At 69.1% G+C, this 57,671-nt stretch carries 41 protein-coding genes (2 of these 41 only partly in view); 20 read left to right on the top strand and 21 right to left on the bottom strand.

The window, feature by feature from the left end:
- From secD to SD455_RS00955, 3 genes are all read left to right on the top strand, one after another.
- Positions 1 to 532, top strand: partial view of a protein translocase subunit SecD gene (secD, locus tag SD455_RS00965; protein WP_445506986.1) — the 3' end only. 1,616 nt of this gene lie to the left of the window's left edge; 532 of the gene's 2,148 nt are visible here — the last part of the coding sequence; its start codon lies off the left edge, out of view; it ends in the stop codon at positions 530 to 532.
- The gene (gene secF / locus SD455_RS00960) at positions 532 to 1,692 is read left to right on the top strand and encodes a protein translocase subunit SecF (protein WP_070159936.1); all 1,161 of its coding nucleotides are present in this window, start codon (positions 532 to 534) and stop codon (positions 1,690 to 1,692) included. Before secD ends, secF begins: the two co-directional genes overlap by 1 nt.
- Positions 1,693 to 1,779: 87 nt before the next feature.
- Positions 1,780 to 4,146: a RelA/SpoT family protein gene (locus tag SD455_RS00955; RefSeq protein WP_070159934.1), complete on the top strand. Its 2,367-nt coding sequence runs from the start codon at positions 1,780 to 1,782 to the stop codon at positions 4,144 to 4,146.
- On the opposite strand, the gene SD455_RS00950 is transcribed toward SD455_RS00955, so the two are convergent.
- The 7 genes from SD455_RS00950 to lipB form a co-directional block, all read right to left on the bottom strand.
- A complete protein-coding gene (locus SD455_RS00950) occupies positions 4,110 to 4,880 on the bottom strand; it encodes a hypothetical protein (protein ID WP_445506985.1) in 771 nt (256 codons plus the stop codon). The two genes, SD455_RS00955 and SD455_RS00950, sit on opposite strands and share 37 nt — an antisense overlap.
- 108 nt (positions 4,881 to 4,988) lie before the next feature.
- Positions 4,989 to 5,558 carry a Holliday junction resolvase RuvX gene (ruvX, locus tag SD455_RS00945; protein ID WP_445506984.1) on the bottom strand — a complete coding sequence of 190 codons (570 nt, stop codon included), beginning with the start codon at positions 5,556 to 5,558 and terminating at the stop codon, positions 4,989 to 4,991.
- Positions 5,551 to 8,262: an alanine--tRNA ligase gene (gene alaS, locus SD455_RS00940; RefSeq protein ID WP_445506983.1), complete on the bottom strand. Its 2,712-nt coding sequence runs from the start codon at positions 8,260 to 8,262 to the stop codon at positions 5,551 to 5,553. Before alaS ends, ruvX begins: the two co-directional genes overlap by 8 nt.
- 200 nt (positions 8,263 to 8,462) lie before the next feature.
- A complete protein-coding gene (rpsD, locus tag SD455_RS00935) occupies positions 8,463 to 9,092 on the bottom strand; it encodes a 30S ribosomal protein S4 (protein ID WP_070159929.1) in 630 nt (209 codons plus the stop codon).
- Between the two features lie 374 nt (positions 9,093 to 9,466).
- Positions 9,467 to 10,267 carry a DUF4191 domain-containing protein gene (locus tag SD455_RS00930; RefSeq protein ID WP_083277471.1) on the bottom strand — a complete coding sequence of 267 codons (801 nt, stop codon included), beginning with the start codon at positions 10,265 to 10,267 and terminating at the stop codon, positions 9,467 to 9,469.
- A gap of 156 nt (positions 10,268 to 10,423) precedes the next feature.
- Positions 10,424 to 11,431, bottom strand: coding sequence for a lipoyl synthase (lipA, locus tag SD455_RS00925; protein ID WP_344682919.1), 1,008 nt, complete (start codon positions 11,429 to 11,431; stop codon positions 10,424 to 10,426).
- A complete protein-coding gene (gene lipB, locus SD455_RS00920) occupies positions 11,428 to 12,111 on the bottom strand; it encodes a lipoyl(octanoyl) transferase LipB (RefSeq protein WP_311024339.1) in 684 nt (227 codons plus the stop codon). Before lipB ends, lipA begins: the two co-directional genes overlap by 4 nt.
- 92 nt (positions 12,112 to 12,203) lie before the next feature.
- On the opposite strand from lipB, the gene SD455_RS00915 reads away from it, so the two are divergent.
- A complete protein-coding gene (locus tag SD455_RS00915) occupies positions 12,204 to 14,003 on the top strand; it encodes a protein kinase domain-containing protein (RefSeq protein WP_445506982.1) in 1,800 nt (599 codons plus the stop codon).
- Between the two features lie 85 nt (positions 14,004 to 14,088).
- Here SD455_RS00915 and sucB read toward each other — a convergent pair whose 3' ends face one another.
- From sucB to SD455_RS00900, 3 genes are all read right to left on the bottom strand, one after another.
- Positions 14,089 to 15,888, bottom strand: coding sequence for a 2-oxoglutarate dehydrogenase, E2 component, dihydrolipoamide succinyltransferase (gene sucB / locus SD455_RS00910; RefSeq protein ID WP_311024337.1), 1,800 nt, complete (start codon positions 15,886 to 15,888; stop codon positions 14,089 to 14,091).
- 94 nt (positions 15,889 to 15,982) lie between these two features.
- The gene (lpdA, locus tag SD455_RS00905; RefSeq protein WP_311024336.1) at positions 15,983 to 17,362 is read right to left on the bottom strand and encodes a dihydrolipoyl dehydrogenase; all 1,380 of its coding nucleotides are present in this window, start codon (positions 17,360 to 17,362) and stop codon (positions 15,983 to 15,985) included.
- A 238-nt stretch (positions 17,363 to 17,600) separates the two neighbouring features.
- Complete coding sequence (locus SD455_RS00900; RefSeq protein ID WP_344682906.1) at positions 17,601 to 19,190, bottom strand: leucyl aminopeptidase; 1,590 nt, start codon at positions 19,188 to 19,190, stop codon at positions 17,601 to 17,603.
- Positions 19,191 to 19,552: 362 nt separating this feature from the next.
- Between SD455_RS00900 and SD455_RS00895 the strand changes: the two genes are divergently transcribed.
- From SD455_RS00895 to SD455_RS00885, 3 genes are all read left to right on the top strand, one after another.
- Positions 19,553 to 20,719, top strand: coding sequence for a PAC2 family protein (locus tag SD455_RS00895; protein WP_070159916.1), 1,167 nt, complete (start codon positions 19,553 to 19,555; stop codon positions 20,717 to 20,719).
- A gap of 157 nt (positions 20,720 to 20,876) precedes the next feature.
- On the top strand, positions 20,877 to 22,352 hold the full coding sequence (locus tag SD455_RS00890; RefSeq protein WP_445506981.1) for a DUF4192 family protein: 1,476 nt from the start codon (positions 20,877 to 20,879) through the stop codon (positions 22,350 to 22,352).
- A 394-nt stretch (positions 22,353 to 22,746) separates the two neighbouring features.
- Positions 22,747 to 24,180: an RNA polymerase sigma factor gene (locus tag SD455_RS00885; protein WP_344682899.1), complete on the top strand. Its 1,434-nt coding sequence runs from the start codon at positions 22,747 to 22,749 to the stop codon at positions 24,178 to 24,180.
- A gap of 340 nt (positions 24,181 to 24,520) precedes the next feature.
- Here the strand turns inward: SD455_RS00885 and SD455_RS00880 are convergent, their stop codons facing one another.
- Complete coding sequence (locus tag SD455_RS00880; protein ID WP_070159911.1) at positions 24,521 to 24,742, bottom strand: DUF7455 domain-containing protein; 222 nt, start codon at positions 24,740 to 24,742, stop codon at positions 24,521 to 24,523.
- 249 nt (positions 24,743 to 24,991) lie between these two features.
- On the opposite strand from SD455_RS00880, the gene SD455_RS00875 reads away from it, so the two are divergent.
- The 6 genes from SD455_RS00875 to SD455_RS00850 all read left to right on the top strand — a co-directional run bounded on the left by SD455_RS00875 (position 24,992) and on the right by SD455_RS00850 (position 30,885).
- Positions 24,992 to 27,073, top strand: coding sequence for a DNA gyrase/topoisomerase IV subunit B (locus SD455_RS00875; protein WP_070159909.1), 2,082 nt, complete (start codon positions 24,992 to 24,994; stop codon positions 27,071 to 27,073).
- 150 nt (positions 27,074 to 27,223) lie between these two features.
- Positions 27,224 to 28,213 (top strand): heme o synthase, encoded by a 990-nt coding sequence (locus SD455_RS00870; RefSeq protein ID WP_311024332.1) that lies wholly within the window; start codon positions 27,224 to 27,226, stop codon positions 28,211 to 28,213.
- A gap of 70 nt (positions 28,214 to 28,283) precedes the next feature.
- Positions 28,284 to 28,682 (top strand): VOC family protein, encoded by a 399-nt coding sequence (locus SD455_RS00865; RefSeq protein WP_445507014.1) that lies wholly within the window; start codon positions 28,284 to 28,286, stop codon positions 28,680 to 28,682.
- Between the two features lie 67 nt (positions 28,683 to 28,749).
- On the top strand, positions 28,750 to 29,385 hold the full coding sequence (locus SD455_RS00860) for an ABC transporter ATP-binding protein (RefSeq protein ID WP_445506980.1): 636 nt from the start codon (positions 28,750 to 28,752) through the stop codon (positions 29,383 to 29,385).
- Positions 29,382 to 29,600: a hypothetical protein gene (locus SD455_RS00855; protein WP_445506979.1), complete on the top strand. Its 219-nt coding sequence runs from the start codon at positions 29,382 to 29,384 to the stop codon at positions 29,598 to 29,600. Before SD455_RS00860 ends, SD455_RS00855 begins: the two co-directional genes overlap by 4 nt.
- Positions 29,578 to 30,885 carry a hypothetical protein gene (locus SD455_RS00850; RefSeq protein WP_445506978.1) on the top strand — a complete coding sequence of 436 codons (1,308 nt, stop codon included), beginning with the start codon at positions 29,578 to 29,580 and terminating at the stop codon, positions 30,883 to 30,885. The genes SD455_RS00855 and SD455_RS00850 overlap by 23 nt, the downstream gene beginning before the upstream one ends.
- 24 nt (positions 30,886 to 30,909) lie before the next feature.
- On the opposite strand, the gene adhP is transcribed toward SD455_RS00850, so the two are convergent.
- Both adhP and SD455_RS00840 read right to left on the bottom strand, forming a co-directional pair.
- Positions 30,910 to 31,941, bottom strand: coding sequence for an alcohol dehydrogenase AdhP (adhP, locus tag SD455_RS00845; protein WP_311024329.1), 1,032 nt, complete (start codon positions 31,939 to 31,941; stop codon positions 30,910 to 30,912).
- Positions 31,942 to 32,051: 110 nt separating this feature from the next.
- Entirely contained in the window at positions 32,052 to 33,254 is a 1,203-nt protein-coding gene (locus SD455_RS00840) for a transcriptional regulator (protein WP_445506977.1), read from the bottom strand.
- Positions 33,255 to 33,557: 303 nt separating this feature from the next.
- On the opposite strand from SD455_RS00840, the gene exaC reads away from it, so the two are divergent.
- Entirely contained in the window at positions 33,558 to 35,081 is a 1,524-nt protein-coding gene (gene exaC / locus SD455_RS00835) for an acetaldehyde dehydrogenase ExaC (RefSeq protein ID WP_445507013.1), read from the top strand.
- 70 nt (positions 35,082 to 35,151) lie between these two features.
- Complete coding sequence (locus tag SD455_RS00830; protein WP_070159901.1) at positions 35,152 to 35,550, top strand: DUF779 domain-containing protein; 399 nt, start codon at positions 35,152 to 35,154, stop codon at positions 35,548 to 35,550.
- Here SD455_RS00830 and SD455_RS00825 read toward each other — a convergent pair.
- From SD455_RS00825 to SD455_RS00795, 7 genes are all read right to left on the bottom strand, one after another.
- Complete coding sequence (locus SD455_RS00825) at positions 35,475 to 38,915, bottom strand: DNA polymerase III subunit alpha (protein ID WP_344682885.1); 3,441 nt, start codon at positions 38,913 to 38,915, stop codon at positions 35,475 to 35,477. The two genes, SD455_RS00830 and SD455_RS00825, sit on opposite strands and share 76 nt — an antisense overlap.
- A 39-nt stretch (positions 38,916 to 38,954) precedes the next feature.
- Positions 38,955 to 39,500, bottom strand: coding sequence for a hypothetical protein (locus SD455_RS00820; RefSeq protein ID WP_445506976.1), 546 nt, complete (start codon positions 39,498 to 39,500; stop codon positions 38,955 to 38,957).
- A gap of 186 nt (positions 39,501 to 39,686) precedes the next feature.
- Entirely contained in the window at positions 39,687 to 42,131 is a 2,445-nt protein-coding gene (locus tag SD455_RS00815) for a BTAD domain-containing putative transcriptional regulator (RefSeq protein WP_445506975.1), read from the bottom strand.
- Positions 42,132 to 42,204: 73 nt separating this feature from the next.
- The gene (locus SD455_RS00810) at positions 42,205 to 44,208 is read right to left on the bottom strand and encodes a glycoside hydrolase family 13 protein (RefSeq protein WP_445506974.1); all 2,004 of its coding nucleotides are present in this window, start codon (positions 44,206 to 44,208) and stop codon (positions 42,205 to 42,207) included.
- A gap of 6 nt (positions 44,209 to 44,214) precedes the next feature.
- Positions 44,215 to 45,138, bottom strand: a complete 924-nt coding sequence (locus SD455_RS00805) for a sugar ABC transporter permease (RefSeq protein WP_445506973.1) — start codon at positions 45,136 to 45,138, stop codon at positions 44,215 to 44,217.
- A 1-nt stretch (position 45,139) separates the two neighbouring features.
- Positions 45,140 to 46,792 (bottom strand): ABC transporter permease subunit, encoded by a 1,653-nt coding sequence (locus SD455_RS00800; RefSeq protein ID WP_445506972.1) that lies wholly within the window; start codon positions 46,790 to 46,792, stop codon positions 45,140 to 45,142.
- A 6-nt stretch (positions 46,793 to 46,798) separates the two neighbouring features.
- Positions 46,799 to 48,049 carry a sugar ABC transporter substrate-binding protein gene (locus SD455_RS00795; protein ID WP_445506971.1) on the bottom strand — a complete coding sequence of 417 codons (1,251 nt, stop codon included), beginning with the start codon at positions 48,047 to 48,049 and terminating at the stop codon, positions 46,799 to 46,801.
- A 199-nt stretch (positions 48,050 to 48,248) separates the two neighbouring features.
- Between SD455_RS00795 and SD455_RS00790 the strand changes: the two genes are divergently transcribed.
- Both SD455_RS00790 and SD455_RS00785 read left to right on the top strand, forming a co-directional pair.
- The gene (locus SD455_RS00790; protein WP_445506970.1) at positions 48,249 to 50,006 is read left to right on the top strand and encodes a glycoside hydrolase family 13 protein; all 1,758 of its coding nucleotides are present in this window, start codon (positions 48,249 to 48,251) and stop codon (positions 50,004 to 50,006) included.
- Between the two features lie 12 nt (positions 50,007 to 50,018).
- The gene (locus SD455_RS00785) at positions 50,019 to 51,059 is read left to right on the top strand and encodes a LacI family DNA-binding transcriptional regulator (protein WP_445506969.1); all 1,041 of its coding nucleotides are present in this window, start codon (positions 50,019 to 50,021) and stop codon (positions 51,057 to 51,059) included.
- Between the two features lie 27 nt (positions 51,060 to 51,086).
- On the opposite strand, the gene SD455_RS00780 is transcribed toward SD455_RS00785, so the two are convergent.
- A complete protein-coding gene (locus SD455_RS00780) occupies positions 51,087 to 52,373 on the bottom strand; it encodes an MFS transporter (protein ID WP_445506968.1) in 1,287 nt (428 codons plus the stop codon).
- Between the two features lie 109 nt (positions 52,374 to 52,482).
- Between SD455_RS00780 and SD455_RS00775 the strand changes: the two genes are divergently transcribed.
- The 3 genes from SD455_RS00775 to SD455_RS00765 all read left to right on the top strand — a co-directional run.
- The gene (locus SD455_RS00775; protein ID WP_445506967.1) at positions 52,483 to 55,587 is read left to right on the top strand and encodes a DEAD/DEAH box helicase; all 3,105 of its coding nucleotides are present in this window, start codon (positions 52,483 to 52,485) and stop codon (positions 55,585 to 55,587) included.
- 16 nt (positions 55,588 to 55,603) lie between these two features.
- Entirely contained in the window at positions 55,604 to 56,995 is a 1,392-nt protein-coding gene (locus tag SD455_RS00770; RefSeq protein ID WP_445506966.1) for a hypothetical protein, read from the top strand.
- A gap of 135 nt (positions 56,996 to 57,130) precedes the next feature.
- Positions 57,131 to 57,671: the 5' portion of a polyprenol monophosphomannose synthase gene (locus tag SD455_RS00765; protein ID WP_311024316.1), read on the top strand. 194 nt of this gene lie beyond the right edge of the window; 541 of the gene's 735 nt are visible here — the first part of the coding sequence; the start codon lies at positions 57,131 to 57,133; its stop codon lies beyond the right edge, outside the window.

Below are 57,671 nucleotides of genomic sequence, written 5' to 3'. Positions count from 1 at the left end.
GCGCCGGTTCTCCGGGCTCTCCGAGAAGGAGCTGGGGGTGGACATGCTCTATCGGGGCGCCGGGCGTTTCGCCCGCCGGTCGGTGCTTCCGGCAGTGGCCGAACCGACCGGTGCCGTCTCACCGGACCGTGCCGCGGCGACGCCGCGTGGTCAGGACGCCGCGGGGGACGAATCCGCCGGAGGCACCTCTGCGGTCAGCGTCTCCCAGGCCACAGCGACCAGCACGCTGACCCTCGACACCGAAGGGGGCCCGGGGACCGGGGTCGATCCGGGGCAGGACGCCGCCATCGTCGACCATCCGGAGCAGGACGACGCCATCGTCGACCATCCGGAGCAGGGCGCCTCCCAGCCACCAGCGGGGGCCGACCCCGAAGCCCCGGGGCTGACCATCGCCGAGCGACGGCGGGCCCGCGCGCTCCACGCGCGCCGTACCTCCCGGGCGGCCGAGGATCCCCCGCAGGACGGCGAGCCGGGGGATGTCACGGACCCTGAGACCGTCACCCGCACCGAGACCGACGAGGAGGACCGCTGATGGCTGCAGGTTTCGCCAAGGCCGGCAACCAGCTCTACACGGGTGAGCGGGCCTACCCGTTCATCCAGAAGTCGAACCTGTGGTTCCTCCTGGCCGCCCTCGTGGTGCTGGTCTCGGTCGCCATCCCGTTCGTCAGAGGCGGGTTCAACCTGGGCATCGAGTTCACGGGAGGCTCTCAGTTCACGATCTCCCAGACCGAGGAGACCGACATCGCCGTCGGCGAGGACGCGGTCGCCGAGGTCTCCGGCCAGGACGCCACCGTCACGAACATCGCGGCGAACACCGTGAGGGTGCAGACCGAGGAGCTCACCGATGACGAGACCCTCGAGGTCGCCGAAGCCCTGCAGGAAGGCTACGGCGTCAGTGCCGACCAGGTGACCTCCACGTTCATCGGCCCCACGTGGGGCGAACAGGTCTCCGAGCAGATGATGCTGGGGCTGGTGATCTTCATCATCCTCGTCGCGCTCTACATGGCCCTGTACTTCCGCACCTGGAAGATGTCGTTGGCCGCCATCCTCGGCCTCGGCTTCGTGGTGATCACCACGGCCGGAATCTACTCGGCGACCAACTTCGAAGTGACCCCCAGCGCGATCATCGGATTCCTCACCATTCTGTCCTACGCGCTCTACGACACCATGGTGGTCTTCGACAAGATCCGGGAGAACGTCCAACCCCTGCGGCAGCAGAAGGATCAGACCTTCACGGAGCGGGTCAATCTGGCCGTCAACCAGACCCTGGTCCGTTCCATCAACACCTCTGTGGTGGGCATCCTTCCCGTCGGCTCGATCCTCTTCATCGGTGCATGGCTGCTGGGTGCGGGCACGCTGCGAGACATCTCACTGGCGCTCTTCGTGGGCGTCATCGTCGGCACGTTCGCCACGATCTTCGTCCAGGCACCCCTCTATGCCCGGATGCGCCGGAACGACGCCGACATCGTCGCGCACACCGAGGAAGTCCTCCGGCTCCGCGAGGAACGTGGCGTGTTGTCGGTGACCCTCTCCGGCACGGCACTGGACGAGCATGGTCGCCCCACGCCGTTCCCGCCGCTGCCTGAGCCCGAGCCGGAGGAGGTCGAGGTCGACGAGGAGGCCTTCGAGATCGTCATCACCGGCATGGAGCCCGACGGTGACGCCTCAGCAGGTGATGACGTACGGCGATGACGGGCTGCGATGGCAGGGGGCGTCCAGGGGTACAATTGCCGACACACCTCCTGATCATGTCGTCTCCGAGAGCAGGTTCGTAAGTTGGTGAACGACGACGGCGCCCGCCGGGGCCAGACCGACGCCACGACGTCGGTGACAGCGGCCAGTCCGCCCGCACCGGCCGTCCGGCGCGCCCGCGCCGTCGGCGTCGTCGACTCCGGGTCCTCGCCGCTTCTGGAGCCCCTGCTGCGCGCCATGCGTGCCAATGGCGGGCAGCAGGACCTCCCGCTGATCCAGCGCGCCTTCGAAGTGGCGAACCACCACCATCGTGACCAGAAGCGCAAGAGCGGCGACCCCTACATCACGCACCCCGTCGCCGTCGCGACCATCCTGGCAGAGCTCGGGCTGACCGGCTCCACGTTGGCGGCCGCGCTGCTCCACGACACCGTCGAGGACACCGACTACAGCCTCGACCAGCTCACCGCCGACTTCGGCGAGGAGATCGCCCTGCTGGTGGACGGCGTCACCAAGCTGGACAAGCTCAAGTTCGGCGACGCGGCCCAGGCAGAGACGGTCCGGAAGATGGTCCTGGCGATGGCCAAGGACATCCGGGTGCTCATGATCAAGCTCGCCGACCGCCTGCACAACGCCCGCACGTGGCGCTATGTGCCGGCCGAGTCCAGCGCCCGCAAGGCCAAGGAGACCCTGGAGATCTTCTCGCCGCTGGCGCACCGGCTCGGCATGAACACCATCAAGTGGGAGTTGGAGGACCTCTCCTTCGCGGCGCTCTACCCCAAGGTCTATGAGGAGATCGTGCGTTTGGTCGGGGACCGGACCCCGCAACGTGAGAAATTCCTCTCGGAGGTGCGCGAGACGATCGCCGACGACCTCAACGAGGCCAGCATCGCCGCCACCATCACGGGCCGCCCGAAGCACTACTACTCCATCTATCAGAAGATGATCGTCCGCGGGAAGGACTTCGACGACATCCACGACCTGATGGGCGTACGGGTCCTGGTGGACTCCGTCCGGGACTGCTACGGCGCCCTGGGTGCGCTGCATGCGCGCTGGAACCCCCTGCCGGGGCGGTTCAAGGACTACATCGCGATGCCGAAGTTCAACATGTACCAGTCGCTGCACACCACGGTGATCGGGCCACAGGGCAAACCGGTGGAGATCCAGATCCGCACCTATGACATGCATCGACGGGCCGAGTACGGTGTGGCGGCCCACTGGAAGTACAAGCAGAAGTCCGGTAGATCCGCCGCGGCCGAGGCCGGACAGGGCGGCGATGCCGGAGGCCGCACTCCGGACGTGGCGACCCAGCAGAGCCAGACCACGGCCGACATCGGGTGGCTGCGCTCCCTGGTCGACTGGCAGTCGGAGACCAAGGACCCCGACGAGTTCCTCGAGTCGCTGCGCTATGAGATCAACGCCAAAGAGGTCTTCGTCTACACTCCGAAGGGCGAGGTCATGGCCCTGCCCGCGGGCGCCACTCCGGTGGACTTCGCCTACGCCATCCACACGGACGTCGGTCACAAGACCATCGGCGCCCGGGTCAACGGGAAGCTGGTCCCGCTGAACTCGGAGCTGCAGCACGGCGACTGGGTGGAGATCTTCACCTCGAAGGCCGAAGGTGCAGGTCCCAGCAGCGACTGGCAGCAGTTCGTCAAGAGCGCGCGGGCGCGCAACAAGATCCGCCAGTGGTTCTCCAAGGAGCGCCGCGAGGAGTCCATCGAACGCGGCAAGGACGATCTCACCAAGGCCATCCGAAAGTCCAATCTCCAGCTGCAGAAGGTCATGAATCCGGACGTCCTCGCCGAGGTCGCCGAGCAGCTGCACTATCCGGACATCTCCGGCCTGTATGCGGGTGTGGGGGACAACCATGTCTCCACGCAGAACGTCATCGAGCACCTCACCGCCCTCGTCGAGCCGGAGGAGGAGGACTCCGAGGAGCACGACACCACGCCCATCACCTCCCCGGTGACCCCGGCGAGCCAGTACTCGGACGCCGGTGTCATCGTCAAGGGCGCAGGCAATGTGCTGGCGAAGCTCGCACGCTGCTGCACGCCAGTGCCGCCCGATGAGATCGAGGGCTTCGTGACCCGGGGGCAGGGGGTCTCCGTGCACCGGGCCGACTGCCGGAACGTCCAGCAGCTCCGGGAGCAGCCCGGGCGGCTGGTGGAGGTGGAATGGGCCCCCACCAAGACGTCCGTGTTTCTGGTGGAGATCCAGGTGGAGGCGCTGGACCGAAAGTCCCTGCTCTCTGACGTCACGCGGGTGCTGGCCGAGTCGCAGGTCAACATCCTCTCCGCCAGTGTCCAGACCTCCCGAGACCGGGTGGCGATCTCTCGCTTCTCGTTCGAGATGGGGGACCCCCGGTACCTGAACCATGTGCTCAACTCCGTGCGACGCATCGACGGAGTCTACGACGTCTATCGCACGGTCGGTCGGCGTCGCGACGCGCACTGAGCCACCAGGTCGGGAATCAACTCCAGACGGTGCTCGTGGGTCCGCCCGCCGCGCATCCGCGCCAGCAGTCGTTCGGTGAGCGCCTCAGCATCGACGTCTCGTCGCCGGGCGTGCAGCAGATCTGCCACCAGCCACCAGCGTCTCAGCCAGGCCGGCTCGTGGACCCCGGCCGCGGCCGCCACCTCCGGCCGCCGGGTGTAGATCGATTCGGCGGCCAGCACGTCCAACGCTCTCCGCCCGTCTGCTGCGCCCAGCCCGAGGAAGAGGTCTGCGGCCGTGCGCAACGGTGTGGTCACTCCGACCCCCGAGACCACGGACACGTCCTCGTCGGAGAGCGCCACCTGATGGACCTGCCACATCTCCGCGTCCCCGCCTCGGCGGCGCAGGCTCTGAGAGATCAGAGTGAGGCGAGATCCCGCTGCGCCCCCGAGATGCACCCAGGCGGCGGTCTCCCCGCAGAGCACGGCGCGGCCCTGTGCCCGGCAGGGGAGCAGCATCATCGCCGCCCGTGCCCGCACGGCCGGCGACTGGCGCAACCAGGCCACCGCGTAGACATCGGAGATGAGGTGCTGCACCGCCCCTTCCGCAGACAGGGCCTGCAGCTCGGCGCCGCTGAACGGGGCACCCGCCCGGTAGAGCTCCTGAAGGGGGCGCGGCGAGGCGGCGGTGGCGATCGGGGCGCGCGCTGCCGGAACAGCTGAGTGTGCGGCGAGACCGGCATCGTGGAAGACCATGCCACCAGCCTGCCTCATCTCCCGAGACGGTGGGGCTCTGTTCCGCATGCCTGTGGACAACGGGGCCCCTGTGGAGGATCGGCTGGTCTGCAGGACCGCCACGTCGTCTCAGGAGACGGGGTCGGCCGGCGGCGCCGCGATCACCGCTTCGCCCGGTTCGCGTCCTTGGGCTCGGCGGATATCCAGCGCCTGCGTGAGGATCTCCACGGCCGCCGCCTGGTCGATCCGATCCCGCTGGTGCCGGGCCTCCACACCGGAGGCCCGCATCTTCTCCGCCGCCGAGACGGTGGAGAGCCGCTCGTCGATCAGGTGCACGGGGATCGGCAGCTCCGCCTGATCCAGGCGGCGCACCAACGCCGCGGCGTAGTCGCGGGCCTTCTGGGTCGAGGCCGTCTCCCCGCCGGAGAGCGAGAGGGGCAGACCGACATAGATCACCCGGGCGTCGCGGTCACGGGCGATCTTGACCAGCATGCGGATGTCCGAGCGGCGTCGGTGGTCCCGACGCAACGTCATGACCGGGGTGGCCACGAGGGCGTCAGGATCCGAGGCGGCCAGACCGACGCGGGCGTCACCGACGTCGACTGCCAGACGCACCCCGGGCCGTGGGGGTCGGGCGCCGGGTCCGGTCTCCCCGCTGCCCCGCTGCGCGGAGTCGGACCCCGGGAAGGCCTCAGCCACGGGTGCGGACGGACCGGACGACGCCGTCGAGGGCCTCGCCGATCTTCTCGGCATTCTGACCGCCGCCCTGAGCGACGTCGGGCTTGCCGCCGCCACCGCCGCCGAGCACCGCGCAGGCCTCCTTCACCAGCGCGCCGGCCTGGACGCCCTCCGACCGGGCGGCCTCGGTGGTGGCGACCACGATCAGCGGGCGACCCTTCGCCTGCCCCGCGAGGGCCACGACGGCAGCGCGCGAGCCGAAGCGCTGCCGCAGGTCGAGGGCGAGACCGCGCAGATCGTCACTGCTGGCGACCGGGCCGGCGTCATGGGCGAGGACGTCGACCCCGGCCGCGTCGACTGCCCGGGTGACGAGGTCCGCGGACTGAGCCCGCAGCTGCTCGGCCCGCATCCGCTCGAGCTCGCGTTCGGTCTCCTTGAGCTTCTGCAGCGTGCTGGAGATGCGGTCCGGCACCTGATCGGCGGGGACCTTCAACATGTCGGTGAGCTGGTTGACCAGCGTCCGCTCGGCGGCGAAGTGCTGGAAGGCGTCCATGCCCACCAGGGCCTCCACTCGACGGTTGCCGGATCCGACTGAGGCTTCGCTCATCAGTGCCAGCGTCCCGATCTCCGCGGTGGAGCCCACGTGGGTCCCTCCGCAGAGCTCGCGGGACCAGGCGCCGTTCATCTCCACCACGCGCACCTTCTCTCCGTACTTCTCGCCGAAGAGCATCATGGCACCCATCGCCTGGGCGTCCTCCAGGGACATCACCTGGGTGCTCACGTGGTGGTTGTCCCTGATGGCGAGGTTGGCGATCTCCTCGAGCTCCTGGCGGGCGGAGGAGCTCATGGCGTCCTCCGCGGTGAAGTCGAAGCGGAGGTATCCCTCCTTGTTGAAGGAGCCGGCCTGGACCGCCTGCGGGCCGAGCACGTCGTGCAGGGCCGCATGGATGATGTGCGTGGCTGAGTGTGCTTTCTGGGCGTCCAGACGGCGGCGCAGGTCGATCGTGCCCAGGGCCTCCGCACCGGCCGGCACCTCACCGTGCACCACACGGGCGCGGTGCACAGACAGACCGCTGATGGGGGACTGGACGTCGGTGACCTCGAGCTCGAAGCCGTCGCCGGTGATCCGGCCGGTGTCGGCGGCCTGACCTCCGGCCTCCGCGTAGAACGGGGTGGCATCGAGGACGATCTCCACCTCCTGTCCCGCGGAGGCTCGGTCGGCCGCGGTTCCGTCGACGACGAGTCCTCGAATCGTGGATTCTGTGGTGTGCTCGGTGTAACCGGTGAAGTGAGTGGGGCTGTCACCGCGCAGCTGGGAGTAGACCTCGGTGTCAGCGTGGCCGGACTTCTTCCCCTTGGCGTCGGCGCGAGCACGTTCCCGCTGCTCCGTCATCAGGTCCCGGAAGCGGTCCTCATCGACGTCGACACCGGCTTCGGCAGCCATCTCCAGGGTGAGGTCGATCGGGAAGCCGTAGGTGTCGTGCAGGGCGAAGGCGTCGGCGCCGGACAGCGGCGCACCCGTCGACCGGGCCGCGCTGACGGCGCTGTCCAGCTTGGCGGTGCCGGCCGAGATGGTGCGCAGGAAGGCCTGCTCCTCCTTCACAGAGACCTGATGGATCGTCTCGAACCTCTCCGCGACATCGGGGTAGACGCCCTTCATCGCATCCCGGGACACGGTGATGAGCTCTCCGAAGATCGGCCTCTCGACACCGAGCAGACGCATGGCCAGGATGACGCGGCGGATGAGACGGCGCAGAACGAAGCCGCCGCCTTCGTTGGACGGCCGCACTCCGTCAGAGATGAGCATCAGAGAGCTGCGCACGTGGTCAGCGATCATGCGCAGTCGTACGTCAGTGGCGTGGTTCGGGTCCTCCGGATCCTCAGTGGAGGTGTAGGTCACCCCAGCGAGCTCGGCCGCGCGGTCGAGGACAGGGCGCACCTGGTCGGTCTCATACATGTTCTCCACGCCCTGGAGCACCATGGCGAGGCGCTCGAGGCCCAGACCGGTGTCGATGTTCCTGTTCTGCAGCGGACCGGCGATCTCGAACTCGGTCTTGGAGTGGACCTGGGAGAGTCGATCCTGCATGAAGACGAGGTTCCACAGCTCCACGAAGCGGGTCTCGTCCACGGCCGGGCCTCCGTCGGCACCATAGGCGGGGCCCCTGTCGTAGTAGATCTCGGAGCAGGGGCCGCCCGGACCGGGCTGACCGGTGTTCCAGTAGTTGTCGGCCGGTCCCGTGCCGATCACTCGCTCGTGCGGAACTCCGACCTCTTCCTCCCAGATGCGGCGGGCCTCGTCGTCGCGCTCGTCGCCGTTCTCGTAGACAGTGATCCACAGGCGATCCGGGTCCAGGCCGAACCCGCGCACGCCCGTCTCCGGGTCGCCGTCCACAGGGCTGGTCAGCAGCTCCCAGGCCATCGGGATGGCCTTCTCCTTGAAGTAGTCGCCGAAGGAGAAGTTGCCGCACATCTGGAAGAAGGTCCCATGGCGGGCCGTCTTGCCGACCTCCTCGATGTCGGCGGTGCGGATGCACTTCTGCACGGAGACAGCGCGGTCATAGGGGGGCTTCTCGGTGCCGAGGAAGTAGGGGATGAAGGGCACCATGCCGGCGATGGTGAACAGGACGGAGGGGTCCGGTGAGATCAGCGACGCCGAGGGGACACGCTCATGGCCCTTCGCGGCGAAGTAGTCGTACCACGTGCGGGTGATGTCCTCGGTCTTCATGAGAATCTGCGGTCCTCCTGCGGGCGTTGCGGTCGGCGCGGCGTCCAGGACGCCGGAACAAGTCTAGAGGGTATGGGGGCGCAATCAGGTCGGCCGTGCCGACCCAGAGACGAAGAGCCCGTCGCGACTCCGCACCAGAGGAGGAATCGCGACGGGCTCTGCGGTTCAGGATGCTGGCATCCTGAGGGGTCCGCCGATGATCAGCGGGCGTAGTACTCGACGACGAGCTGCTCTTCGCAGGTGACCGGGACTTCCTCACGCTTGGGTGCGCGGGACAGGGTCGCCTGGAGCTTGTCGATCTCCACGGTCAGGTAGCCGGGGACCGCGGGCAGCACGTCCTGGTGAGCACCGGAGGCGGCCACCTGGAACGGCTCGAACTTCTCCGAGCGCTCGTGCACCTGGATGACCTGGCCGGGCTTCACGCGGAAGGACGGACGGTCCACGCGCTTGCCGTTGACGGTGATGTGGCGGTGCACCACGAACTGCCGCGCCTGGGCGATCGTGCGGGCGAAGCCGGCACGCAGCACCAGGGCGTCGAGCCGGGACTCGAGCAGCTCGATGAGGTTCTCACCGGTCAGGCCGTCGCGGCGCTTGGCCTCTTCGAAGTACCGCACCATCTGGGCCTCACGGATGCCGTACTGGGCGCGCAGACGCTGCTTCTCGCGCAGACGCACCGCGTAGTCGGAGTCGGTCTTGCGGCGGGTGCGGCCGTGCTGGCCGGGGCCGTAGGGGCGACGGTCCAGGTACTTCTGGGCCTTGGGGGTCAGCGCGATTCCGAGGGCGCGCGACGCCTTCACGGTGCGACGACCGCGCAGGGGGGTGGTGGGCATGGAGGTGCCTCTCTCTCGTATCAGTCGGCAGGTTCTGTTGATCCACCGTCCGGGGCACCCCGGGCCGTCGCATGCGACGGCCCGAAGAACGGACGATGACCTGGCCTCCGGGATCCCAGACCGGAGAGCGCGAGTCGCCGAGTGCTCGCTCACTGCGGCGCCGTCCACACGTGAAGACTCCCTGCGGCGGTTCGCGCACGCGGCGCGGGGCTCAGGGAGTCGACGTGGAGGATCTCCAAGGTGCGTCCCGCGTGGAGCGGGGCGCTGACGGCGCCTGCCAGACAGCAGACCAGTCTAGCATGAGCTGGGGCCGGCCCGAACATGACGATCGGGCCGACCCCAGCTCATGGTCGTTCATGGTCGACAGATGCGGATCAGCCGCGCATCGCCTTGCGGTCGGGGCGGAGTCGGTAGGGGTCCACACCCTTCGGAATCGGGGGGCGCGAGATCGGCAGGGCCGCCAGGCGCTGCTCCAGGGCGCTGACCTCGTGCTTGGTCAACGCCTTGTCCAGCTTCTTGATGTGTTTGGTCAGCTTGGGAAGGGGGACCTGGCCTTCGCCGTTGCCGGTCTCGATCACGTGGATCGGCACGCCGGTGTCACGAAGGATGGGGCTGAACCGCTTGCGTGTCTTGGGCACCATCTTGCGCACGGGGCCGGCCGGGCCGTCCGTGACGAGCACCAGACCGGGACGTCCGACGACCCGGAAGATCGCCGCCTGTGTCTTGGGGTCCATGGCGACAGGCTCTTCGACGACGATCCAGCCGCGGCGCAGCGTGCCGAGCGCGGCCGCCGCCGCTCCGGGGCGCCCTTCGATCCGCGCGAACGCCGCCTTCTCCGCACGGCGGTTCATGACGATCATGGCGGCCAGAAGACCCATCGGCAGGCCGAAGAGCACACCGGTCACCCAGTTGAGGAGCAGTCCCACCACCACGGCGGAGACGGCGAAGGCGACCAGGAATGCCAGCGCCATCCACCACCCGATGTTGGGGTCGTGGGCCCGGGTCATGTCGAAGACCGACTTGATCCGGGCGAAGAAGCCTTCCTTCTTGTTCGACTTCTTCCGTGCCTTGCGTTCCTGCTTCTCGGCCTTCTGCTGGGCCTTGAGCTTCTTCAGCTCGGCCTTCGCCTCTGCCTTCGACGAGACCTGGGGAGTGGGGGAGTCAGCTGGTGCCATAGTGAGTCCAGTCTACCGTGTTGCGGGAGGTGGGCAGGCCGGGGTGCGCCCGTACCCCATCGAGAGCGAAGGTCCGTCCGGCGACGGGCCCACCCACGGGGGGCACGAGCATCCGAACCCGGACTGAGCCCAGGACTGAACCCAGGACCCGCCAGGTCAGTGCCCGGCGGCCACCAACGTCGCGGCCTCCTGTCGGGTGGTGCCCGAGGGCTGGATGTGGGCCAACTCGGGCGGGATCTCCCGACCCTTCTTGTGCATGGCCTTGGCCCAGAGGGAACCGGCGCGGTAGGAGGAGCGGACCAGTGGGCCGGACATCACGCCCAGGAAGCCGATCTCCTCGGCCTCCTCGGAGATCTCGAGGAACTCCTGCGGCTTGAGCCACCGGTCCACCGGCAGGTGACGGGGTGTGGGCCGCAGGTACTGGGTGATGGTGATCAGGTCACAGCCGGCGTCGTGGAGGTCCTGGAGGGCTTCGGTGATCTCCTCCCGGGTCTCTCCCATGCCCAGGATGAGGTTGGACTTGGTGATCATGCCGTGGCCACGCCCCTGGGTGAGAACGTCCAGGGAGCGTTCGTAACGGAACGCGGGGCGGATGCGCCGGAAGATGCGCGGCACGGTCTCCACGTTGTGCGCGAACACCTCTGGTGCGGCCTCGCAGATCGCCGCGATGTTCTCCTCCTTGCCGGAGAAGTCGGGGATGAGGATCTCGACTCCCGTGCCCGGGTTCAGCTCATGGATCTTGCGGATGGTCTCCGCGTAGAGCCAGACACCCTCGTCCGGGAGGTCGTCACGGGCCACACCGGTCACCGTGGCGTAGCGCAGATTCATCTCTCGGACCGACTCGGCCACCTGGAGCGGCTCTCCTTCGTCCACAGGCTGCGGACGCCCGGTGTCGATCTCGCAGAAGTCGCACCGGCGGGTGCAGGCCGATCCACCGATGAGGAACGTGGCCTCTCGGTCCTCCCAGCATTCGAAGATGTTCGGGCAGCCGGCCTCCTCGCAGACCGTGTGGAGGCCCTTCGAGCCGACCCGCTTCTTCATCTCCGCGAACTCCGGACCCATCTTGACCTTGGTCCGCATCCAGGCGGGCTTCCGCTCGACCGGCACCTCGGAGTTTCGCGCCTCCACACGAAGCATGCGACGGCCTTCGGGGGCGATGGTCACGACAGGACTCCTTCTGCAGCAGGGATGTTCTCAGTCACGCTGAGGAACCGCGGCAGCTCGGCGGCGAGCTGGGCGGCGATGGGATCGACGATGTCAGCCGGTGTGACCTCGGTGCCCACCTCGGCGCTGATGGTGGTGGTGTCGGCGTCGGCGATGCCGCAGGGGATGATGTTCTCGAACGGAGCGAGACTGTTCGAGCAGTTCAGCGCGAAGCCGTGCATCGTCACCGATCTGTGCACGCGCAGCCCGATCGCCGCGATCTTCCGGTCCCGCGGGCCGTCGGTCATCCAGACCCCGGATCGGCCCTCCACCGTGGTCGATCGGAGACCGAACTCCTGGTCCAGCACCCGGATGATGATCTCCTCCAGGGCGGCCACATAGCCCTTCACCATCGCCCGTTCGGCAAGCTTGAGGATCGGATAGCCGACCAGCTGTCCTCTGCCGTGCCAGGTGATCTTCCCTCCGCGGTCGACGTCGACCACGGGTGTGCCGTCTCGGGGGCGATCCTCCGGCTCGGTGCGACGGCCGGCCGTGTAGACGTCTTCGTGCTCGAGCAGCAGCACGGTCGAGGGTGACTCGTCGGCGAGCACCTCCGCGTGCAGCCGCCTCTGGATGTCGAGGGCCTCGGCGTAGTCCACCACGTCAGGGTGGAAGCCGAGCCTCCGGAATGCGAGGTCCATGGCTCCACCCTAGTCCGAACGGAGCGCACCGTGGGACGGGAGCCTGTGGAAAACGCCTGCAGGCTGTCCTCGACTGCGGCAGGCTGGTCGTCATGATCAGCAACACGACATCCGGACCGGACATGGCCGGTGACGACGACGCTGCGGCGGGGCACCGGAGGACACCCACCCGGACACCCACCCGGGCGGCCCCACGGCGAGGAGCTCCCCCTGAGGCCGAGGGGCTGAGTCTGCGGCGCCTGCTGGGCCTCGGAGGGTCCTCCACCGTGTGGCTGGCCGAGGTGACCGGTGACGGTCCGCACTGGGCCGGCGCGGCGCCTGCGGACCGCACAGTGGCCGTGAAGATCCGCAGTGAGCCGCACGGGGCGGGGCAGATCCTGGAGAGCGGAGCAGGCGCCTGGCGATCCGCCGAGCTGAACGCCGTGCGTCGACTGCACCATGAGCATCTCGTCACCGTGTACGGCTGGACCGACACCTCGGCGGGGCCGGGCCTGATCCTCGAGGCATACACCGCGGGTTCGCTGGGGCGTCTCCTCGCCGCCCGCGGCACGCTCTCCGTCGGGGAGACGGTGACGGTCCTGTCGCCCGTGGCCCAAGCCCTGGCGCATCTCCACGCCGCGGGGGTCGCCCACGGGGACGTCTCGCCGGGCAACGTGCTGCTTGCGCCGGACGGACGGCCTGCGTTGGGAGACCTCGGCGATGCGCAGCTGCTGGGCGCATCGCCGATCCCGGCCGCGACACAGGGATTCGCGGCCCCGGAACGCACGTCCGCCCTGCGGTCTGCTGAGCACGGGCGCCGCCAGAGGGCATGGGACGCAAGCCTCGCGCCGGAGGCTGACGTGTACGGGCTGGCGGCCGTCGCCTGGTGCGCGCTGACCGGCTCGGCACCGGCCGTCGGACGGAGGAGGCCTCCCTTGGGGACGCTGTGTCCCGAGGCGCCGAGTCGTCTCATCCGGCTGCTGGAAGAGGCTCTGTCCGAAGCTGCGGACGAACGGCCCGCTGCCCGGGCCTTCGCCGCGGAGCTGCATCGGTGCGCCGCGCCGGAACCGCTCGACCTGGCGGCGTATGTCGACGACGATGTGCTGCCCGAGCTTCCCACGGTCCGGCCGGGCGCCCGAGAACGGGGTGTGACGCGCCGACGTCGGCAACGTCTGGTGGCAGGGGTCAGCGCTGCGGTCCTGCTGCTGGGACTGGGCGCCGCAGCGCTGAGCGAACCGCGCCAGGACGGTCTGTCACCCGATGACGAGGATGTCTTCGGAGCAGGCCTCGACGACGGTGCGCCGGATGACACCAGCGAGCCGGGTGACGGCGAACCGGGTGACAGCGAGCCCAGTGACGGCAGAACGGGTGACGGCAGAACGGGTGACGGCAGAACGGACCCTGCGGCCGAGAGCGGGCAGCCCTCCGGCGCGGAGGCCGAGCGGCTGCTGCGGCAGGATGATCCGCTGATGGCCTTGGACGGCCTGGCCATGCTGCGGACGTCTGCCCTGCAGAACCCCGGGGAGCCTGACGTCCAGCGCTACGTGGTCGCCGGTTCACCGGCTGAAGCCTCCGAGAAGCATCTCATGGAGCAGATGCACTCCCGGGGGCAGGCCCATGACAGCGCGAGGATGGAGATCCTCCCGGTCGGCGAGGCGGAGTACGCGCCGGATCCGGGCGCATCGGCGGCGCAGGGGGAGACTGCCCACATCACGGCTGAGATCCGGATCGACGGCCTCGACGACGGAGCAGGTCGGGAGCAGACCGTACGGCTCGTGCTGCACCGCACCGAGGCGGGATGGCGGCTGCATACGGTCCAGGACGTCGGCCTCCCGAACACGTCCGGCCGGCACGACGATGCCGGCAGAGGGGAGGACATCCGCCCAGACGACGACGCTCCCCTGGCGGGATGATCACGGGGATCACCCCGCCCGGGGAGCGTCGAGGCCTCGCGGGCATCGAGCGACCGTCAGAGCGGCCGACCGACGCCGATGAGGGTCAGAGTCCCAGCTGCGACTCGAAGGCGCCCTCCTCGAGGCGGGCCTTGAGCGTCTGCAGGAAACGGCCGGCGTCGGCGCCGTCGACCAGACGGTGGTCGTAGGTGAGCGACAGGTACATCATGTGACGGATCGCGATGCTCTCGTTGCCGTCGGCATCGGTGACCACCATGGGACGCTTGACGATCGCACCGGGGCCCAGGATGGCCACCTGGGGCTGGTTGATGATCGGCGTGTCGAACAGCGCCCCGAAGGAGCCCAGGTTGGTGATGGTGAAGGTGCCGCCCGAGAGCTCGTCCGGAGCGATCTTGTTGCTGCGGGTCCGGGCCGCCACGTCGGCGATCTTCTTGGCCATGCCGGCGAGGCTCAGGTCGCCCGCATCCGAGATCACCGGGACCATCAGGCCCTTCTCGGTGTCGACGGCAAAGGAGAGGTGCTCGGCATCGTGGTACGTGATCTGCCGCTGCTTCTCGTCGTACTCGGCGTTGAGCTTGGGGTGCTGCTTGAGGGCCTCGGTGACGGCGGCGGCGATGAACGCCAGGTACGTGAGGTTGACCCCGTTGGTCTGCTTGAAGGAAGCCTTGGTCTTCGCGCGGAGGTTGACGATCCGCGTCATGTCGACTTCGTGGACCTGGGTCAGCTGAGCCCCGATCTCGAGAGACTCGTTCATCCGCTGAGCGATCACCTGGCGGATGCGCGGGGCCTTCTCGGTGGTCCCTCGGAGCGTGGTGTCCACTTCCACGGCGGGCGCGGACGCCGGAGCCGCGGTGGGCGCCTGAGCCCCCGCCTGTGCCGGCGCAGACTTCTCGGTCGCGGCCTTCTTGGACTCCACGGCGTCGAGGACGTCCTGCTTGCGGATGCGCCCACCGACGCCGGTGCCCTTGACGGTCGAGAGATCGATGCCTTCCTTCTTGGCCAGCCGACGCACAAGAGGCGTCACATAGCCCTCGGCACCTCCAACTGCCTCCTGAGTCGACTCCGCAGCCGCGGGGGCGGGCTCCTCGTCAGCAGACTTCTCGGCGGGCTCCTCAGGAGCCTTCTCTGCCGGCTTCGGAGTCTCGTCGGTCGGCTCCGCGGTGGCCTCCTCGGGCTCCTGTGCAGCGGAGTCCTCAGACGATGCGGCCTCCTCAGCAGCCCCCGACGGCGACGAGGAGCCCGAACCCACCAGGGCCAAGACGGCCCCAACCTCGACAGTCTCATCTTCGGAGACCTTGATCTCCTGGACGGTTCCGGCGACAGGGGAGGGGACCTCAGTGTCGACCTTGTCGGTGGAGACCTCCAGCAGCGGCTGGTCGACCTCGACGTCGTCCCCGACCTCGACGAGCCAGCGGGTCACCGTGCCCTCGGTCACGGACTCGCCCAGAGCGGGGAGCGTCACCTCCTGGGACTCGGCGCCGCCGGCGGCGCCGGAGTCCTCGGCAGGGGCCTCTTCCGGGGTCTCCTCGGCGCCCTCGGCCTCGGCCGCGGGCTGCGTCTCCTGGGGAGCCTGGTCGTCCGCGGAGTCCTCCGCCTCGGCCTGCTCCTCGGTGCTCGAGTCGTCACCGGAGTCCGTGCCGGCCCCGGAGCCGTCTCCGATCTTCACCAGAGGAGCGCCGACCTCGACGGTCTCGTCCTCGTCCACGAGCAGCTCCTCGATCACGCCGGCGGCGGGGGAGGGGACCTCGGTGTCGACCTTGTCGGTGGAGACCTCCACGATCGGCTGGTCGACCTCGACCTCCTCCCCGACTTCCACGAGCCATCGGGTGACAGTGCCTTCGGTGACTGATTCACCGAGGGCTGGAAGGTTCACGGTCTCAGACATGATGTCCGGCTCCTACTCTTGAATGCGTCGCACCGGGCAGTGCGGTGCGAATTCACAGGTGTGTTGAATTCTCTGGGTGGTCTGGATGCGGCTCTCAGCCGTGGAGCGGGTGGCCGAAGAGCGCCATCGCGGCCTCTCCGAGCGCCTCATTCTGTGTGGGGTGGGCGTGCACCAGCGTGGCCACGTCCTCCGGGTAGGCCTCCCAGTTCACGATCAGCTGCGCCTCCCCGATCTGTTCGCCGATGCGGGTGCCGATGCCGTGGACTCCCACGATCGGACCGCCCTTGACGCCGACCATCTTGATGATGCCGCCGGTGCCGAGGATCGAGGACTTGCCGTTGCCGGCGAGGTTGTACTCGGTGATCTCGACGTTGTCCTTGCCGAACTCCTCTTCAGCCTTGGGCTGGGTGTAGCCGACCGACATGATCTCGGGCTCGCAGAAGGTGACCTTGGGGATGTTGATGTCCTCGACCACGACAGGGTTGTTGCCGACGATCTCCTCGGCCACGAAGATGCCCTGCTGGTAGCCCCGGTGCGCCAGCTGCAGGCCCGGGACGATGTCGCCGACGGCGTAGATGTTCCCCACACCGGTGTGGAGCCGCTCGTCGGTGATCACGAACCCGCGGTCCAGGGTGATGCCCTGATCCTCGAAGCCGAAGCCCTCGGTGACGGGCCCACGTCCGACCGCGACCAGGCAGATCTCGGCTTCGAACGTCTTGCCGTCCTCGAGGGTCACCTTGACGCCGTCACCGGTGTCCTCGACGTCCTTGAAGAACGTCCCGGTGTTGAACGTGATGCCGCGCTTCTTGAAGGAACGCTCGAGGTTCTTGATGATCGACGGGTCCTCGTTGGGGACGAGCGACGGCAGCCCCTCGATGATCGTCACGTCCGTGCCGTAGGAGGTCCAGGCGGAGGCGAACTCGCAGCCGATGACGCCGCCGCCGAGCACGATGGCCGACGCGGGGGTGTGGTCGAGCTCCAGTGCCTCAGTCGAGGTGATGATGCGCTCACCGATCGGCAGGCCCATAGTCTTGGATGTGGATCCGGTGGCCAGCACGATGTTGCGGCCGCTGTACCGAGTGCCGTCGACCTCGATCTCGTTCTGCGAGACCAGTCGTCCTTCGCCCTCGATGACAGTGACCTTGCGCATCTTCAGCAGCCCGGAGAGGCCCTTGTGCTTGCCGGCGACGATGCCGTCCTTGTACTCGCGGACCTTGGCCATGTCGATGCCTTCGAAGGTCGTCTTCACGCCGTACTTCTCGCTCGAGCGGGCCTCATCGGCCAGCTCCGCGGCGTGCAGGTAAGCCTTGGTGGGGATGCATCCGGTGTGCAGGCAGGTGCCGCCGAGCTTCGACCTCTCGATCAGGCCGACCGTGAGTCCGTGCTGCACCGAGCGCAGCGCCGCGGCGTAGCCGGCGCTGCCTCCGCCGAGGACGAGTACGTCGAATTCCTGTGCCTGGGGCTGGTCGGCCACGGTCGTTGCTCCCTTGGGTCGCGTGAGTCTGTGAAGGTGTGAAGGTGTCGGCGGGCGGTCAGAGGACTGACGGGGCACAGCTCTGTGCCAGCGTCCGGGACGCCGCCCGTGTGCACGGGTGTCAGCCTATCGCTTGAGCGCGCACGGCTTCCACTGCCGCATCCGAGGACCCGGACTGTGACGGCGTCGGCCCCGGAGCGCCATCCGTGCGCTCCGGGGCCGACGGGGTGTCCGCAGGTCAGCGTGAGAGTCCTTCGAGGTAGGTGACCAGCGTGCGGACCATCACTCCGGTCCCCGCCTTCGGGGTGTAGCCGTAGGGCGACTTCTCGTTGAACGCCGGGCCGGCGATGTCGAGATGCGCCCACGGGATCCTGCGTGCCTCCGGGTCGAGAGCGCCGCTGTCGGCCCCCTCCCGCTCGCCCACGAACTCGCGCAGGAACGCCGCGGCTCCCAGCATGCCGCCGTTGCGGTCGCCCAGGTTCGTCAGGTCGGCGACCTCCGAGTCGAAGCCGGAGCGTGCCTCCTCCGGGATCGGCATCGGCCAGAGCTTCTCCCCTGAGTCTTCAGCGGCGTCCACGAGGGCAGAGCGGAGCTGCTCCTCTCCCATGACGCCCGTGGTCCGCAGGCCCAGCGCGATCATCTGCGCACCGGTCAGCGTGGCCACGTCGATCAGTGCGTCGGGGTTCTCCTCCGAGGCGGCGACGAGCCCGTCGGCCATGACGAGGCGTCCCTCAGCGTCGGTGTTGAGGACCTCCACCGTCTTGCCGCCGCGGATCGTGATGACGTCCTCAGGACGCTGGGCCGTGGCCGAGGGCATGTTCTCGGCCAGACACAGCCAGCCGGTCACCTTGATCGGCAGGTTGAGGTCGGCCGCGGCGCGCACCACGGCGAGGACCGTTGCAGCGCCGCCCATGTCCAGCTTCATCGTGGTCATCGAGGCGGCAGGCTTCAGTGAGAGGCCGCCGGAGTCGAAGGTGATGCCCTTGCCGACCAGCGCGATATGCGCTGCGGGCTTCGAAGGGGCGTGCTCGATCCTGACCATGCGGGGGCCGCGGGAGGAGCCTCCGCCGACGCCGAGGAGACCGCCGAAGCCCTCCTTCTCCAGGTCCTTGACGTCCCAGACCTTCACCGAGAGCTTGGGAGCCTTCGAGGTCGAACCTCCCTGAGCCGGTGCCTTGGTGCGGCTCGCGAGGTCCGCGGCGATCTCCGCGAACGTCTCCGGGTACAGGTGGCTCGGGGGAGTGTTCACCAGGTCGCGGGTGGCACGCACCGCAGCGCCGACGACGGCGGCCCGGTCCAGGACCGGTCGGGTGTGCCGGTCCTTGAGGTCGGTCAGGATGAGGATCTCCTCGACCGGACGCTTCTCGCGCGCCTCCTGGGAGCTGCGGAACGCGGTGAAGGAGTAGGCGCCGATCGCGGCACCCTCGGCGACGGCGGCGACCTCTTCAGGGCTCGAGGCCGGCAGGGCGAGGGCGACCGAGTCGAGCGAGCTGAGCTGGCGGACCGCCGAGCCCGCGGCGCGGCGGAGGGATTCGAGGGAGACGCCGCCGGTGGGCTCCCCGGTGAGCTCGCCGACGCCGACCAGCACGAGGGTCTCGCTGCGGAAGCCGTCCACGCCGGGCAGGCGCAGGAGCTGGTCAGCCGCCCCCGTGGCTCCCAGGGCCTGGAGCGAGTCGGCGACGCCGCGAGCGGCTTCGTCGGCCAGCGGGTTCGGCAGGAGGATGGGCCCCTCGGGGCCCTTCGCGACACCCAGCACGAGAGCGTCGGTGGGGGTCTTCTCGACGGCCGTGCTGACAGCGGAGAGGGTGGGCTGGAAGTCGTTGATCACGTCAATCCCGTCTGATCCCCGGTCCGGGGATCGTCGCATCGAATGTGTGTGCATCCGCCGACGCGCTGCCGCGTGTGGAAGCCCTCGGCGGCCTCAGGACTCGATCCTATCCGAGATCCTGACCAGCGCGCCGCGTGCCCGGGGCCATCGATGTGAAACCTCCGCGCATGCCGCCGGCGGCCAGGCGCTGTGCGGTCAGGCGCTGTGCGGTCAAGCTCTGTGCGGTGCGCCGGGAATTTCTCCAGCCGTTGCGGTCGTTACCTTTATGGTCACCGCAGCGCCTGACGGCGCGCGTCTCACGCAGACCGACGCGTCCAGCCCGGTGACGCACGTTCTACGGCATGGAGAGGAGTCTCAGCTCGATGAAGGACCCCCTGGACCTGCTCCACGTGTACCCAGCAGACCCCGACGCCGCCGAGCCTGACGGAGAAGGGGACAGCGGTCTCGCCGGGACCGGACCCACTGTCCCCATGACCGACTCGACGGTCCGTCCGGTCGGCGGAGACCTGGTGCTGCGCGACCCGCTGGGCGACAGGCCCTCGGGCGGCCTTCGGCTGCTCGTCTCTCTGGCCGGTCATACCGATGCCGGCGACCTGAGCGGCCAACTGGCGGAGGCGCTGCTCAGCGCGCTGCCGCACCGGCTGCTGGCCAGCTTCGACGTCGACGAGCTCTTCGACTACCGATCCCGTCGCCCGAAGGTGACTTTCGTGGACAGCCGGTTCGCCGACTATGAAGGTCCTGAGCTCGATCTCTATGAGGTTCGCGATGCCTCCGGCCGACCGTTCCTCCTGCTGACCGGAGACGAGCCGGACTTCCAGTGGCAGGGGGTGGCCGACGCCGTGCTGACGCTGGTGAAGCGCCTCGACGTCACTCTCGTGGTCCTTGTCGACGCGCTGGGGCTTCCGGTGCCGCACACCCGCCCCCTCGGCGTCACGGCGCACGGCAGCCGCCAGGACCTCGTGGCCGGAATCTCGACATGGAGCCCCACGGCCCAGATCGAGGCCGGTCTGAGCCAATTCCTCGAGATGCGACTCGAGGCCGACGAGCATGACACGGTCGGCTACACGCTGCATGTGCCCCATTATCTGGCCGGCGGACGGTATCCCCAGGTCGCGGTCTCCGCACTGGAGTACGTCGGAGCCGCCATGGAGCTGATGCTGCCCACGGACGAGCTCCGAGAGTCCGCGCGCATGGTGGATCAGGACATCTCGCGTCAGGTGAGTGCCAACAGCGACATCCAGACGCTGGTGGAGCGCCTGGAGAGCACGTTCGACCAGCACGCCACCACGGAGCAGCGGTCGTTGCTGGTCAAGGAGGACGACGTCGTCCCGGACGCGGAGGAGCTGGGAGCCGCGGTGGAGGCCTTCCTGCGCACGCAGTCACCGGCGGCTGACCGAGGAGTCGACGCCGTCCGACCCGCTGAATCCGGCGAACCGTCAGTGGGCCCGTCAGAGGGCCAGCCAGATGTTCAGGCGACAGACGAGCGGTCGGACGATCAGCAGGACGACCCTCCGTCGACGCTGTTCTGATTCGCCCGTGGCTGAGTGCACAGCAGTGAGTGCACCGGGCCGGGCCCAATGGCGTTCGCTCCTCCACAGGTCCCGCTGTCCGAACCCGACACGCGGGGCCGTCCACAAGCTCCGCGGGGGCCTGTCCGGCACGCGCACGTCCTTCGAGACTGGGGCCATGAGCACTCCACGCATCCCCCAGGACGATCACACACCATCCGACGCGCACCCCCTTCCGACGGATGGGGCAGAGCAGCAGGTCATCACCGTCTCGGGCCCCGAGGACGCCGTCGCTCTGGTCCACCACACCTTAGGGTTCCTGCCGGAGGACTCCCTGGTGGTCATGGGACTGCACGCAGGACGGACCGGCGCCCATCTGCGGATCGACCTCAGCGCCGGTGTGGACCACCCTGACAGGCTCGCCCACTGGGTCGGCAGGCATCTGCTGGGCCCCGAGGTGACGCCGGCGCCCGACGGCGCCGTCATCTTCCTGTTCACGGATGAGGAGCCGGCGCCTCCCACCTGGGAGGATCCGGCTCTGCGCCCCTGGGCCGCGCTGCATGCCTCCCTCTGCTCGGCTCTGCGCCAGGACCACTGTCTACAGATCGTCCAGACGTGGTGGATCGGCGGCGGCTGGATCCGGGACTATGACTGCCTCGACCCGCGGTGCTGTCCCTTCCCCGGAATCCGTCTCGAGCGGGCGGAGAGCAGCGTCGTCGCAGCCCACATGGCCGTGCGCGGCAGGGTGCCGCGTCAGCCCTCGCAGCTCGTCGAGGACTTCCTGGAGCCTGGAGCGCCTCCCGAGGGAGACCACGTGGCCGAGGTCGACCTCGAGGCGATGGACATGAGCCTGAGCCTCGCCGACGTGCCGGCCGTCGCACAGGCGCTCCTCACCTGGGACGAGGTGATCCAGGAGCAGGCGCTCGAGGGTGCAGTGACGGACATGGCCCACCTCACAGACGACGGCGCGGCCGAGGGGGCCGTTCCGTCGGGCGCATCCTGGACCGGACGGTTCTGCGACCGTCTGGCCCCGCTCGTGGCCGTTCTGGAGTCGCCGGATCTCGCCGAGGCCGTGCTGGCGCTTGCCGCTGACGGACCGGAATCTGTGGCGGTCGCTGTCGAGGCACTCGGTCTCGCGGAGCGGGAGGGGCTCTGGAACGGCCCGGAGCCCGAAGACGCCCACGGCATGTGGAGGTCCCTGGCTCGACTGTGGACAGATCACCTGATGGATCACGGGGGACCGCCCTGCCCCGAAGCGCTCGTGGCGCCTGCGCCCGCGAGCGATCGCGTGCCCGACCAGCCGTTCGAAGGAGACGAGGCGGAGGTCGAGAACCTGCTGCGACTCCATCTCCGGCGATATCAGCAGGTACTGGCCGGCGCCACCGGCACTCGCCCGCGATGGGCGTCCATCGACGCTCTCGCCTCGGTCCTTCATCGGCTGCAGCCGTTCTTGGGCGTGCAGGCGACGTCGACGTCGCTGGCCATGATGGCCTGGATCGAGTGGACCCGGGGGAGGGGGACGGTCAGCGGCGCCTTCCTGGACCGATCCCTGCGGCTGGTCGCCGATCATCCGCTGGCCCGGCGTCTCGCCGTCGGCCAGAAGGAGCCGATCATCTGTCCCTGGGCGATGGTCAAGGCCCATTCCTGGTCATGACGGACCGGCGCTGAGGCGGGATCGCCGCCGGATCCCAGGACTTCTCCGGGTTCCAGGACTTCTCCGGATGCCAGGATCATGCCGTCAGTGCTGCGACCTCGCGTGGCCGATCACGGAACCCGGGCTCAGGACGGCCCGACGAACTCCTGGCAAACTTTTTCCTCCACGCGGGAATGATCCTGGCAAGGGGTATGTTGTGAACTGCTGAGACCCTGCAACCATCGTCAGGTCGCTCATCACGCACCGGGAGACCGGCGTCGTATGCACACCGTCTGGTGTGCCTCGGCGGCCGCCCGGACAGCAGGTGTGAGACGGACGACGGACTTGACAGGGTCATAGGTGTGTTGACCACGGGTCGGCCACCGCCTTCACACGTCCTAGTCGGAAGGTCATCGTGCCCACTACTGCGTCCCAGTCCACAGAAGAGAACGCAGCCGCGGCAGAGGCGGAACAGCCGTCCGCTGCCACCAGTAGCTCGTCCTCGCGCACCTCAGCGCCAGGGGGAAGCGCCGCGGCCCAGAAGTCCAGCTCCACGTCGAAGCGGTCCGCCGCCTCAACGTCCAGCACCGCCGCGAAGAAGTCCACCGCCAAGGGCTCCGGCAGGAAGACCGGAGGCCGGAAGAAGGCGGCCGACCCGGTCGACGAGGTGTTGGCCGAGGCCGCCCAGGAGCAGGAGGCTCCGACAGCGGTGCTCGAGCAGGCCGTGGCCAAAGCCCTGGAGGACGGAGACGAGGAGGAGGTCGCCAAGAAGGTCGCGGCCGCGGCCGGCGACTCCGACAACGCCGAGGCGATCGTCGAGAACGCCAAGAAGGCAGCCAAGGGTGAAGAGGCCGAGGAGGAGGAGACCAAGGGCCGCGGATTCGTCATCTCCAACGCGGACGACGACGACGCCCCCGCGGTCCAGGTGGTCTCCGCCGGCGCCACGGCGGACCCGGTCAAGGACTACCTCAAGCAGATCGGCAAGGTCGCGCTGCTCAACGCGGAGCAGGAGGTCGACCTCGCGCTGCGCATCGAGGCGGGCCTCTTCGCCGAGCACAAGCTCGCCACCGAGGAGATCTCCGACCGCCGCCTGCGGCGAGACCTGGAACTCATCGTCGCCGACGGCCGGCGCGCCAAGAATCACCTCCTCGAGGCCAACCTGCGCCTCGTCGTCTCTCTGGCCAAGCGTTACACGGGCCGCGGCATGCTGTTCCTGGACCTCATCCAGGAGGGGAACCTCGGACTCATCCGCGCTGTGGAGAAGTTCGACTACACCAAGGGCTTCAAGTTCTCCACCTACGCCACGTGGTGGATCCGTCAGGCCATCACCCGCGCCATGGCGGACCAGGCGCGCACCATCCGGATTCCGGTGCACATGGTGGAGGTCATCAACAAGCTCGCCCGGGTGCAGCGTCAGATGCTGCAGGACCTCGGGCGGGAGCCGACCCCCGAGGAGCTTGCCCAGGAGCTGGACATGACGCCGGAGAAGGTCGTCGAGGTCCAGAAGTACGGTCGCGAACCCATCTCGCTGCACACGCCCCTGGGTGAGGACGGCGATTCGGAGTTCGGCGACCTCATCGAGGACTCCGAAGCGGTCGTGCCCTCCGACGCGGTCAGCTTCACCCTGCTGCAGGAGCAGCTCCACTCGGTGCTGGACACCCTCGCCGAGCGGGAGGCCGGGGTCGTCGCGATGCGGTTCGGCCTCACCGACGGACAGCCGAAGACTTTAGACGAGATCGGCAAGGTCTACGGCGTCACCCGGGAGCGCATCCGACAGATCGAGTCCAAGACGATGTCGAAGCTGCGCCACCCGAGTCGTTCGCAGGTGCTCCGCGACTACCTCGACTGAGCACCGGCGACGCCGCCTGACCGTGGAGGTCCGGGAAGCCACGGCTCCCGGACCTCCGGCTTGACAGGCCCGTCAGCGTCGAGCTCGACTCGACGTCACGCATATGGCCGGTGGACGACGGACTGCTCCGTCGCCCACCGGCCATATGTCGTTCGAGCACATGTCTTCCAGCCCTGTGACGTTGCGGGCATGTGTCGCCCACCCCAACACCGGACACCGCCCGACGCGAGCATGACGAAGGGCCCGGAGGGAGATCCCCCGGGCCCTTCGTCTGAAGTCGACTCATGGCGTCCACGGATGATGCCGTGCGACGCCTGCCGTCAGCTCGTCGCTCGGCGTCTCATCGAGCCTGGGCGAGTCGCTCCGACTCGTCGACCCACTCGGAGGTCTTCGGCCGCAGGCTGTCCTGAACCTGTCGAGCATGGTGCACGCAGAAGAGCAGATCACCGGCGCCGGAGGTCAGGACCGCGCGCACGTAGGCCTGTGCTCCACAGCGGTCACAGCGGTCGAGGGCAGTCAGAGTGTTCGTGTGTGCTTCGAGTGTCCCAGTCGTGCCGGTCATGCTCTTCGCCTCCTCACGTGAATTGTAGGTACCCATACAACCACGTCGAAGGCCGATTCATTCGCCCTCGGCGCCCGTTTCGGCGATCTTTCGCTCACCGCGTACGCGTGATTCGCTGTGTTTCCGCGGATCCCAGGGTCTGCGGCGGTTCTGCCGAAGTTGCACGCTCAAGCCCGATACGGTGGCTTTGACTGTGCCCGAACGGGACGCCCTGACGGCGTCCCATCAGAGTCCACCAGGAGGAGATCCGTGGCGAAGAGATCCGAGTACGACGCTCGACACCTGTCGGTGCTCGAGGGCCTGGAGGCGGTCCGCAAGCGCCCCGGCATGTACATCGGCTCCACGGATTCGCGCGGCCTCATGCACTGTCTGTGGGAGATCATCGACAACTCTGTGGATGAGGCGCTGGCAGGGTACGCCTCCACCATCACCGTCACGCTCCATCCGGACGACTCCGTGGAGGTCACCGACGACGGCCGAGGCATTCCTGTCGACGTCGAGCCGCGCACCGGCCTCTCGGGCCTCGAAGTGGTCTTCACCAAGCTTCATGCCGGAGGAAAGTTCGGAGGCGGCTCCTACAACGCCGTCGGGGGCCTTCACGGAGTCGGGGCCTCGGTGGTCAACGCGCTGTCGGCGCGCCTCGATGCGCGAGTCACCCGCGGGGGCAAGGTCCATCAGATGTCCTTCCGGCGCGGCGAGCCCGGCACATTCGCCGGATCGACGGCGAACCCGGATGCCGAGTTCAGCCCTGCCGCAGAAGGGTCCCCGGTGGAGGTCGTCGGCAAGGCCAAGCGGGGAGCCACCGGCACGACCATCCGCTATTGGGCCGATCGCCACATCTTCACCCCGGATGCGCGGTTCGACGATGAGGAGCTGAGCAACCGCGCTCGACAGACCGCCTTCCTGATCCCCGGTCTGCGGCTGACGGTGCGCGACCTTCGCGGCGAGACCCCTTCTGAAGAGGTCTTCCAGTACGACGGCGGCATCAGCGAGTTCGTGGACTTCCTCTCCACAGACTCGGCAGTGACCGACATCTGGCGGATCCAGGGCCACGGCAGCTTCACCGAGAGAGTGCCGGTGATCGGCGAGGACGGCCGCAGTCACATGGAGGACGTGGAACGGGACTGCGAGGTCGACATCGCCCTGCGCTGGGGCATCGGCTACGACTCCACGGTGCGCAGCTTCGTCAACATCATCGCCACCCCCAAGGGCGGGACGCATCTGACCGGTTTCGAGCAGGCGCTGCTGAAGACCTTCCGCAAGACGGTGGAGGCCAACGCGCGTCGCCTCAAGGCGGGGAACGACAAGCTCGAGAAGGACGATGTCCTGGCCGGACTGACCGCCGTCGTCACCGTGCGGATCGCCGAGCCGCAGTTCGAGGGGCAGACCAAGGAGATCCTCGGCACCTCGGCGGCGCGCCAGATCGTCTCCAAGGTGGTGGAGAAGCAGCTCGCACAGCGGCTGAACTCCACGAAGCGGGGTGACAAGCAGCAGTCCACTGCCGTGCTGGAGAAGGTCGTCTCGGAGATGAAGTCGCGCATCTCCGCGCGGATGCACAAGGAGACCCAGCGCCGGAAGAACGCCCTGGAGAACTCCTCGATGCCGGCCAAGCTGGTGGAATGCCGGTCGAAGGGCGTGGAGAACACCGAGCTGTTCATCGTGGAGGGAGACTCCGCCCTCGGCACCGCGAAGCTCGCGCGCTCCTCCGACTATCAGGCGCTGCTGCCGATCCGAGGAAAGATCCTCAACGTCCAGAAGGCCTCGGTCTCGGACATGCTCTCCAACACCGAATGCGCGGCGCTGCTGCAGGTCATCGGTGCTGGCTCGGGCCGGACCTTCGATCTGGACGCTGCCCGCTACGGCAAGGTGGTGCTGATGACCGATGCCGACGTCGACGGCGCGCACATCCGCACCCTGCTGCTGACGCTGTTCTTCCGCTACATGCGTCCCATGATCGAGGCAGGGCGGGTGTTCGCCGCCGTGCCCCCGCTGCACCGGGTGGAGGTCATCCACGCGGGGCGCAGGTCCAATGAGGTCCGATACACCTACTCGGAGACGGAGCTGAACCGGCTACTCGCCCAGCTCGAGGACGAAGGGCTCCGGTACAAGGAACCGATCCAGCGGTACAAGGGTCTCGGCGAGATGGATGCCGACCAGCTCTCCGAGACGACCATGGACCCCGCTCATCGGTCCCTGCGGCGTATCCGCGTCGCCGATGCTGAGGCCGCTGAAAGGGTCTTCGACCTGCTCATGGGCTCCGTGGTCGCACCTCGCAAGGACTTCATCATCGAGGGATCCAAGGCGCTGGACCGGGAGCGCATCGACGCCTGAGGTCGCCGTCGCCGGTGAGGGTGGAGCATCTCTTCTACAACGTGTCGAAACACTCTGCCTCACTGGCGCGTGACAGCGCGACCAGCCGAGTTCTGGCGATAGACTGTCCTCTGACCGCGACTGCACCTTGACCCATTGTGAGCCCCAGACGTGACCCAGAACTCTTCCGCCGCCGTGTCCGGCGCGCCCCGTGAGACCGCCCCCTCGCCGACGCCGGGCCGTCCGGCCGGTGAGACGCGGCCGCAGTGGCGACGCAAGGCCGCGGCCTACTGGTCGCTGACGAAGCCGCGGGTGATCGAGCTGCTGCTCGTGACCACGCTGCCGACGATGTTCTTCGCCCAGCGGGGGTTCCCCGACTTCTGGCTGGTGCTCTCCACTATGGTCGGAGGCGCGTTCGCCGCTGGCTCGGCGGGAGCGTTCAACTGCTACATCGACCGGGACATGGACAAGCTCATGAACCGGACGAAGAAGCGCCCGCTCGTCACGGGCGAGCTCAGTCCGCGCGAGGCCTTCGTGTTCGCCTCGCTGTTGGGAGTCCTCGCGCTCGTGGTCCTGTGGTTCGGTGCGAATCCGATGGCCGCCGGACTGGGCGCCGCGGCGATGTTCTTCTACGTAGTCATCTATACGATGGTGCTCAAGCGGCGGACCGAGCAGAACATCATCTGGGGCGGCCTCGCCGGGTGCTTCCCCGTGCTGATCGCGTGGGCGGCCGTCCGGGAGACCGTCGAATGGCCCGCGCTGGTGCTGTTCTTCATCATCTTCCTGTGGACTCCGCCTCACTATTGGCCGCTGTCCATGAAGTACCGGACGGACTACCAGACAGCGGACGTGCCCATGCTGGGTGCCGTGGCCACGGCCAAGACGGTCTCCGTCCAGGTGGTCCTCTACGCCTGGGCCACTGTGGTGTGCTCCCTGCTGCTGGTGCCCATGGGATGGGCCGGGATCACGTACACGGCCTTCGCCGCGGTCTCCGGCGGCTGGTTCCTCTACGAGTGCCATGTGCTCCACCGTCAGGCTCAGCGTGAAGCCGTGACCGACAAGAAGGCCATGAAGGTCTTCCACCTGTCCATCATGTACCTGACGCTGCTCTTCATCGGACTGGCCCTCGATCCCTTCATCGGCGCCCCGCTCATGGGCTAACCTGAGCTCCCGGCCGCCCACGGATGAACCGTCGGTGGCGATCGGAGCGGCAGGAGCAGGAGGGGCGACGATGGCGCTGCGCTGGTACTCCACCGTGGTCGAGGCCCAGGACCACCACGCGCTCGCTCGGTGGTGGGCTGAGGCGCTCGGCTGGGACGTCGCGATCGCCACGGACGAAGAAGCGGTCGTGCTGCCGCCCTGGGCGCGCGAGTTCGTGAGGATCCTCGAGTTCCATCACGTCCCGCCTGGCATGGTGTTCGTCCCGGTGGAACATGCCAAGACCACCAAGAACCGGCTGCACTGGGACTTCGCTCCACACACCAGTGATGACCGCGACGCCGAGATCGGGCGCCTGATCGACATGGGCGCTCGTCCCGTCGACGTGGGCGCGGGCGACGACGCCACCTGGACCGTGCTGGCCGACCCCGAGGGCAACGAGTTCTGCGTGCTCTCCTCCCGGGAGATGTGAGCACGCCCTCGGCGGTCCCGGATCGCCTCGACGTCACTCGCTGACGCGCGCTGGTACCCTGACCTCGATGGATGTCCTCTGCCGACGTGCCGCCGTCTCCGCCGGTGGGGTGACGATGCTGGCACCCCTTGACGCGGACCTGCCTGCAGGCCTGCTCAGCGCAGTGAGCGGCCCCAACGGCTCAGGAAAGTCCACCCTCCTTTCGGTGATCGCGGGCCGACGTCCCCTCAGCTCCGGCCTCTGCCTCGTTGACGGGCGACCTCCCGATGAGGCCAGTGGGCGATTCCGCGAAGCCGTGGCCTCCTTCATCGATACGCCTCCGCTGGCCCGGGACCTCACCGTCCGGGAACAGCTGGCCGTGGTGGGTGCGTCCTGGTGGGCAGATCGGGACCCGTGGGCCGGAGCAGATGACCAGCTGATCGCTCTGGACGCCGCTCATCTCTCCGGGCGCTTCATCCATGAACTCTCCGCCGGGGAGCTGCAGCTCGTCATGCTCGCTCTCACCTGTCATCGCCCATCCAGCCTGCTGCTCCTCGATGAGCCGGAGCGCCATCTGGACGAGGAGCGGATCACTCAGCTCGGAGCCCTGCTGAAGCACCGGGCGCAGGCTGGGACCACGGTGGTGGTCGCGACACATGATCACAGACTCCTGGAGCAGGCCGACCGCCGGATCTGCCTCGCGGCCGCAGACCGGACTCCATGAACGTCAGGGAGATGCAGAGGGACGAGAAGGCGATGCATCGACTCCGCCTGCGCCGCACCCGACTGGTCCTGCGAGGCCTCCTCCGTGACGGCGGGACAGGACCGGCGCTGTACGTCGGGGGGATCCTGGTGGTCTTCGGAGTCCTCCCCGCCTTCTGGGTCCTCGGAGAGCTGCTGGCGGAGCCGCTTCACGGTGTCCGTCAGGGCCGGGGCTGATCGAGTCGCCCTGGGCGCCTCCGCGGTGCAGGCGCTCGGACTCTGGGCCGGGATCCGCTGCGGCCCCGCCTTGATGTCGCCCTTCAGCGCGCACGTCCTGATGGCCACCGGAATACCGCGCGCTCAGGTGCTGGGGCGCGCCGCCCTCAGGAACATGACGCTGGGCACGCTGCTCGTCGGCATCACCTCAGCCAGCCTCATCCTGAGCGCCTCCCGCGGATCCTTGGAACAGGGTGCCGCCGGGGGCCCGACCCTGCTGGTGGTTCTGGCCAGTGTGGTCCTCGGCGGGCAGGCGAGCTTGGCATGGGCTGTCGGGCAGCGCGTGGGCCCGGGTGCCGCGTCCGGTATCGTCGCCCTGATCCTGGTGCTCTCGGGTTCGGCGACCCTGTGGTCCCCGACCATTCTGCTCACGACCGGAGGCTGGTACGGGCTGCTGGCGACAGGGCAGGTGCCCACGCCTGCTGACTGGATGCTGCTGGCGGCGGCTGGGGCGCTGACGGCATGTGCCTGGGTGATGTATCGGGCACTGCCCTCAGGCCTCAATTCGGTGCCGACCACCAGGATCATGGTTCAGGCGCAGCGCGTCGAGTCTGCGTTGCTCCTGGCCGGAGGCGGAGATCTGCGCCGCGCCGCGGAGGCGACGCGTTCCCCTCCCCGGAGACACCCACCCATGAGGCTGGGGCATTCAGTGCAGAAGGCCACGCATCGCCGGCTCAGCGCTGTGTCGGTCGGGTGGCGACAGGATGCGGCAGCCTCCCTCCGGCATCCTGGTCAGGCGCTGCGCAGCGTCGTGCTGCTGATGGCCGCCGGCATGGTCGCAGGACTCGTCGGCCCGACGACCGGATACGGCGGTGAGGATGTCGTCTCTGGCACCGCAGCGATGCTGGCCCTGTGTCTGCTGCTCGACGCCGGTCTCTGGTGGCCTGAGCACGAGGGAGGCATCGGCGCAGGAGGCTGGTCCTCCCTCGAATCCGCAGCGCAGGGAGCCTGCTGGGCGGTGGCCGCCGTCGTCGTGATGTTCAGCTGTCGCCTGCTGCAGGAGGTGACTTCCCGCGACGCACCCCTACTGGGGATCCCGCCCGTCCCCACTCCCGTGGGGGACCTCACCGGGGTGCTGCTGCTGCTCGGGAGCATTCGCGGTGTCCTCACCGCGGCAGCGATGCTGGGGGCCCTTGCCGTGCTCATCCACGAACCGTGGACGCAGGTGGCGGCGACGGCGGTCCTCGCCGCCGTCGCCGCGCTGGCGTCTCTCCTGGGGGCCCCTCGCCTGGCTGAGTCCCGCTGAGCGGGTCAGTCCGGCTGAGAGAAGTCAGCCCCGCTGAGCGAAGTCGATGACCACCCGGCCGTCGATCGTGCCGTGGTGCATCTCGTCGAACACCGCGTTGATGTCGCTCAGAGGCCGAGTGGAGACCGTCGGGTGGATCTTGCCGCGGGAATAGATCTCCAGAGCTTCGACCATGTCCTGGCGGGTGCCGACGATCGATCCTCTGATGGTCAGCCCTTTGAGGACGATGTCGAAGATCGGCGCGGGGAACTCCCCGGGCGGCAGTCCGTTGAAGACGATGGTTCCGCCGCGGCGCGTCATCGAGATCGCCTGCCCGAAGGCATCCGGATGCACCGCTGTCACCAGGACTCCGTGGGAGCCCCCGGTGCGGCGATGGATCTCCTCGGCAGGATCGGAGCCCATCGCGTTGAGGGTGATCTCCGCCCCGTGGCGGGAAGCCAGGGCCAGCTTGTCGTCGGCGATGTCCACGGCGACGACCCGCATCCCCATGGCCACGGCATACTGCACCGCCAGGTGCCCGAGGCCGCCGATCCCGGAGATCACCACCCACTGGCCGGGCCGGACTCCGGTCATCTTCAGTCCCTTGTAGACCGTCACGCCGGCACAGAGCACGGGTGCGACCTCGAACGGATCCGCGCCCTCGGGAATCGCCGCGGCGAAGCGGGCGTCGACGATCATGTACTCCCCGAAGGATCCGTCGACGGAGTATCCACCGTTGATCTGCTCCTCACAGAGCGTCTCCCACCCGGTGCGGCAGTGCTCGCAGGACCCGCAGGCGCTCCACAGCCAGGCATTGCCCACAGTCTGCCCGACCTCGACGTCCGTGACGTCCGACCCGACCTTCTCCACCACGCCCACGCCTTCGTGTCCGGGGATGAACGGAGGCGTCGGCTTGATCGGCCAATCACCCTCGGCGGCGTGCAGGTCAGTGTGACAGACGCCTGAGGCGAGCAGCCGCACCAGGGCCTGCCCCGGGCCGGGATCGGGCAGCTCGTGCTCTCGGACGGTGAGTTCTGCGCCGAACTCCTCGACGACTGCTGCTGTCATGGTGCTCATGATCGTGCTCCTCGTCTGTTCGATGAACGATGACGACCGTGACGCTAGTCACATTCTCGTTGCAGTGAGGTTGCACCAGCCCACTGCTCCACAGAGCCGAGCACTGCCGTTCAGAGGTTCGAGCGGGCGATCAGCAGGGCTCGCTGCGGCGAGTCCGGAGGCAACACGCGCAGTGCCTCCCGGAGGACCTCGCCGTCACCGCGCGCCTCCGGCAGCTGCAGATATCGACAGATCTCCCACGGGGAGCCGTCCTGCAGGATGGACTCTCGGAGCATCGCGGAGAGCTCCCAACGGATCCTGACGATCCCCGGTGCCTCGGACCGAGGCAGCAGCTCCCCGGAGTACAGGTCCAACGCCGCGGTGCGATCACCGGCGGCGAGGGCATGGACGACACCGACGGCGTCCAGCCACGGCGGCGGATCCAGGCGGTACGGCCGAGAGTTCAGCCTGGGCGGGTCCGCGTGTCCCGGCAGGCCGACAAGGAGTCGCCTCAGCCGGGTCACCTCCGCGCGCAGGGCGACCTCATGCCCCGTCTCACCGAAGATATCCTCGGCCAGACGGGCAGCGCTGGCGCCGCCTCCGGAGGGCGATGACTCCTCCCAGGCCAGCAGGGTCAGCAGCTCTGCGTGGCGCAGACTCAATCGCCAGTTCGACGCTCCAGCCGTGACCGTGCCGGACTCTGAGCCCAGCACGGAGAATCTGAGCTGTGGGGCGAATCGGGGACGTGAGCGCAGCTCACCCTGGGCCGCGGTGATGGCGGCGAGCACCAGCGGCAGCGCGTGCGTCTCCACCGCTGCCGGGCCCCCGGTGATGTCCACCACGCCGAGCAGCTCCCCGGTCTGCGGACAGCGGATCGGCGCGGCTGAGCAGGAGAACTGGTGGGCTGCAGGGACGAAGTGCTCCTCCTGACTCACCTGGACAGCCCGTCCGGTGGCCAGCGCAGTGCCGGGAGCCGAGGTGCCGACGGCGCGCTCCGACCAGTTGGCGCCCGCCTGGAAGGCACTGGTCTCGGCCCGGCGCATCGCCTGGCGCGACCCGTCCACCCAGAGGAGGCGCCCCTGGGCGTCGCCGATGGCGACGACCAGACCCGCGTCCTTCGCGGGCTGGACCAGCAGCCTGTCCAGCAGCGGCATGGCGGCGGAGAGCGGATGCTCGCGACGCAGCGTGTTCAGGTCGCCCTCGTCCAGGTCGATCGGCGCCTGGGCTCTCACGGGGTCGTCGAGGTAGCTCGCCGAACGCAGCCAGGACTCGCGCAGCACCGGCGGCAGGACAGACCAGGTCTGCGGCTCATCGGGGACGGGCTCTCGCCCCATGAGACCTCCTGTGGTGGTGGGACATGGGCTGGTGAGGTTCGGGCCGCCGATGGGGCCTGCGCGAGATGCTCGTCAGCCGGCAGGGCCGTCGCACACCGATCCGACGACGGCTCCGATGGTGCACGTGATGCGGTCAGGATAGACCACGCAGAGGAGACGAGCATCACAGCGGTGCCGTCATCTGCCGGAGCTGAGGGCCCGCCCTGTGATGACTCGACGGGCATGCAACGAAGGTGCAACGTCGGCGGAGCTACGGTCACAGTCGTGAGCGACGTCACTGACCATCACGACGAAGGAGTCCCGATGACCGTCTACGCGCAGCCCGGCAGCCCTGAGAGCCTGGTGACCTTCAAAGCCCGCTACGACAACTGGATCGGTGGAGCGTGGACCGCCCCCGTGAAGGGCCGATACTTCGAGAACCCCTCACCGGTGACCGGACGGACCTTCACCGAGATCGCGCAGTCCGACGCCGAGGACATCGAGCTGGCCCTCGACGCCGCCCATCGGGCCGCACCCGCCTGGGGCCGCACTGCTGCGGCGGAGCGCGCCGTGATCCTGAACCGGGTCGCCGACCGCATCGAGGAGAACCTGGAGATGCTGGCCGTCGCCGAGACCTGGGACAACGGCAAACCTGTGCGGGAGTGCCTGGCGGCCGACCTGCCGCTGGTGGTCGACCACTTCCGCTACTTCGCCTCAGCGATCCGGGCACAGGAGGGCGGCATCTCCGAGCTCGACGGCGACACGGTCGCCTACCACTTCCACGAGCCGCTCGGGGTCGTCGGACAGATCATCCCCTGGAACTTCCCGCTGTTGATGGCCACCTGGAAGCTCGCCCCGGCCCTGGCCGCCGGCAACGCGGTCGTGCTCAAGCCCGCCGAGCAGACTCCGACCTCCATCCTGGTGCTGATGGAGCTCATCGCCGATCTGCTCCCGGAGGGCGTGGTCAATGTGGTCAACGGCTTCGGCGCGGAGGCTGGGGCGCCCCTGGCCTCCAGCCCCCGGATCCGGAAGATCGCCTTCACCGGGGAGACCACCACCGGCCGGCTCATCATGCAGTACGCCACGCAGAACCTGATCCCGGTGACCCTGGAGCTCGGCGGCAAGAGCCCCAACATCTTCTTCGACGACGTCGCCCGGGAGAGGGACGCGTTCTACGACAAGGCGCTCGAGGGCTTCACGATGTTCGCCCTGAACCAGGGGGAGGTCTGCACCTGCCCGTCGCGTGCGCTGATCGACGATTCCATCATCGAGGGCTTCCTGGACGACGCGATCGCCCGGACCCGGAAGGTCACCCAGGGAAACCCCCTGGACACCTCCACGATGATCGGGGCTCAGGCTTCGAACGACCAGCTGGAGAAGATCCTGTCCTACATCGACATCGGCAAGCAGGAGGGCGCCGAGGTGCTCCTCGGCGGCGAACGGGTGGACCTGGGCGGAGACCTCTCCGAGGGGTACTACGTGCAGCCGACGATCTTCCGGGGCGAGAACTCGATGCGGATCTTCCAGGAGGAGATCTTCGGCCCGGTGGTCTCGGTGACCGGCTTCTCCGGCTACCAGGACGCCATGGAGATCGCCAACGACACCCTCTACGGCCTCGGCGCCGGCGTGTGGTCCCGCGAGGCGAACACCGCGTACCGGGCCGGCCGAGAGATCCAGGCCGGCCGCGTCTGGACGAACTGCTACCACCAGTACCCGGCCCACGCCGCCTTCGGCGGGTACAAGCAGTCCGGCATCGGCCGCGAGAACCATGCGATGATGCTCGCCCACTATCAGCAGACCAAGAACCTGTTGGTCAGCTACTCGGAAGGCGCGGCAGGGCTCTTCTGAGCCGCCGGGCGACGTCGCTCGGTGGCGGCTCCTGCAGGACGGGGGAGCCGCCGCCGGAGCCCAGAAGGGAATGAAGGCCATGGCGTACCCACGGGTCAGCGTGACCGAGGATGCCGCTGCGTTGCTGCGACGGCTGAGGCAGGAGCACGGCAGGCCGCTGATGTTCCACCAGTCCGGTGGCTGTTGCGACGGCTCCGCCCCCATGTGTTACACGCAGGGGACGTTCCTGACCGGATCGTCGGACGTCCTGCTCGGAGAGCTCGACGCCGGCACGGGCGAACCCGTCCCGGTGTGGATCTCCCGGGCGCAGTTCGAGTACTGGTCGCACACCCACATCACGATCGACGTCACCGCAGGCCGCGGTGCAGGATTCTCCATCGAGGGGCCCACCGGTCATCGGTTCATGATCCGTTCCCGCCTCTTCACCGATGAGGAGGCCGAGGATCTGGAGCCGGTCCGGACCGGCTGAGTCGAGCGGGCGGCCTGCGGCGCGCGACGTCGGGACAGCTGCTCCACGTGGTCCTCGCGGCGCAGATCCCACGCCTCGTGGGCCTGGATGTTCACCGCCCGGGGCCCGGTGCGGCGGATCGTGCCCTCCACCAGCATCAGCTGGGCGGTGAACAGGATCTCCCCGGCATTGCCCTGCGCCTCGTCGAAGAAGGCGACGTCGGCACAGCCGGTGCCGTCGTCGAGGCTGATGAACACCACCCGCCGTCCGCTGGCCATCGGAGGCGTCTGGGTGGCCACCCGGATGCCGGCCACCCGGACGGTGGAGCCGCTGCGCAGCGTCAGCAGGTCCTCCGCCCGGGTCACACCGAAACGGTCCATCGTGTGCCGATGGGTCTCCATCACATGACCGGTGACGTCGATGCTGGTCAGCAGGAGTTCATCGCTGATCAGCTCCTCCCGGCTCGGCTCCGGATGCTTCTGCGGCAGGGCGGAGACCTCGACGTCGGCCATCGGCAGGGGCAGCTGCCCCACCACTTCGCGCCGCCTCGGGGAGGACGCCGTGCGGGTGCGCTCGACCACGGAGGCGACGAGATCGCCCCGGCGCCGTCGACCGCCGGGCATCAGAGAGTCCAGCGCGCCCACCTGGGCGAGCGCGCGCAACGTGGGGCGCTTCGGACGGGCCCGGTCCCGCAGGTCCGCCAGGGAGTCGAAGGGCTGGGCCTCCACGATCCGCTGGACCTCCGCCTCGCTGATGCCCGAGAGACTGGTCAGCGCCATGCGGATGCCCAGGGTGTGCTCCCCGCGGGGGCTCCGCGACGGAGTCGGCTCGAGCACGTAGTGCTCGGTGGAGCGGTTGACGTCCATGCCCAGCAGCGGCACACCCAGGCGGCGGGCCTCAGCCACCAGCAGCCGCAGCGGGTACATCCCCGGATCATGCTCGAAGAGCCCGGCCAGGAAGGCCGCCGGGTGATGGGTCTTCAGCCAGGCCGACTCGAAAGTGGGCACGGCGAACGCCGCCCCGTGGGCCTTGCAGAATCCGAAGGAGCCGAAGCCTGCCAGGATCTCCCACACCTCATCGACAACCTCGGGGGAGTACCCCCGTCGTGCCGACCGGCTGCGGAAGAACGTCTCTACGGCATCCTCCTCCGGCCCGCCCAGGGCACGCCGGAACTCGTCGGCGCGGTCGAGCCCGCAGCCGGTCATCCGGTCCAGGATCCGCAGCACCTGCTCATGGAAGATCACCACCCCATGGGTCTCGGACAGCACCGGCGCCAGGTCCGGGTGAGGGAACCGCACCTGCTCAAAGCCGTGCCGTCGCTCCAGGTACGGGGTCACCATGCCCGAGCCCATCGGGCCCGGCCGGAACAGCGAGATGTCCACCACCAGGTCGGACAGCCGCTCCGGGACCAGCTTGCCGACCAGCTCCCGCTGCCCGGGGGATTCGATCTGGAAGCAGCCCAGGGTGTGGGTGGACTGGATGAGTCGGTAGGTGTCCGGATCATCGCGGTCCACCGACTCCAGGTCGATCCGTTCCCCGGTGGTGCGGCGGATCTCCTGCAGGGCATGGGCGATGGTGGACTGCATACGTACGCCCAACACATCCAGCTTCAGGAAGCCCATGGGGTCCATGTCGTGCTTGTCGAACTGGCTCATCGGCAGACCGTCCACCCCCGAGGGCTGGACCGGAGTGAGGTCCAGCAGCCGCTGATCACCCAGGATGATCCCGCACGGATGGGTGGAGATGTGGCGCGGCAGACGGTCCAGCCGCTCGGTGAGGTCCACCAGGAGGTCCAGCTGCTGCCGGCCCTGCTCCCGTTCGGAGTCCAGGCGGGCGGCCAGGGCACGCAGCTCCGGCTTCTCCGCCAGCGCCTCACGGAACTGACGTGCCGGGAAGCGCCACATCGTCTCGGCGATCTGCGCGATCTCCTCCTCGGGAAGCCCCAGGGCGAGGCCGGCGTCGCGCACCGCCCCGCGGATCCGGTAGCTGTTCTGCATGCTCATCAACGTGGTGCGCTCCGCTCCGAAGCGTTCCACGATGCGGTGATAGACCTCATGGCGTCGGGCGGACTCGACGTCGATGTCGATGTCCGGAAGGGTCGAGCGCCTTCGGGAGAGGAAGCGCTCGAAGACCAGCTCATGCTCGATCGGGTCCACGGCGCTGATCCGCAGCAGATGGTTCACCAGTGAGGATGCCCCGGAGCCGCGGGCGGAGACCCGCACCCCCATCTGCTCGACCATGTCCACCACCTCGGCGACGGTGAGGAAGTAGCTGGCGAAGCCGAGGTCCTCGATGATCCTCAGCTCATGCTCGAGGCGGTCGCGCAGCGCCGCCGCCTCGGCGGGGGACTGCCGGGGATAGCGGGCGGTCAGTCCCGCTTCGCACCGCTGGGCGAGCTCCCGCTGGGGGTCTGTGCACCGTCCTGAGACCCCCAGCCCGATGACTCGCGCCTCAGGCACCTTCGGGGCCCCGAAGCTCATATGGGCCTCCGGGTCCAGCAGGCAGCGCTGCGCCAGCGCCCGAGTGCGCTCCAGCAGCTCCACGGCCCCGATGCGGGCGGCCGTGCTGGACGTGCAGATCTCCTCAGCGATCCGCTCCATCATGGAGGCAGGTTTGAGCCAGCCCTGCCCGTTGGGCTGCAGGGTCTCCGTGACCTGCAGGCTGGAGAGCACCCGGACGGCGTCGAGGACGTCGGCGGTCGTGGCATCGTCCTCATGCAGGAAGCGCACCATGTTGGTCAGCACGGGAGCCACCGCACAGTCCTCCGCGACGGCGAGCATCCGCGCAGCATGGGCGGTGGAGAGCGGCTCTCCGGGAGGCGCCAGATGAGAGACCACTTCGACCCGCAGCGTCCCCGCACCCAGCGTGGAGACCCAGCCGCGCAGCAGACGCCGCGCCTGGGCATAGCGACGAGAGGCCGCCGCCACGCCCACGTCGCTCTCCGGGCCCAGCAGCACGAACAGGGCCGGCTCAGCCTGCCCGGCGATCGCCCGGGGCCCCTCCGGGCAGGCGAGCTCCACCAGACGGGCCAGGGGGAGCCGAGGCCCCGCCCCGCGGTCCTGCAGATGAGCGGCGGAGACCGCCCGGCACAGGGCGGAGTAGCCTGCCGCTGAGCCGTGGGCGAGCAGGACCACCCGTCCACGCTCCTCCAGGCCGCCGTCGGGACGCTCCTCGGCGACCGGAAGGTTCACCCCGAGGATCGGAGCGACGCCATGGCCCTGACAGGCGATGACATGCTTGACCGCCCCGTAGAGACCGTCCCGATCCACGCAGGTGGCGGCTCCGGCGCCGTCGGCCGCCGCGGCCGCCACCAGGTCCTCCGGCCAGCTGGCACCGTGGTGGGCGCTGTAGGCGGTGGCCACGTCGAGATGCACGAAGCCGCCCATCAGTGGAATCTCCGGGATCCGGCGGCCGGGACGGACGGCTCAGGCCGCCACATCGTGGACCCTCAGCAGCCGCCATCGTCCCGACCCGGTGTGCCGACTCAGGTCGACAGTGCGCGGCATGGCACGGGGGGCCGCCTCCAGGCGGATCTGGAGGCGCCAGATCTCATGGTCGACCACGCCCGGTCCGCGCCCGCGCTCCGCGCGGGAGTCCTCCAACCACCAGCGGCGCCGCTCGAACCAGCGGACCGGATCCTCCACCACGACATGCCAGCGGTCTCGCCAACAGAGTCGTCGGGGGATCTCAGCGTCGTCACATTCCACCGTCAGCTGGGTGCTCAGATGCTGGGTGCTCAGACGCTGGGTGCTCAGACGCTGGGTGCTCAGACGCTGGGTGCTCAGATGCTGCGCGGCCGAGGCAGGGGGGCGCATGCCGTCGACGTCAGCAGGGGACCGGTGTCCTGCGGCGTCTGAAGAGTCCAGGCGTTCCGCCGCCCGATGCCGAGCTGCGGCGAGACGCCGGCCCTCCTCCGGGGCCAGGAGGCGGACGACGCCGGGCAGGGCGGGGGTGGTCGAGGTGGGGCTCATCAGCTCTACTCCCTTGATCCAGCGCCCGGAGGCGCACAGGTGCAGTGTTCGCTGACGATGGGAAGAGACGCGGGCGGCGGTCAGGGCAGAGGCGCCGCCGTACGTCCCCTCCATCGTAGTTCGAACACATCTTCGAATACAAAGGGAGGGTACGAGAGCCCTCTGACAGGCACCGAGGGTCGCCGCTCAGCTCGACGGCCCGGTCTCCGGCCACACCGGGTCGTGGACCTCCTCCAACAGCGCCATCGCCCGCTCCAGATGCGGTTCAGCCTCGCTCCGCCGACTCCGCCGGAGCGCGACCACGGCGAGCCCGAGCTCGGCATGGGCCTCGGCCTCGAGCTCGCCGATGCGTCGCGCCGCAGTGGCCGAAGTCCGGTGGAGGCGGTGGGCGCAGTCCAGCTGACGTCGATCATCCAGGTGACGATCCAGCAGACGTGCCAGCTCGGTCGGAAACCAGCGGGGCCCGGTGTCGGCAGCCCGATCTGCGACGAGGGCGAGGGTGTCGATGGTCCGCGCGAGCCAGTCCTCCGCCGCCTGAGGGTCGTCGAACCGCTCCGCCGGCCTGCTTGAGGCGGCCGGCGCACCAGACGCGCCGGGTTCAGCAGGCTCCACAGCTTCAGCAGATTCTGAGGCCTGCGGTCGCGTCACCGACCGCACGGCGGCGGCCGTGACGGTCAGAAGATGGGAGCAGAGCCGATCGAACGACGCCCGGATCTCCTCAGGACTCTCCTGCTCCTCCGCCAGTTCGGCGGCATAGTCACGCAGCAGATCATGCTGTCGGACATGGTCCGTCTCCAGACTCTCCAGCAACCAGGCCCTGTCGAGCTCCTCGATCCCACGGCGCGCCTCGGCCGGTCCCAGTCCGGCCAGCGCCGCGACGGCCGGGACGTCCAGCCACCGGGCGGGGGCCGTCCCCAGCAGTCGGAACAGACGGGCCGAGGAGGTGGAGAGTCGCTGACAGGACCAGGAGAAGACCGTGCGCACCGAGGTCGCCTCATCCCCGGAGTCCAGCAGGTCGAGCCTCAGCCTCTCATCCTGGAGGTCCCGCAGGAGGGCGGGGGCCGTCTCGACGGTCTCCAGTCGCAGCCGCTCATCCATGATCCGCAGGGCCAGCGGCAGATGGGAGCAGGCCTCCGCCAGGGAGTCCCGCAGCTCCTCGGAGGGACGGGGGCCACGGGTCCCGCCCAGCAGCGCGCGGGACTCCGCCGGGGACATCAGAGGGACCGTCAGCTGATGGGCGCCGTCGTGGAGCACCAGAGGTCGAAGGTCGGCTCGGCTGGTGACCAGCACCGCGGAGCGAGGCGACCCGGGCAGCAGAGGACGGACCTGGTCGGCATCGCGGGCGTTGTCGAGCACGATGAGCATGCGACGGGAGCTCGTCAGTGAGCGCAGGAGTGAGGATCTCTCTGCGCGAGAGGCCGGAACACCGGCGGCGTCCACACCCAGCGCGATGAGGAACCATGCGAGCATGCGAGAAGGGTCCAGGGGAGCCTCCGGACCGAAGCCCCGCAGATCGGCGTAGAGGCACCCGTCGGGGAAGTCGGTGACAGCCCCGTGGGCCCAGTGCAGAGCCAGTGCGGTCTTGCCGGTGCCGCCGCCTCCCGTGAGTGCCACGATCCGGGACCCGGCTGCGTCGCCCGGAGCGGCCTCCGACGCCCCTGCGGGCGCGGCGCCCAGCAGTTCGTCCAACCGGGCGAGCAGCTCCTCCCGACCGTGGAAGCCGCGGGGTGGCGCCGGCAGCTGTGCCGGGGGAGGGACCGCGCCGGACGTGGCCGCGCGACCTGAGGCGCTGCCGGTCACAGAGACATCGGTCACAGAGCCACCAGCTGCAGAGACGCCAGCTGCGGGGGCACCGGCGGCCGGGGCAGGAGACCGACGGGGAGTGAGGAAGGTCTCCGGCGCCGGCGCCCCTCCACGGAGCACCTGCTCTTGGAGCCGACGCAGACCAGGGCCGACGTCGAGTCCGAGCTCCTCGGCCAGCCGATGGCGGGCCTGCCGGTGCACCTCGAGGGCCTCAGTGGGCCGGCCCTGCAGGGCATGAGCGGCCATCAGCAGCTCGTAGAGCCGTTCCCGCAGGGGATGCTCGGCGATGAGCGAAGGGACCTCCTCGATCACCGCCTCCGGCTCTCGGCAGGCCAGGCGCGCCGCGTTCAGCCTCTCCCGCGCGGTCAGCCGCAGTCCGTCGAGTCGCTGCGCCTCGATGCTGAGCCCGGCGCCGGTCTGCCCGTCGAAGGGTCGTCCCCGCCACAGTCCGCAGGCCTGACCCAGCAGCTCCTGCGCGCGGCGCGGGTCCGCATCGGCCGTCACGGCGGCTTCATCGATCAGGTTCTCGAACCGCTCCACATCCGTGGCGCCCGGCGGCACCTGCAGCACATAGCCGCCGCCCACCGCCTGCAGCACGTCGGGGCCCCCGAGTGTGCGGCGCAGCCGGTGCACATGGGTCTGGAGGCGGTGGGCCGCCCGGGGGCAGGGGTTGTCTCCCCACATCGCGTCGAGGAGTCGGTCCGTGGGGACAGGGCGTCCGCGGGCCGCCACCAGCATGGCCAGCAGCAACCCCTGGAGGCCGGTGAGGACCACCGGACTCCGATCCTCGTGGCAGACCCGGATCGGGCCCAGGATGTCCAACTGCATCGACAGGGTCGTTCTCCTTGGGTGCGGTGCAGGGCCGCCCCCGGTGCCTTCAGCCCCGGTGAGCCCTGCCACACTATGAACGGAACCTGGACTTCTCCTGAGCATCAGCGGAGCTCATGACGGCAGCCTCTCCGGGCACAGGCACTCCGGGAAGCCGCCACACGGTGAACGTGCGGGCCGGGGCGGAGACCCGCACCCTGTCAGCGCCGAGTCTCAGCTGAGCCTCTCCGAACACGCGTGAGACGTCGTCGGTGCCCAGACCCTCCTCGGCGACCAGTCCCGGGACCGCCTCCCGGGAGGACTCCCAGATGCGGTCGCCCATGGTCGCCACGACGAGCAGGGTCTCGGAGGCCGACTCGCGCAGGAAGACGACGGCGTCATCGTCGGTGTGGAGCCACCGCATCCCGCCGCGGGCGAGCACCTGATGCCCGCGGCGCAGCCGGACGAGCCGTCGGCACAGGGACAGCCGCTCGGCGACCGGGGGGTCCGCCTCGGCTCCCCAGGGCATCGGCGTGCGGCTGGTCTCCCCGTCGGCCCCGGTGAGACCGAACTCGTCCCCGGCGAAGAGCACGGGGACGCCGGGCAGCGTCATCGCCAGGCCCAGGGCCAGCGGCATGGCGCCGTCGGCGGCGTGGGTGGCGAACCGGGCGGTGTCATGGGTGTTCAGCGGCTGCATGTTCCCCAGCCGGATGCGCCAGGGGATCCCCGCAGTGAACCGGGTGACCGCCTCGGCGAACTCCGCCGCCGTGGCCCTCGGGATGCCGCCCAGCGGCTGACCGAAGAACCAGGGCTCCACGACCTGCTCGTCCTGGGCGGTCGTCCAGGGCTCCCCGGTGGGCTCACTCAGCCAGGACCACAGCGGCCGGGTGAAGGCCGGATAGGTCATGGCCCCGTGCCAGGCGTCCCCCTGCAGGTCCTCGGTGGCGTCGTTGGTGGACTCCGCGAGCAGGACCGTGTCGGGGTCGATCTCCTCCATGGTGCGGCGCATGATCTGCCGCACCTGGGCATTCAGATCCACGTCGCGCAGGCGTCCGGTCATGTTGGCGACGTCGATGCGCCACCCGTCGGCCTCGAAGGGCGGGAGCAGCCAACGTGCGACCACGGAGTCGCGCCCCTGGATGAACCGATTCCGCAGCTCCTGGGAGGACCAGTCGAACTTCGGCAGCGAGGGGACGCCCAGCCACGCCTCATAGCCCGGGTCCTCGGCGCTGACGGACCGCCCGTTCTCCTCATCTTCGGTGAAGTAGTAGTACGTCCGTTCCGGAGACTCGGGATCGGCCAGCGCCGTCTGGAACCATTCATGCCGCTCTCCGGAGTGGTTCGTGGTGAGATCGCCGATCACCCGCATTCCGCGGGCGTGGGCGGCCTGCACGAGCCGCACATAGGCGTCGTCGCCGCCGAGCAGCGGGTCCACGTGGTCGAAGCTGGCGGCGTCGTACCGGTGGTTGGAGGCCGCGGGGAAGATCGGGGTCAGGTACAGCAGATCCACGCCGAGGTACGCCAGGTGGTCGAGCTTCTCTACGACCCCGTCCAGGTCGCCGCCGTAGAGCTGCTGGGTCCGGGCGGGCATGACCGGATCCACGGGGTCCTCCCAGGCGGCGGGGATCGCCCAGTCCGGGGTGGGACGTCCGTCCGCAGCCGCGGACCGGGCGAAGCGATCGGGGAAGATCTGGTACATCACCGACTCCGCGAGCCAGCTCGGCGCCGGAGGGGTGGCCAGCAGGACGAAGTCGTCGACGTCGCGCACCTCTCCGGCGTGCAGACCGGCCTGGTTGAGCCAGCGGACGGCTCCATCGTGCTGCCGCAGCAGCCACCGGTACCCGTGGCGGGGATTGTGGACGGTGACCGTCGCCTCCCACCACTGCCAGCCTCCGGCCTCCCCGAGGAGGACGGCCTCGTCCCAGACCGGCTCGCGGTCTGGGTTGGATCGCACGGTCACAGAGACCAGCGGATCCCACGTCGTGGGCACGCGCAGGCGCAGCCGCACCACGTCCCCGAGCGCCGGGGCGTCCTCGGAGACGTGGAGCGGGGACCCGTCATGGTGGGGGAGGGGACGCTGCACGGGGGAGACGGTCACGAGTCCTCACTTCACACTGCCGGCGGTCAGGCCGCCGATGATGTACTTCTGCAGGGCCAGGAACAGCACCACCGGGATGATCGCGGCCAGCACGGCGCCGGCGGCGAAGATCGACCAGTTCTGCGAGGTCTCCTGAGAGATGAACTGGTAGAGGCCCACAGCCAGGGTCTGCTTCTCCGGATCGATGAGCAGCACCGAGGCCACGACGAAGTCGTTGGTGGTGGCGATGAACGACAGCAGCGCCACCACAGCCAGGATGGGGGAGACCAGCGGCAGGATGATCGTGAAGAAGATCCGGGCGTGACCGGCCCCGTCGATGCGCGCCGCCTCATCGATGGACTGGGGGATCGTGTTGAAGAACCCGTACATCAGGTACGTGTTCACTCCGAGCGCTCCACCCAGGTACACCATGATCAGCCCGAGCTGGCTGTTGACCCCGATCGCCGGGAACACCTCACCGATCGAGAGCATGAGCAGGAAGATCGCCACCATGGCCAGCAGCTGCGGGAACATCTGGACCAGCAGCAGCGTGATGAGCCCGACGCGCCGTCCGGTGAACCGCATCCGGGAGAACGCGTAGGCGGCCAGGGCGCCGAGCAGCACGCTGCCCGCTGAGGAGACCAGTCCGATGAACAGCGTATTGCCGAACCAGGCCGCGTACGGCTGCTGCGGACGGTTGAACAGCTCGATGTAGCTCTCCAGGCTCATGTTGCCGAACAGAGTGTTCGCGGTGATCAGCGTGCCCCCGGGATTCAGCGAGGCGGAGAACACGTAGACCAGCGGGAACACGGAGAACACGACGATGGCGGCGCCCACGCCGTGCCGCCATCCGGTCTGGCGCATCCAGACGCGGAACGGACGCCGGAGCCGGACGGTCCGAGGCTCCTCGACGGACGGGGCCGCCGGTGCGGGAGAGGTCTGCACGGACATGTCAGTTCAGCTCCTCGAGCGATTTGGTCTGCCGGAAGGCGATGACCGAGACGGTCCCCACCAGCAGGAATATCAGGATCGCGAAGGCGCTGGCCAGACCGTAGTCCCGATCGGCCCCGACGAAGGCCACCTTGTACACCAGGGTGATCAGGATGTCGGTGGCGCCGACGTTGATGTCCGCGTCGATGTTCCGCGGGCCACCGCCGGTGAGCATGTACACCAGGGTGAGGTTGTTGAAGTTGAACGCGAAGGCGGAGATCAGCAGGGGTGCCAGGGACACCAGCAGCAGCGGGAGCTTGATCAGCCGGAACGCCTGGAACGGACGGGCCCCGTCCATCTGCGCCGCCTCGGTGAGGTCGTCGGGTATCGCCTGCAGCGCTCCGGTGCACACCAGGAACATGTAGGGGAAGCCCAGCCACAGGTTCACCAGCAGGATGGAGACCTTCGCCAGCAGGGCATCCGTCAGCCAGGGGATCTGGGCGCCGCCGAAGAGCACGTTGTTGACGAAGCCGAACTCCTGGTTGAGCATTCCGGCCCACACCAGCGCCGAGAGGAATCCGGGGAAGGCGTAGGGAAGGATCATGATCAGCCGGTAGTACCTGCGACTGCGCATCCGCGGGTCGTTGAAGACGATCGCCAGGAACAGGCCGAGCACGAAGGTCGTCGCCACGGACAGGAACGCGAAGGCGAAGGTCCAGATGGTCACCGAGATCAGCGGGCCGCGGATGGCCGGTTCGGTGGCGGCGCGCACGAAGTTGTCCATGCCGACGTGGATCCTCCAGCCCGGCATGAGCTGCTCGCCGGTGGACGCGGTGAAGGCGCCGTCGCCGACGTCGGAGTAGACGGTCCCGGTCTCGGAGTTCGTCATGGTGTCGGCCTCGGCGTCATAGACGTACCGAGAGGTGTAGAGGTAGGCGGACCGGGCGTCCTGGGTGCGCAGCACACCGTCGTTGGGGTCCTGGCTGAACGGGACCGCCAGCTGCGTGATCTCGCCCTGGCGCTGAAGCACCTCGGCGAAGTCCAGGACGTCATGACCGGGGACGTCGACCACCACGCCGGCGTCGAGCACGGCGCCGTCGACGGCCTCCAGCGGCTGCTCCTCAGCACCGATGAACACGTCGCCGGCCGGGTCGGTGACCACGAAGGAGAGCTCGCCGAAGCGTTCGGCCACCGCCAGCTGGTAGGTGGGGGAGTCTGGGACGCGCTCCTGGTTCTGCAGCATGATCGCGTGCACCGCGTCGTCCTTGGTGCTGTTGTGGCCGGTCCCATAGTTGGTGAAGGCCACGTACCCGGAGTAGAGCACCATGAAGATCTGGAAGATCAGCAGGAACGCCACGCCGGGGAGCAGGTACTTGACCGGCAGGCCGCCGCGACGGAAGTACACCCAGGAGATGAGGATCCCGGCGAGGACGACGAGGCCCGCGATGACGGGGCGGCCTCCGGCGAAGAGCACGAGGGCCGCATAGAGGCCGACGGCGTTGAGCACGCCGAGGACGAGGATCTTGAAGACCAGCAGCTTCCACCCGGCGGAGGCGGTGTCGGCGATGCGCTGGGCACGCCGACTCCGCCTCCGTTGAGTGGAGCCGCCGGGTGAGACCCCGCGCGTCGGGAGCGACGGCGGGGTCTGACCGGGGGCAGGAGTGGTGGTGGTCATCAGGGATCAGTCGATGGCTCCGGCGATGTCCTCGGCCATGTCCTCCCAGAGCTCAGCGGGGTCGCCGTCGCCGTTGATGATCGCAGCCTGGGTGGTGCCCCAGAACTCCCAGACGGCACCCATCTCGGGGATGCTGGGCATCGGGACGGCCTCGGCGCCGACCTCGCCGAACCCGGCGACGATCTCGTCGTCGGCCAGGGCGGCGTCGAAGGACTCCGTGAGGGCGGGGGCACGGCCGCCGACCTCATAGAGCGCGGTCTGCACCTCGGCCGAACCGATGTAGTCGGTGAGGAACGTGGTGGCGGCGACCACGTTCTCGCTCTGTGCGGAGAGGAAGAAGCCCTGCACGCCGGCGAAGGGCTTCGCGTCGTCGTCACCAGGGGCCGGGATCGCGTCGACCTCCAGATCGATGCCGGCCTCCAGGGCGGCCGGAGCGTTCCAGGGTCCGGTCAGCAGGAACGGAGTGTTGCCGTCGATGAAGTTCTCGCGGGCGAGGTCGCCGTCGATGTTGGTGTTGAGGAGACCCTCAGCGCCCTGCTCGGCGAGCCAGTCGGCGAACTCGAGGCCGCCGTCGTTGCCGATCTGCAGGTCCTCGGCGTCATAGGCGCCGTCCGCGTCAGCGCCGAACACCGGCGCCCCGAAGGACATCTGGAACGGGTACAGGTGGTAGGGGTCGGCCTCCGTGGGGTCCAGTCCCACCAGGAAGGGGTAGTCGACGTCGGCGTCCTGACCCATGGCGATCATCTCGTCGTAGGTCTCCGGCGCCTCGGGGGCGAGCTCGGCGTTGCGCAGCATCGCGATGTTCTCGATCGAGTAGGGCAGGCCGTAGACGTTGCCCTCGTAGGTCCAGGCCTCGAGCGCGACGTCCTGGTAGTCGGCGGCCGCGTCGCCCAGTTCGATGGGGGCCACGACGCCGTTGGTCACCAACGTGCCCAGCCAGTCGTGGGCGCCGACGGCGATGTCCGGGCCCTCACCGGTGGGGACCTGGGAGACGAACTGGTCCTGGATATCGCCGAAGTCCTGCTGGACCAGTTCGACATCGATGCCGGTGTCCTCGGTGAAGTCCGCGGCCGCGTCGCCGAGCACCTCGGCCCGGTCGGCGTCGACCCAGACGGTGAGGCTTCCCGTGGCCTCCAACGCCTCGTTCTCGCCGTCTCCGTCGGTGGTGGGCTCGTCAGCGCCGCAGGCGGTGAGCAGCAGCGCGCCGGCGGCCAGCGCGGCGCTGGCGCCGCGGGCTCGGGTGAAGTTCGCCCTCATGGTGTGTCCTCTGATCCTCGATGTGGCATGACAGGTGCGGTGAAAGGAGACAGCTCGTGAGCCATCTCACTGCAAGCGCTTCCAGTATGAAGCAGGTCACCTTCCAGCGCAAGCCTGATCGGCGGCGATCGTATGACGCCCTGTGCCCTGACGAGATGGGGGGATGCGAAATGCAAACGCTTGCCAGTACAGTGTCAGCATGCAGACCCGCCATGACGCACGCCACACCACGCAGACTCTCACCGCCCCCGAGTGGTGGAGGACCGCCGTCATCTACCAGATCTACCCGCGGTCCTTCGCGGACGCCTCCGGCGACGGAGTGGGGGATCTGCGCGGCATCACTCGGCGGCTGGACGACTTGGCCGACCTCGGCGTCGACGCGCTCTGGCTCAGCCCGTTCATGGTCTCGCCCCAGAAGGACGCCGGCTACGACGTGGCCGACTACTGCGACGTCGATCCGCTCTTCGGCACGCTGGCGGACTTCGACGAGATGCTCGCCGCCGCCCATGCCCGCGAGATCCGGATCATCGTGGACCTGGTCCCCAACCACTCCTCGGACCAGCACCCCTGGTTCCAGGAGGCGCTCCGGGCAGCACCGGGATCAGCCGAGCGGGCCCGCTACATCTTCCGGGACGGACGCGGTCCCGGCGGTGACCAGCCGCCCACCAACTGGGACTCGATCTTCGGCGGACCGGCGTGGACGCGCGTCACCGAGGAGGACGGCAGCCCCGGCCAGTGGTACCTGCATCTGTTCGACTCGAGCCAGCCGGACTTCAACTGGGAGAATGAGGAGGTCCGGGAGGAGTTCCGCCGGATCCTGCGCTTCTGGCTCGACCGCGGCGTCGACGGCTTCCGCGTGGATGTCGCCCACGGCATGGTCAAGGACCCCTCCTTCCCGGACTGGAGCCCCAATCCGGAGGCGGCCTCCATGGGCGGCGACAGCGCCCCCGCGCCGTATTGGGAGCAGCCTGGCGTCCACGAGATCTACCGAGACTGGCACCGACTGCTGGCCGAGTATGACGGCGACCGCGCCCTGTGCGGTGAGGCGTGGGTCTCCACCATCGAGAAGACGGCCCTATGGGTCCGCCCCGACGAGATGCACCAGACCTTCAACTTCCACTACCTCGAGACTCCCTGGGAGCCGGCGGCCCTGCGCAGGATCATCGACGACTCGCTGCGTGCCTTCGGCGCGGTGGGTGCGCCCAGCACGTGGGTGCTGTCCAATCACGACGTCGTCCGGCACGCCACCCGTCTGGGACTCACGGCGGAGAACCCGCAGGGCACGGGCATCGGTCCGGACTTCCCCGGACTGCCCGAGCCGCAGCATGCCCTCCGCCGGGCGCGCGCCGCCACGGCGCTCATGCTGGCGCTGCCCGGCTCGGCCTACCTGTACCAGGGTGAGGAGCTGGGCCTGCCGGAGGTGCTCGACATCCCTGACGAGGCCCGGCAGGATCCCACATGGTTCCGCACCCGCGGCGAACGGTACGGCCGGGACGGATGCCGCGTGCCGATTCCCTGGGAGTCGGATGCGCCGGCGGCGGGCTTCAGCTCCTCGGGCCGTTCCTGGCTGCCTCAGCCGGAGGGCTGGGGGACGTTCGCCCGCGACTGTCAGCGCGACGACGCCGGCTCGACGCTGTCGCTGTATCGGCGCCTGCTGGAGGTCCGTCGCGCCCACGGCCTGGGGGAGGGGACGCTGCGCTGGCTCGATCCGGGCGAGCTGCCCGGGGTCGCTGAGGGGCAGAGCGAAGATGTCCTGGCGCTGAGCAACCAGGACGTCGTCGTGCTCGCGAACTTCGGCGCCACGCCGATCCCGCTGCCGCCCGGGCGCCACGTCCTGGCGTCCAGCACCGAGCTGGTCGCCGAGTCCGGCGCTCCGGACCGGGAGGACCGAGCGCCCCTGCTGCCGCAGGACGCCGTTGTATGGTTGGTCTCGCCGGAGAACGTCCCCCTGATCTGAGGAATCGCCACCGTGGTCAGCATCGATGACGTCGCCCGCGCGGCGGGAGTGTCGTCCGCGACCGTCTCTCGCGCGCTCAGCGGACGAGGCCATGTCTCACCGGCCACGCGCCAGAAAGTCTTCCAGGTGGCCGGTGAGCTCGGTTACGTGGTGTCCTCGGCTGCCTCCAGCCTGGCCTCCGGGCGGACCCGCAACATCGGGGTCATGCTGCCGGATCTGCACCGCTGGTTCTTCTCCACGGTGCTCACCGGGATCTCCGAGGAGCTCAGCCGTCGCGGCTACGATCTCACGCTCTACAACGTCACCGACGACGCCCAGGTCCGACAGGAGATCTTCTCCTCGTTCCTCCGCCGGCGACGCGTGGACGGCCTCATCGTGGTGGCCATGGAGCTCGACGCCGACGAGATCGACCAGCTCACGGGTCTCGGCATTCCTGTGCTGACGCTGGGCGGATCGAACCCCCGCCTGCCCGGCCGGGCCATCGACGACCACGGCGTCGCCCACCTCGCCGTGGAGCACCTGCTGCGTCTGGGCCACCGGAGGATCGGCCGCATCGGAGCAGAGGCCAGCTTCAACCGCGACTTCCATGTGCCGGCTCGGCGCGAGAACGGATTCCGTGATGCACTGGCAGAGGCTGGACTCTCAGCGGATCCGCAGCTGTGCGTGACTGCGGACTTCACGGTGGAAGGCGGTCATCGAGCGGCGAAGTCCGTGCTGGGCCGCTCAGCATCTGCCCCCACCGCGGTGGTGGCCTTCTCCGACGAGATGGCCATCGGAGCACTGCTGGCGGCCCGCGACCTGGGCCTGGAGGTCCCCGGAGACGTCTCGGTGATCGGCATCGACGGCCATGACCTGGGCCCCCTCTTCGGACTCACCACGGTGGATCAGCATCCGCTGGGCCAGGGAGGCCGTGCGGCACGGGAGATCCTGGAGCTGATCGAGGGCACCGAGGCGCTGCCCACCGACGACGCCGACGCCGACCTCCCCTATGACCTGGTGGTGCGCTCCTCCACCTCCGCACCCCGGATCGAATCGGTCAGCGCCCCGCACTGAGCTCTCACCCGGAGTGCCCCCGGAGCATCACCGCTGATCCGCCGACAGCCCTGCCCGCCGCCGAGTGGTCCGGTTCGCATGCACTGACCACTGCGGCAGCCAACGCTGCAGGGCGCCGGCGGCGCAGGGGCCCATCGCGGCCGCCACCCAGATGCCCGCCGCCAACGAGCCCAGAACCGCTCCGGAGGCCACGATCAGCGGGCCCGCGGCGATGCCCAGGTCCTGCAGGAGCCGCCAGGCCCCCAGGAACTGGGGCCGCCCCTGCGACGGCGCGACGTCGGAGGCGACGGTCATCATGATCCCGGACCCCAGACCGTTGCCGAGACCGAGTGCCACGGCCACCCAGACCATCTGGATCGTGCTGTGCGTCAACGGGACCAGCGCCATGGCCACGCCGAGGGTGATCATGGCCGGGACCCCGATCCACAGACGGCCGAACCGGTCCATGATCTTCCCCGCCGGGTAGAACAGCAGCATGTCGATGCCGCCGGCGATCCCGAAGATGATCGAGATGGTCGCGGGATCCAGGCCGATGTGCTCGCCCCAGAGCGGAATCACCTGCTGCCGGGCCCCGCGGATCGCGCCCACCAGCAGCACAGGTGCCCCCAGGGTGAGCAGGAGCCTGCGGTGCTGACCGAGCACGGCGGCCAGCCGGGGACGGCGTCGGGAGTCTCCGGCGACCGGCGCATCCAGAGTCTCGGCTGACGGGTCCGGTCGAGCCAGTGCCACCGTGACGGTGGCCGCGGCCGCCGTCCCAGCCGCCAGCACGAAGACCAGCCGCAGGTCCCCGGCATGGAGGACGACCGCCCCCAGGAACGGCCCGACGAACTGCCCGATGCGATGCACCCCGCCCAGGGTGGACAGGACTCGGGCGCGATGCAGAGCCGGGGTGATCTCCGTGAGGTAGGAATGCCGCGCCAGGTGGAACACCGCATTCGCGGCACCCACCAGCAGCACCGCCAGCCCCAGCGTCACCAGCGTGGGGGCCGCGGCCGCGGCGAGCAGTCCCAGACCGGCCAGGCCGCCGGCCGCCAGCATCGCTCGACGGTCCCCGATGCGGGCGGCCAGGGCTCCGGCGGGGATGTCGGCGAGGATCTGCCCCACCGGGAGCATCGCCGCGATGACTCCCGCGACCGCGAGCGGAGCGCCCTGCTGAACCGCATGCGGTGCGATGACCGGCAGCATCGCCCCGATGCCGATGCTGAAGATGAAGGCCGGCACCAGTGCGCCGAGCACGACCGCCTGCAGCGGGAAGAGCGCGCCGAGACGGGCCGAACCTGCCGGATCGGGGGAGGGGCGGCCGTGGACTTGCACGTCGGACAGCCTACTCGCACGCCCTGGACGGCGCCGGGCGGGTGGCTCCTCTCGTGGCGCATGAGCCGACCATGCCCGCGGACCAGGGGCGATGCCATAGGCTGGGGCCATGAGTTCACCGGCCGAGCGGTACGCCGAGGCGCGACGCCGATCAGCGGAAGCCAGGACCGAGCTGGGCGCCTTCCGCCGGGCGCAGAGCTTCGAGCTCGACGAGTTCCAACTCGAAGCCTGTCGGCACCTGGAAGCAGGCAAGGCGGTCCTCGTGGCCGCGCCCACCGGGGCCGGCAAGACCGTCGTCGGCGAGTTCGCGGTCCATCTGGGCCTGGCCCAGGGCACCAAGACGTTCTACACCACGCCCATCAAGGCGCTGTCCAACCAGAAGTACCAGGACCTGGTGGCGGACCACGGGACCGAGCGGGTCGGCCTCCTGACCGGGGACACCTCCATCAACTCCGACGCGCAGATCGTGGTGATGACCACCGAGGTGCTGCGCAACATGCTCTACGCCGACTCGGAGGCCCTGCAGAACCTGGCCCATGTGGTGATGGACGAGGTCCACTACTTGGCGGACCGGTTCCGCGGTGCCGTGTGGGAGGAGGTCATCATCCACCTTCCCGAGCACGTGCAGGTGGTGGCCCTCAGCGCGACCGTCTCCAACGCCGAGGAGTTCGGGGCCTGGCTGGACACGGTACGGGGAGAGACCGCCGTGGTGGTCTCCGAGCACCGGCCCGTCCCGCTGTGGCAGCACATGCTGGTGGACCATGAGCTCCACGACCTGTTCATCACCGACGACGACCAGCACGACGCCGCCGCAGGCGGCCAGCTGCTGGTCAACCCCGAGCTGCAGCGCCTGGCACAGCGGCAGCAGGCTCCGCCCTCGCGTCGCTCCGGCGGGCACCGGTCGCGGGGCCGGGGACGACAGGACCAGCGCAGGCACCGTCCTTCGGAGCGGCGCTCCTCGCGGCACATGTCCGCCGAGGCCTCCGGGATCTCCGGCTCCTCCCGGGGCCGGGCCCGGCTCAACCGGCCCCGCATGATCCGGGCGCTGGACCGGGACGGTCTGCTGCCCTGCATCGCGTTCATCTTCTCGCGGGCTGGCTGCGAAGCCGCCGTCGAGCAGTGTCTGCAGGCGGGCATCCAGCTCACCACCCGGCAGGAGGCGGCCGAGATCGCCTCACGGGTGGAGCAGATGGGGTGGGAGCTGCCTGCCGAGGACCTCTCGGTGCTGGGATACGACAGCTTCCGGGAGGCCCTGGTCAACGGCGTCGCCGCCCACCACGCCGGCATGCTGCCGCCGTTCAAGGAGCTCGTGGAGGAGCTCTTCGCCGCCGGACTGCTCAAAGTGGTCTTCGCCACGGAGACCCTGGCCCTGGGCATCAACATGCCGGCACGCACCGTCGTGCTCGAGAAGCTCGACAAGTTCAACGGGGAGTCCCATGTGGACGTCACCCCGGGGGAGTACACCCAGCTGACCGGGCGAGCCGGACGGCGCGGCATCGATGTGGAGGGCCACGCCGTCGTCGTCTGGCAGCCGGGAATGGACCCACGCCAGGTGGCCGGCCTGGCCTCCCGCCGGACATACCCGCTCAACTCCAGCTTCCGTCCCAGCTACAACATGGCGGTCAACCTGACCGCCCAGTTCGGTCGGGAACGTGCCCGCACCATCCTGGAGTCCTCCTTCGCCCAGTTCCAGGCCGACCGGTCGGTGGTCGGCCTGGCTCGAGAGGTCGCCCAGCGTGAATCGTCGATGGCCGGCTACGAGAAGGCCATGTCCTGCCATCTGGGCGACTTCCGCGAGTACGCCGAGCTTCGTCGGCGGCTGACCGACCTGCAGAAGGGGCAGGCCAAGTCCCGCGGCAGGCAGCGACGTCGCGAGCTGATCCGCGTGCTCGCCGCCCTGCAGCCCGGTGACGTCATCGAGGTGGCCGGGCGGCGCAGGCTGGGGGAGTGCCTGGTGGTCCACAGCGCCCCGGAGCACGACCCCCGTCCCGGCGTCATCACCGGTGCCGGCCAGCTGCGGCGCATCACCGTGGAGGACTTCAGCCAGCCTCCCGAGGTCCTCGCGAGCATCCGCCTGCCCCGAAAGCCGCAGATCAAGGTGCCGAAGGTCCGTCGGGATCTGGCCTCGAGCATGCGCAGCGCGCTGCACGATCGGGTGCCGCCGCGGTCCGACGCTCCCGCGCCGGGCTTCGGGTTCGTCCACGAGCCCGATGAGGAGGCGGTCGAGTCGCTGCAGACACGGCTGCGCCGTCATCCCTGCCACAGCTGCGGCGACCGCGAGGAGCACGCGAGGTGGGCGGAGCGGTGGTGGAAGCTCCGCCGGGAGACGGACCAGATCCGGGAGCGGATCAGCCGCCGCACCGGCTCCATCGCCAAGACCTTCGACAGGATCTGCGGGGTGCTCGTGGAGCTCGGCCACCTGGAGACGGCCGCCCTGCCCGAGTCGACCGCCGAGCCCGGCCCCGAACTGTCCAGCGCCGATCCGTCCAGTCACGACGAGTCGGATGCCCCGGGTGCGGTGGAGTTCACGGTGACCCCGCGCGGCCACCGGCTGCGGCGCATCTACGGCGAACGGGACCTGTTCACCGAGATGCTGCAGCATCAGGGCGTCCTGATGCGCCTGAGCGCCGCGGAGCTCGCCGCCTTCTCCACTGTGCTGATCTACCAGGCGAAGCGTGAGGATGAGGGCGCGATGCCGCAGATGCCCACGAAGGGACTGACCTCCGCCGTGCGAGCGGCCGTCGACGTCCACGCCGATCTCGAAGCTCTGGAGAAGCAGCACCACCTGGAGCCCACCTCCGCGCCCGAGCTGGGTCTGGTGCCGCCCATGTACGCCTGGGCCTCCGGCAGGAACCTGCGTCAGGCTCTGGAGGACTCCCCTCTGGCGGCCGGAGACTTCGTCCGGTGGGCGAAACAGTGCATCGACACGCTCGATCAGCTCGGTCGCGCGCCGCACACCTCCGCCAAGCTGGCCGCACGCTGCCAGGAGGCGGTGGACCTGATCGCCAGGGGAGTGGTGTCCTACTCTGCGGTGGCGACGCTCCCCGGCATCGACGAGACCGACGACAGTGACGACCTGGACGACAGTGACGACCTGGACGACAGTGACGACCTGGACGACAGTGACGACCTGGACGATCTGGACAGCACCGAGGATGACGTGACGGAGCACGATCTCCTCCGACAGGATCCCGCAGACGACGACGCGCAGTGAGGATGAGAGCACAGCGATGAGCAGCACACCAGCCGGGCGGCAGACCGACGACGCCCGATCCCGCGAACATCACGACGACCAGGCCCCCCGGGCCGCAGGAGTGCCTCGGCTGCTGGTCGACGGCACGATCCACAGCACGGCTGAACCCTACGCGGAGGCGATGCTCGTGCAGGACGGCCTGATCTCCTGGATCGGAGCGCCGGAGTCGGCCGAGCACGTCATCCGCGGGGACCACGAGCGCCAGGAGCTCGACCGGGGTCTGGTCGCCCCCGCCTTCGTCGGGCGCGTCGACTCCGACCTGCGAGCCCTGAACGCCTCAGCGGTGGCGACGCTCCTGGACGAGGCCGCCGCCCATGGTCAGGGCGCCCTGCGCCTGGTCCTCGACGTCACGACCGCGTCCCTGGAGGGTGATCCCGGCACTCGGACTCGCCTGGTGGAGGTCCTCAAGGCCGCGTACTGGCATCCCGTGGTGGCGTTTCCGGTGGTGCGGCTGACGGGGCTGGCCGCCGACGTCCCCACCTCCGACGGCGGAGCCGGTCAGGAAGGGCTCCCGGGTCCTGCACAGAGGATCCAGCGACTGATCGCGCTCGTGGAGCACTGTGACGACGCCGCAGGGGCACCCGTGGGAGTCGAACTGAGCCTGGGCGAGATCTCCGGGGGCGTCCTCCCGGCCGGATCTGCGGTGAGCCCGGAGACCCACGAGCACACCGTCGACCATCTGGTGGAGGTCTCTGCCCCCCTGGCTGAAGCATCTCGTCAGCTGCTGCTCGACGTCGCGGGCCATGCCCCGGACGCCGTGGCCGCCGTCGTCGTCGACACCCGCCGACGCCTCCAGGAGCGCAGGACCACGCCGCGCCCTGACCGACCGACCGTGCTGGTCGACTTCGACTCCGCCCGGCGCGCCGATTGGGAGGCGCTGGTGGGCACGGCCCACCATGTGCTGATGCGAGCCCCCGGCCATCTCGGCCTGGCCCTGAGCGCCGGAATCCCGACATCGGTGGCACCGGGTGCCGACGTCGATCCATGGGCCATGGTGGCGACTCATGTGCACCGCAGCGAGGCGGCGGTGTCGGTGCGGGCCGCCTTCAATGCGCAGACCCGCGCGGCCCATCGGTCGCTGCCCGCACCTGACGGCCTCGGGCCCGGGACAGCCGGGCTGGCGGCCCAGCTGGCGCCGGGCGCCGTGGCCACCTACACCGTCTGGGAGGTCGAGTCGTTGGCCGTGCAGACGCCCGACGCACGGACCGCGGCCTGGAGCACCGATGCGCGTGCCCGCACGCCCCTGCTGCCGTTCCTCGGCACGGCCGCGGAGCCTGCTGCGCTGCCCCGGCTCCGGGCGACCGTGGTCTCCGGTGTCGAAGTTCACGGTACGGCGGACGCCCGACACTCCGGGGCCCAGGATTCCTGATCCCGCCCTGAGGGGTGCACAATACATCGAGTGCCGTCGAACCCCGGCGAGCACCACGCCCGTCCCAGCGGACATCCAGGGCTGCCAGGGACGCGGCATGAGACCGCACGAGACAGAAGGGGCACGAGGCCACCCGTGAAGATCCTGACGATCATCCCGACCTACAACGAGATCGAGGCTCTGCCGATCACGGTGCAGCGGCTGCGGGCCGCGGTGCCTGAGTCTGACGTGCTCGTCGTCGATGACAACAGCCCGGACGGCACCGGACAGCTGGCCGAGCGGATGGGACACCAGGATCCCCAGATCCATGTGCTGCACCGGCGCGCGAAGAACGGGCTGGGCGGCGCCTACATCGCCGGGTTCCGCTGGGGGCTCGACCAGGGCTATGACGTGCTGATCGAGCTCGACGCCGACGGCTCCCACCAGCCGGAGCAGCTGCCGGACCTCATCGCGAAGATCGACGAGGCCGACCTCGTGATCGGCTCGCGCTGGGTGCCCGGGGGAGCCGTGGTCAACTGGCCGTTCCACCGCGAGCTCATCTCGCGCGCCGGGTCGCTGTACTCGCGCACCATGCTGGGTCTGGGCGTGCGAGACATCACGGCCGGCTACCGCGTCTTCCGTCGTTCCACGCTGGAGGACGTCGACCTCGGCAGCATCGAGTCGGTCGGATACGGGT

Source organism: Nesterenkonia sp. K-15-9-6 (assembly GCF_052656005.1).
The sequence above is the reverse complement of the archived record's forward strand: the minus strand, read 5'-3'. Positions and strand labels throughout refer to the sequence as shown.

What these genes read in the sequence shown, in the direction of transcription:
- SD455_RS00950 (WP_445506985.1), bottom strand. Translation starts at nt 4,880, where the DNA reads ATGGTCTTCCACGATGCCGGTCTCGCCGCACACTCAGCTGTTCCGGCA.
- SD455_RS00865 (WP_445507014.1), top strand. Translation starts at nt 28,284, where the DNA reads ATGGCGCTGCGCTGGTACTCCACCGTGGTCGAGGCCCAGGACCACCAC.
- SD455_RS00880 (WP_070159911.1), bottom strand. Translation starts at nt 24,742, where the DNA reads ATGACCGGCACGACTGGGACACTCGAAGCACACACGAACACTCTGACT.
- SD455_RS00895 (WP_070159916.1), top strand. Translation starts at nt 19,553, where the DNA reads ATGAAGGACCCCCTGGACCTGCTCCACGTGTACCCAGCAGACCCCGAC.
- SD455_RS00890 (WP_445506981.1), top strand. Translation starts at nt 20,877, where the DNA reads ATGAGCACTCCACGCATCCCCCAGGACGATCACACACCATCCGACGCG.
- lipB (WP_311024339.1), bottom strand. Translation starts at nt 12,111, where the DNA reads ATGGACCTCGCATTCCGGAGGCTCGGCTTCCACCCTGACGTGGTGGAC.
- alaS (WP_445506983.1), bottom strand. Translation starts at nt 8,262, where the DNA reads ATGAAGACCGAGGACATCACCCGCACGTGGTACGACTACTTCGCCGCG.
- SD455_RS00805 (WP_445506973.1), bottom strand. Translation starts at nt 45,138, where the DNA reads ATGTCCGTGCAGACCTCTCCCGCACCGGCGGCCCCGTCCGTCGAGGAG.
- SD455_RS00795 (WP_445506971.1), bottom strand. Translation starts at nt 48,049, where the DNA reads ATGAGGGCGAACTTCACCCGAGCCCGCGGCGCCAGCGCCGCGCTGGCC.
- sucB (WP_311024337.1), bottom strand. Translation starts at nt 15,888, where the DNA reads ATGTCTGAGACCGTGAACCTTCCAGCCCTCGGTGAATCAGTCACCGAA.
- SD455_RS00820 (WP_445506976.1), bottom strand. Translation starts at nt 39,500, where the DNA reads ATGAGCCCCACCTCGACCACCCCCGCCCTGCCCGGCGTCGTCCGCCTC.
- SD455_RS00770 (WP_445506966.1), top strand. Translation starts at nt 55,604, where the DNA reads ATGAGCAGCACACCAGCCGGGCGGCAGACCGACGACGCCCGATCCCGC.
- rpsD (WP_070159929.1), bottom strand. Translation starts at nt 9,092, where the DNA reads ATGCCCACCACCCCCCTGCGCGGTCGTCGCACCGTGAAGGCGTCGCGC.
- SD455_RS00815 (WP_445506975.1), bottom strand. Translation starts at nt 42,131, where the DNA reads ATGCAGTTGGACATCCTGGGCCCGATCCGGGTCTGCCACGAGGATCGG.
- SD455_RS00855 (WP_445506979.1), top strand. Translation starts at nt 29,382, where the DNA reads ATGAACGTCAGGGAGATGCAGAGGGACGAGAAGGCGATGCATCGACTC.
- secF (WP_070159936.1), top strand. Translation starts at nt 532, where the DNA reads ATGGCTGCAGGTTTCGCCAAGGCCGGCAACCAGCTCTACACGGGTGAG.
- exaC (WP_445507013.1), top strand. Translation starts at nt 33,558, where the DNA reads ATGACCGTCTACGCGCAGCCCGGCAGCCCTGAGAGCCTGGTGACCTTC.
- SD455_RS00830 (WP_070159901.1), top strand. Translation starts at nt 35,152, where the DNA reads ATGAAGGCCATGGCGTACCCACGGGTCAGCGTGACCGAGGATGCCGCT.
- SD455_RS00930 (WP_083277471.1), bottom strand. Translation starts at nt 10,267, where the DNA reads ATGGCACCAGCTGACTCCCCCACTCCCCAGGTCTCGTCGAAGGCAGAG.
- SD455_RS00825 (WP_344682885.1), bottom strand. Translation starts at nt 38,915, where the DNA reads ATGGGCGGCTTCGTGCATCTCGACGTGGCCACCGCCTACAGCGCCCAC.
- adhP (WP_311024329.1), bottom strand. Translation starts at nt 31,941, where the DNA reads ATGAGCACCATGACAGCAGCAGTCGTCGAGGAGTTCGGCGCAGAACTC.
- SD455_RS00775 (WP_445506967.1), top strand. Translation starts at nt 52,483, where the DNA reads ATGAGTTCACCGGCCGAGCGGTACGCCGAGGCGCGACGCCGATCAGCG.
- SD455_RS00800 (WP_445506972.1), bottom strand. Translation starts at nt 46,792, where the DNA reads ATGACCACCACCACTCCTGCCCCCGGTCAGACCCCGCCGTCGCTCCCG.
- SD455_RS00915 (WP_445506982.1), top strand. Translation starts at nt 12,204, where the DNA reads ATGATCAGCAACACGACATCCGGACCGGACATGGCCGGTGACGACGAC.
- SD455_RS00860 (WP_445506980.1), top strand. Translation starts at nt 28,750, where the DNA reads ATGGATGTCCTCTGCCGACGTGCCGCCGTCTCCGCCGGTGGGGTGACG.
- SD455_RS00840 (WP_445506977.1), bottom strand. Translation starts at nt 33,254, where the DNA reads ATGGGGCGAGAGCCCGTCCCCGATGAGCCGCAGACCTGGTCTGTCCTG.
- SD455_RS00790 (WP_445506970.1), top strand. Translation starts at nt 48,249, where the DNA reads ATGCAGACCCGCCATGACGCACGCCACACCACGCAGACTCTCACCGCC.